This is a genomic window from Bacillus sp. ISL-46 (genome assembly GCF_018613205.1).
The window spans coordinates 57672-115342 of the sequence record NZ_JAGGQR010000009.1 but is presented as its reverse complement, the minus strand read 5'-3'; the positions used below and the strand labels follow the sequence as shown (position 1 = coordinate 115342).

50 protein-coding genes, 1 tRNA gene and 2 pseudogenes (2 of these 53 cut by a window edge) are annotated in these 57671 nt (G+C 39.1%); 7 read left to right on the top strand and 46 right to left on the bottom strand.

Going from position 1 to position 57671, the window contains the following annotated elements:
* The 18 genes from J7E67_RS03845 to J7E67_RS03760 form a co-directional block, all read right to left on the bottom strand.
* Window positions 1-1022 carry the 5' end (the start) of a restriction endonuclease-like protein gene (locus J7E67_RS03845; RefSeq protein ID WP_214731038.1) on the bottom strand. The gene continues 1465 nt to the left of window position 1, outside the view, so the window shows 1022 of its 2487 coding nt (coding positions 1-1022); it begins with the start codon at window positions 1020-1022; the stop codon falls past the left edge of the window.
* Window positions 994-3576, bottom strand: a complete 2583-nt coding sequence (locus J7E67_RS03840) for an MrcB family domain-containing protein (RefSeq protein ID WP_214731036.1) — start codon at window positions 3574-3576, stop codon at window positions 994-996. Before J7E67_RS03840 ends, J7E67_RS03845 begins: the two co-directional genes overlap by 29 nt.
* Window positions 3577-3929: 353 nt before the next feature.
* Window positions 3930-4026: transfer RNA gene (locus J7E67_RS03835), tRNA-Sec, on the bottom strand.
* Window positions 4027-4164: 138 nt separating this feature from the next.
* Window positions 4165-4566: a hypothetical protein gene (locus tag J7E67_RS03830; RefSeq protein ID WP_214711633.1), complete on the bottom strand. Its 402-nt coding sequence runs from the start codon at window positions 4564-4566 to the stop codon at window positions 4165-4167.
* A 42-nt stretch (window positions 4567-4608) separates the two neighbouring features.
* A complete protein-coding gene (locus J7E67_RS32025) occupies window positions 4609-5088 on the bottom strand; it encodes a hypothetical protein (RefSeq protein ID WP_214711634.1) in 480 nt (159 codons plus the stop codon).
* Window positions 5089-5363: 275 nt separating this feature from the next.
* On the bottom strand, window positions 5364-6992 hold the full coding sequence (locus J7E67_RS03820) for an ABC transporter substrate-binding protein (protein WP_214731034.1): 1629 nt from the start codon (window positions 6990-6992) through the stop codon (window positions 5364-5366).
* A gap of 34 nt (window positions 6993-7026) precedes the next feature.
* Entirely contained in the window at window positions 7027-7932 is a 906-nt protein-coding gene (opp4C, locus tag J7E67_RS03815; RefSeq protein ID WP_214711794.1) for an oligopeptide ABC transporter permease, read from the bottom strand.
* 40 nt (window positions 7933-7972) lie between these two features.
* A complete protein-coding gene (locus tag J7E67_RS03810) occupies window positions 7973-8923 on the bottom strand; it encodes an ABC transporter permease (protein WP_214711636.1) in 951 nt (316 codons plus the stop codon).
* Window positions 8924-8942: 19 nt separating this feature from the next.
* Complete coding sequence (locus tag J7E67_RS03805; protein WP_214711637.1) at window positions 8943-9959, bottom strand: ABC transporter ATP-binding protein; 1017 nt, start codon at window positions 9957-9959, stop codon at window positions 8943-8945.
* Complete coding sequence (locus J7E67_RS03800) at window positions 9956-10978, bottom strand: ABC transporter ATP-binding protein (protein WP_214711638.1); 1023 nt, start codon at window positions 10976-10978, stop codon at window positions 9956-9958. Before J7E67_RS03800 ends, J7E67_RS03805 begins: the two co-directional genes overlap by 4 nt.
* A 61-nt stretch (window positions 10979-11039) precedes the next feature.
* A complete protein-coding gene (locus tag J7E67_RS03795) occupies window positions 11040-12248 on the bottom strand; it encodes a M20 family metallopeptidase (protein WP_214711639.1) in 1209 nt (402 codons plus the stop codon).
* A gap of 288 nt (window positions 12249-12536) precedes the next feature.
* Window positions 12537-13952, bottom strand: coding sequence for a M20/M25/M40 family metallo-hydrolase (locus J7E67_RS03790; RefSeq protein WP_214711640.1), 1416 nt, complete (start codon window positions 13950-13952; stop codon window positions 12537-12539).
* A gap of 50 nt (window positions 13953-14002) precedes the next feature.
* Window positions 14003-15439, bottom strand: a complete 1437-nt coding sequence (locus J7E67_RS03785; RefSeq protein WP_214711641.1) for an amidohydrolase — start codon at window positions 15437-15439, stop codon at window positions 14003-14005.
* Window positions 15440-15939: 500 nt separating this feature from the next.
* The gene (locus J7E67_RS03780) at window positions 15940-16872 is read right to left on the bottom strand and encodes a VCBS repeat-containing protein (protein WP_214711642.1); all 933 of its coding nucleotides are present in this window, start codon (window positions 16870-16872) and stop codon (window positions 15940-15942) included.
* A 231-nt stretch (window positions 16873-17103) separates the two neighbouring features.
* Entirely contained in the window at window positions 17104-17916 is an 813-nt protein-coding gene (locus tag J7E67_RS03775; RefSeq protein ID WP_214711643.1) for an SDR family oxidoreductase, read from the bottom strand.
* Between the two features lie 16 nt (window positions 17917-17932).
* The gene (locus tag J7E67_RS03770) at window positions 17933-18775 is read right to left on the bottom strand and encodes an aldo/keto reductase (protein ID WP_214711645.1); all 843 of its coding nucleotides are present in this window, start codon (window positions 18773-18775) and stop codon (window positions 17933-17935) included.
* 36 nt (window positions 18776-18811) lie between these two features.
* Window positions 18812-19660, bottom strand: coding sequence for an NAD-dependent epimerase/dehydratase family protein (locus tag J7E67_RS03765; RefSeq protein ID WP_214711647.1), 849 nt, complete (start codon window positions 19658-19660; stop codon window positions 18812-18814).
* A gap of 12 nt (window positions 19661-19672) precedes the next feature.
* The gene (locus J7E67_RS03760; RefSeq protein ID WP_214731032.1) at window positions 19673-20599 is read right to left on the bottom strand and encodes an aldo/keto reductase; all 927 of its coding nucleotides are present in this window, start codon (window positions 20597-20599) and stop codon (window positions 19673-19675) included.
* Window positions 20600-20765: 166 nt separating this feature from the next.
* Here J7E67_RS03760 and J7E67_RS03755 point away from each other — a divergent pair, with 166 nt between their 5' ends.
* Window positions 20766-21092, top strand: a complete 327-nt coding sequence (locus tag J7E67_RS03755) for a winged helix-turn-helix transcriptional regulator (protein WP_214711651.1) — start codon at window positions 20766-20768, stop codon at window positions 21090-21092.
* A 223-nt stretch (window positions 21093-21315) separates the two neighbouring features.
* On the opposite strand, the gene J7E67_RS03750 is transcribed toward J7E67_RS03755, so the two are convergent.
* The 5 genes from J7E67_RS03750 to J7E67_RS03730 all read right to left on the bottom strand — a co-directional run bounded on the left by J7E67_RS03750 (window position 21316) and on the right by J7E67_RS03730 (window position 28617).
* Window positions 21316-22176, bottom strand: coding sequence for an ROK family protein (locus tag J7E67_RS03750; protein WP_214711653.1), 861 nt, complete (start codon window positions 22174-22176; stop codon window positions 21316-21318).
* A gap of 95 nt (window positions 22177-22271) precedes the next feature.
* The gene (locus J7E67_RS03745) at window positions 22272-25382 is read right to left on the bottom strand and encodes an alpha-mannosidase (RefSeq protein WP_214731030.1); all 3111 of its coding nucleotides are present in this window, start codon (window positions 25380-25382) and stop codon (window positions 22272-22274) included.
* Window positions 25383-25406: 24 nt separating this feature from the next.
* Complete coding sequence (locus J7E67_RS03740) at window positions 25407-26231, bottom strand: carbohydrate ABC transporter permease (RefSeq protein ID WP_214711657.1); 825 nt, start codon at window positions 26229-26231, stop codon at window positions 25407-25409.
* 14 nt (window positions 26232-26245) lie between these two features.
* Window positions 26246-27166 (bottom strand): carbohydrate ABC transporter permease, encoded by a 921-nt coding sequence (locus J7E67_RS03735; RefSeq protein ID WP_214711659.1) that lies wholly within the window; start codon window positions 27164-27166, stop codon window positions 26246-26248.
* Between the two features lie 77 nt (window positions 27167-27243).
* A complete protein-coding gene (locus J7E67_RS03730; RefSeq protein ID WP_251026551.1) occupies window positions 27244-28617 on the bottom strand; it encodes an extracellular solute-binding protein in 1374 nt (457 codons plus the stop codon).
* Between the two features lie 402 nt (window positions 28618-29019).
* Here J7E67_RS03730 and J7E67_RS03725 point away from each other — a divergent pair, with 402 nt between their 5' ends.
* The 3 genes from J7E67_RS03725 to J7E67_RS03715 all read left to right on the top strand — a co-directional run bounded on the left by J7E67_RS03725 (window position 29020) and on the right by J7E67_RS03715 (window position 31517).
* Window positions 29020-30153 carry a GntR family transcriptional regulator gene (locus tag J7E67_RS03725; RefSeq protein WP_214711661.1) on the top strand — a complete coding sequence of 378 codons (1134 nt, stop codon included), beginning with the start codon at window positions 29020-29022 and terminating at the stop codon, window positions 30151-30153.
* A gap of 194 nt (window positions 30154-30347) precedes the next feature.
* Window positions 30348-31085: a ZIP family metal transporter gene (locus J7E67_RS03720; protein ID WP_214711663.1), complete on the top strand. Its 738-nt coding sequence runs from the start codon at window positions 30348-30350 to the stop codon at window positions 31083-31085.
* Window positions 31086-31292: 207 nt separating this feature from the next.
* Window positions 31293-31517 carry a hypothetical protein gene (locus J7E67_RS03715; RefSeq protein WP_214711665.1) on the top strand — a complete coding sequence of 75 codons (225 nt, stop codon included), beginning with the start codon at window positions 31293-31295 and terminating at the stop codon, window positions 31515-31517.
* Between the two features lie 239 nt (window positions 31518-31756).
* Here J7E67_RS03715 and J7E67_RS03710 read toward each other — a convergent pair whose 3' ends face one another.
* Window positions 31757-32905 (bottom strand): DUF4145 domain-containing protein, encoded by a 1149-nt coding sequence (locus J7E67_RS03710; protein ID WP_214711667.1) that lies wholly within the window; start codon window positions 32903-32905, stop codon window positions 31757-31759.
* A 631-nt stretch (window positions 32906-33536) separates the two neighbouring features.
* Here J7E67_RS03710 and J7E67_RS03705 point away from each other — a divergent pair.
* Window positions 33537-34247 (top strand): SGNH/GDSL hydrolase family protein, encoded by a 711-nt coding sequence (locus tag J7E67_RS03705; RefSeq protein ID WP_214731028.1) that lies wholly within the window; start codon window positions 33537-33539, stop codon window positions 34245-34247.
* Between the two features lie 347 nt (window positions 34248-34594).
* On the opposite strand, the gene J7E67_RS03700 is transcribed toward J7E67_RS03705, so the two are convergent.
* The 5 genes and pseudogenes from J7E67_RS03700 to J7E67_RS03680 form a co-directional block, all read right to left on the bottom strand.
* The gene (locus J7E67_RS03700) at window positions 34595-35776 is read right to left on the bottom strand and encodes a class I SAM-dependent methyltransferase (protein WP_214731025.1); all 1182 of its coding nucleotides are present in this window, start codon (window positions 35774-35776) and stop codon (window positions 34595-34597) included.
* A 271-nt stretch (window positions 35777-36047) separates the two neighbouring features.
* A pseudogene (locus J7E67_RS03695) lies at window positions 36048-36937 on the bottom strand (electron transfer flavoprotein subunit alpha/FixB family protein).
* A 262-nt stretch (window positions 36938-37199) separates the two neighbouring features.
* On the bottom strand, window positions 37200-37625 hold the full coding sequence (locus tag J7E67_RS03690; protein ID WP_214731023.1) for a hypothetical protein: 426 nt from the start codon (window positions 37623-37625) through the stop codon (window positions 37200-37202).
* A gap of 43 nt (window positions 37626-37668) precedes the next feature.
* Window positions 37669-38931, bottom strand: a pseudogene (locus tag J7E67_RS03685) (replicative DNA helicase).
* Window positions 38931-39932 carry a DnaD domain protein gene (locus J7E67_RS03680; RefSeq protein WP_251026550.1) on the bottom strand — a complete coding sequence of 334 codons (1002 nt, stop codon included), beginning with the start codon at window positions 39930-39932 and terminating at the stop codon, window positions 38931-38933. Before J7E67_RS03680 ends, J7E67_RS03685 begins: the two are co-directional and overlap by 1 nt.
* A gap of 409 nt (window positions 39933-40341) precedes the next feature.
* Here J7E67_RS03680 and J7E67_RS03675 point away from each other — a divergent pair, with 409 nt between their 5' ends.
* Window positions 40342-40599: a hypothetical protein gene (locus J7E67_RS03675; RefSeq protein ID WP_214711675.1), complete on the top strand. Its 258-nt coding sequence runs from the start codon at window positions 40342-40344 to the stop codon at window positions 40597-40599.
* Between the two features lie 324 nt (window positions 40600-40923).
* On the opposite strand, the gene J7E67_RS03670 is transcribed toward J7E67_RS03675, so the two are convergent.
* The 3 genes from J7E67_RS03670 to J7E67_RS03655 form a co-directional block, all read right to left on the bottom strand.
* Window positions 40924-41130, bottom strand: a complete 207-nt coding sequence (locus tag J7E67_RS03670) for a GH32 C-terminal domain-containing protein (protein WP_214711677.1) — start codon at window positions 41128-41130, stop codon at window positions 40924-40926.
* A 186-nt stretch (window positions 41131-41316) separates the two neighbouring features.
* Window positions 41317-42585, bottom strand: coding sequence for an ATP-binding protein (locus tag J7E67_RS03660; protein WP_214711679.1), 1269 nt, complete (start codon window positions 42583-42585; stop codon window positions 41317-41319).
* 225 nt (window positions 42586-42810) lie between these two features.
* A complete protein-coding gene (locus J7E67_RS03655) occupies window positions 42811-42972 on the bottom strand; it encodes a hypothetical protein (RefSeq protein ID WP_214711681.1) in 162 nt (53 codons plus the stop codon).
* A 453-nt stretch (window positions 42973-43425) separates the two neighbouring features.
* On the opposite strand from J7E67_RS03655, the gene J7E67_RS03650 reads away from it, so the two are divergent.
* On the top strand, window positions 43426-43899 hold the full coding sequence (locus J7E67_RS03650) for a hypothetical protein (RefSeq protein WP_214711683.1): 474 nt from the start codon (window positions 43426-43428) through the stop codon (window positions 43897-43899).
* Window positions 43900-44159: 260 nt separating this feature from the next.
* Here J7E67_RS03650 and J7E67_RS03645 read toward each other — a convergent pair whose 3' ends face one another.
* The 14 genes from J7E67_RS03645 to J7E67_RS03590 all read right to left on the bottom strand — a co-directional run.
* On the bottom strand, window positions 44160-44327 hold the full coding sequence (locus J7E67_RS03645) for a hypothetical protein (protein WP_214711685.1): 168 nt from the start codon (window positions 44325-44327) through the stop codon (window positions 44160-44162).
* Between the two features lie 45 nt (window positions 44328-44372).
* The gene (locus J7E67_RS32230; protein ID WP_374197136.1) at window positions 44373-44495 is read right to left on the bottom strand and encodes a hypothetical protein; all 123 of its coding nucleotides are present in this window, start codon (window positions 44493-44495) and stop codon (window positions 44373-44375) included.
* Window positions 44496-45389: 894 nt separating this feature from the next.
* Window positions 45390-46154, bottom strand: a complete 765-nt coding sequence (locus J7E67_RS03640; RefSeq protein WP_214711687.1) for an HpcH/HpaI aldolase family protein — start codon at window positions 46152-46154, stop codon at window positions 45390-45392.
* A gap of 78 nt (window positions 46155-46232) precedes the next feature.
* Window positions 46233-46934: an alpha/beta fold hydrolase gene (locus tag J7E67_RS03635; RefSeq protein ID WP_214711689.1), complete on the bottom strand. Its 702-nt coding sequence runs from the start codon at window positions 46932-46934 to the stop codon at window positions 46233-46235.
* The gene (locus J7E67_RS31745) at window positions 46927-47052 is read right to left on the bottom strand and encodes a hypothetical protein (protein ID WP_285290445.1); all 126 of its coding nucleotides are present in this window, start codon (window positions 47050-47052) and stop codon (window positions 46927-46929) included. The genes J7E67_RS03635 and J7E67_RS31745 overlap by 8 nt, the downstream gene beginning before the upstream one ends.
* Before the next feature lie 18 nt (window positions 47053-47070).
* The gene (locus J7E67_RS03630) at window positions 47071-47832 is read right to left on the bottom strand and encodes an SDR family NAD(P)-dependent oxidoreductase (RefSeq protein ID WP_214711691.1); all 762 of its coding nucleotides are present in this window, start codon (window positions 47830-47832) and stop codon (window positions 47071-47073) included.
* Between the two features lie 155 nt (window positions 47833-47987).
* Window positions 47988-49094, bottom strand: a complete 1107-nt coding sequence (locus J7E67_RS03625) for a cupin domain-containing protein (RefSeq protein WP_214711693.1) — start codon at window positions 49092-49094, stop codon at window positions 47988-47990.
* 119 nt (window positions 49095-49213) lie between these two features.
* Window positions 49214-50503 (bottom strand): histidinol dehydrogenase, encoded by a 1290-nt coding sequence (gene hisD / locus J7E67_RS03620; RefSeq protein ID WP_214711695.1) that lies wholly within the window; start codon window positions 50501-50503, stop codon window positions 49214-49216.
* A gap of 217 nt (window positions 50504-50720) precedes the next feature.
* Window positions 50721-51767: a LacI family DNA-binding transcriptional regulator gene (locus J7E67_RS03615; protein WP_214731021.1), complete on the bottom strand. Its 1047-nt coding sequence runs from the start codon at window positions 51765-51767 to the stop codon at window positions 50721-50723.
* Between the two features lie 97 nt (window positions 51768-51864).
* On the bottom strand, window positions 51865-53118 hold the full coding sequence (hisD, locus tag J7E67_RS03610; RefSeq protein WP_214711699.1) for a histidinol dehydrogenase: 1254 nt from the start codon (window positions 53116-53118) through the stop codon (window positions 51865-51867).
* A gap of 44 nt (window positions 53119-53162) precedes the next feature.
* Window positions 53163-54401: an ester cyclase gene (locus J7E67_RS03605; RefSeq protein WP_214711700.1), complete on the bottom strand. Its 1239-nt coding sequence runs from the start codon at window positions 54399-54401 to the stop codon at window positions 53163-53165.
* Between the two features lie 52 nt (window positions 54402-54453).
* Window positions 54454-55344 (bottom strand): carbohydrate ABC transporter permease, encoded by an 891-nt coding sequence (locus J7E67_RS03600; RefSeq protein WP_251026549.1) that lies wholly within the window; start codon window positions 55342-55344, stop codon window positions 54454-54456.
* A complete protein-coding gene (locus J7E67_RS03595; protein WP_214711702.1) occupies window positions 55344-56222 on the bottom strand; it encodes a carbohydrate ABC transporter permease in 879 nt (292 codons plus the stop codon). Before J7E67_RS03595 ends, J7E67_RS03600 begins: the two co-directional genes overlap by 1 nt.
* Window positions 56223-56376: 154 nt before the next feature.
* Window positions 56377-57671: the 3' portion of an ABC transporter substrate-binding protein gene (locus tag J7E67_RS03590; protein WP_214711704.1), read on the bottom strand. 64 nt of this gene lie beyond the right edge of the window; 1295 of the gene's 1359 nt are visible here — the last part of the coding sequence; the start codon falls outside the window, past its right edge; its stop codon occupies window positions 56377-56379.

Below are 57671 nucleotides of genomic sequence, written 5' to 3'. Positions count from 1 at the left end.
AGCTGATGGGTCATCTTTTTGATCCTTTCCACCAAATCAGGATCTGGATCCTCTAAGGTCCTTTTATTCAAATTTAGTATGGACTCAAGTAAATCGTTGAGCTTATGAATTAATCTCCCTATCATCCACTTGACGTATCTATTTTCAACTGTATCGTAGGTTAACTCCTTCTTGATTCGTAACCCTTCTAAAGGCATGAGATTCTTTTTTTTAAAGGAAATTCCATTCTCTACTTCAACAAATAAATTCGAACGTTTTCGTAAATAATTCCGACTAGTGGAATCAAGCTTCCTTAACTGATCCCCTCTTGCCTTTTCATATGTCTTTTCTAGCTTATGATGTGGCTGCTGCTCAATTCGAGAAACAGCTTGTAAAAACTTTTGAAAATGCAGACTAATTAGCCGATAAAACTCAGATCTAGAAGGTTTTCCTTCTAGCTTCAATCTTGCGCCTAAATAAGTTTTCCGGATGAAATGATAAGCGAGGTTATAAATCTCATCATTTACTTCTTCAACTAGCTTTTTGTAATCATTTTTATAATCTAGCTTGGAAGGATAGATTTCTAACGTTACTTCCAATATCTTCTGGCTATTGTTTCTGATTTCAAACGTCGTAAATCCGACTTCATTTTGAAATTGAAGATTCCCCATCAACATCGACTGTTGGCCAATTTTCAAAGCTGAAATCGATTTTCTTAAAAGCGGGTGCTCATGATAAAAGGTTAATTCTTGACCGGTCTTCGGCATAACGATAAGCTGATAAATTCCATTTTCAAAAAAGATTGGCCTTAGCTCCATTGGCTGTACAAGCTGTTGTTGATTTATATCATATACCTTGATTTCTTGAATGCCTTCACCGTGCACGGAAAATTTCATGACATCATGATAGTCCATATTTCGATATTGCTTTAATCCTTCATACCGTTCATGATACGGTTTTCCTTTTATGATCAGAGATAAATCATCTGTTTCAATCTGAACTAATTCAACATCCTCACGAGATCCAGAAGGAAGTGAAGCCATCTACTAACCTCCTAATCATTTCGGCAACCTTTGCTGCACTATGAGGATATTTTGCACTCACAAGATCCAATTCGGTCACATCGTGATCTTCTTCATACTGTTTATTAGTGAAAAGTAAATATAGCTCCCTTAACAATTGATCTACCTCTGAATCACTACCTGCAATCCGTGCTAATACCTTTTGTAAAATACAATGGTCCAATGCTTCTTCAAAGGTCATTAATTTTGCCTTTTCGTTATATACCATATAAAAGCAAATCTCATCACGAACACGGTATCCAACATGCGCATTCGTCTTTTTAAGAGACTGGTTCATAGTCACCAACTCTTTCGTTACCCGTTCTACTAAAGAAGTGTTCCCTTGATAAACATCCTTAAGATGAAGATAGTTAGAGGCAAAGGAATCGTGTCCGATAACAAGAGGCTCTACATCATCTAAATCATTTAAGAAAGCGAGATTTCCGAGTTCGACTCGATTAAATTCAATTGTGTTTGCACGGTCCAATACTTTTTTACTAAACGGATGAGTCGTTTCATCCATATTGACGGTCCCGATGATATACAGATTATTCGGAAGCTTGAGATCAGCACTAGCTATTTCCTGTGATAATAAATTCGACGAAACCATCTTTCCGTCTTTCCATTTTCTGCTTTCCATTACACTTAAAATATCACTAAAATAATACTCTACCCTTGCCAAGTTCATTTCATCTAGTAGAACAAAGTAGGGTAAGTTTGGGTGATCTACCGCTCTCTTAATCACCTTCGTCAGTGGCCCCTCTTTAAATTCACCCTTAATATCAACATATCCTAATACATCGGAACCATCATTCCAATCAGGGCGAATCGGTATCAAAGAAAACTGACCATTCTCTTCCGTTGCTCCCACACTCTCAGCAAACCATTGGACCATCTTTGTTTTCCCGGTTCCGGAAATCCCTGAGAGAATCACGAATGGTTTGGTTTTTATCGATAGGAATAAGTTGATCACCTCTTCTCTTTTGTATAAAAAGCCTTTGCTTCTTATGTAGGAGTAAATATGGTCGATGAGCTCTTTATCATTAAGACTCTTTGTTTCTGTTTCACGCACTATGTAATCTTCGGTTTTGATCGACTCTGTCGTTTTGTACCCATTTTTAAGCGAAATATAATGTTCGTAGATGTTGACCATTTCCTGTAGATCAGTCACAAATGTATTTTCATCTGGCAAGTTTTCTATGTAGTATGGGATATAAGCTGCTGTTGATAAAGCATATTGTCTAGCCTTCGAACTGATTCCTAGACTGAAGTTGTCATCCTTTCGTACCTTACTGGTTTCAGGAATGGACTCACGAATCTCATCCTTTATTCGCTCCATTTCATCCTTGGAAGTTTCCGTAACACCTTGGGCGAGTGTAAGATAGACACTTTTCATATCCTCACTAAACAGATAAACAATGTAATACCCTCTCTGCGTAGAAACTGTAATTTTCCGGTTCATAATGGCCACCCAAGGTACAGAGGCCCAATTTCCTTGACCAACTGATCCTATTACTAAATACTCTGCTGAATCAATAAAAGATAGTTGATAAAACTCCGAAGGAATCGTATTTCGAACAAAGGCTCCAAGCGGGTGACTCCCAAAACCTTCACGTTTTGCATCAAGGTATTCATTCATTACTTTTAAAAGACTACTTCTTATATCGCTCACCATTACCTGCTCCTTTAAGCTAATAGTATCAAAGAAATTTTCAGTAGGGATCCAGTCTTGGTCAATTAATTGGGTGTTTTCTAACCACAAAAGCAGATAATTTGTTCTTTCTTTTGCAACTGAATCCACCATTAAATTGTGACCACGAGAATTACGAACAATCAGCATCCCTATCTCTTCAAGAGCAACCTTCTTCTCCTTTTTCGAATAATTTCTAAGGAGATCTAAACAAATAAGTATGGCCCTGAAATAACCAAGATTTAATAGAATTCTTTTTATGTATTGATCTTTATTTTCTACTTCAATATATTCAGCTAACTGGAAATGATTTGCTTCGTTTAATTCATTAATAAAACCAAGCAATCGAGCATCTTGTCTACTTCTTGCCTTTACTCGATATAAGTTGCCGTCAAACTGTTCGTTCAATTGTGTTGGATCATATGCACCTGTAATTACTTCATCCAAAAACCCTTTTACATTTTGGTATTGGACATTGGGTAGTTCATCTGTTTGAAATTCTCGTAAAGATAAAATGGTTGTCCTTCCACTAATGGATGCCTCAACAAATGGGAGGTTAGAAAATAAAGCCATTAAGAATGAAGTTCTTCCCCTCGTCTTCTTAAAATCATTGGCAACACCCTGCCGAGCACTTACAAACTCACGCCAACCTTCCAGTATAAACTCAAATGATATAAACTCATACGGATCCTGTTTTTCACCATTTTGAAATTTACTCCTAGAAGATTCTGTTTCAACATAAATGCCTTTATCGTCAAACTTGATTATTTTATTTACTTTTTCTGTACTTAATGTTTTTACAAGTCTTAACCTTTTAGTAAGTTCAACTACGATATTTTCTATCAAATAAAATCACTCCGGAATTTGAATAAATAAACTTATTAGTTTATTTTACCAAATTTTGATAAACGTACATAATTTATTTAAAGTGCCTAATAATGGAAAAAGAAAAGAGAGCTTTGGCAGCTCTCAGGTCTTGGTAGTATCAAATATGGTGGATTCACTTATTCAAGAATTATTAATCTTCAAAATTCAATTAAGAAAATTTTCTCTTCGAATCCCCTTGTTTTTTCTGCATTCTTTTGTCGTACCTCTTATACCTTTTCAATATTGTAACTATGACATTTAGCTAAAGCATAAATGATTTCTAGCATCTCAGCCTCAGAAAGAATTCTCAAGAATCCTTGATATTATTAGGTTGGCGGGTCTGCGTGGGAATCGAACCCACCAGACCTGGCACGCAGGTCTCAAGCAGTTTTGAAGACTGTGGAGGACACCAGTACCCCATTCAGCCCCTTCTAAATTGCTATATATCAACGTTTCTAAAGTATATCTACACAGTTTTATTATCGTATAGTGATTATCTTTTATCAATCATTTATTTATTTTAATAATATTCTGTTATGTGTGTTTTTTTTTGAAATAAGTAACTCTTTATCTCAAAAAAATTCTTTTTTTGGCTTGATTTGAAAAGTTTTCATAGTAATATTTTAGGTCTTCACAAAGTTTGTATAAATGTTCTCTAAGTTCTCTGTATTTATCATATTTATCACTTTTAAAATGAGGTGCTAAAAAAACAATTCCATCTGCTACATCATTATTATAGAAGAAATTATTATCAATAAAATCTAATACCTTTTCGAATTCACAAATAAAATATAAAAAACTAAATTGAACATCTTCATCTAAAAACGACCGTGATGGTTTTGTTGCCCAACTAATAAATTCATAATAATGTGTTATGTTATCTGAATGTGCAAATTGATTTGATTCTAAAAGACTATTAAAAAGATAAAACTTATCTTCATCAAACTTCTCTATTACTTTTTCAAACAAATTCTCTTCATGAGTTTGTTTAGGTGATGTTAATTCCAGGCGTTATTTTATTTGATTGAGTATATTATTAATCTGATGTTGGAAATATTCATTCCTAATATATGTGTTTTTTTCTTTTATTAATTCCTTTTTATAAAAGTCTTCACCTAAATAATCAATAGAAACTGAATGGTCTCTTTCCATTTCTTCTTTCCATTCAGCGAACCAACTCTCTTCATCTTGAGACATATTCAAATGAACAGGGTCAACTGGCTGTACGTCATAATGGCCGTATACTAAGACTGTTGGAGCGTTTTCCTGATGAAGCCAGTCCCCATAGATTATCGGATGACCTTTTGTCTGGACGATTTCATCATGATCCATTCCAATGCTTTCTAATTTATTGGCAATCCATGAAGCCGCTTTTTGAATGTCCTCTTTATGCTCAGATAAGGAACTGATGCTTGGAATCCGGAGCAACTCTTTTAAATCCTCGACATTTTGATTGTGTTGATTGGATAACAACTCGGATAATTGACTCATGGTCTCACCTTTTCTAGTTTTTTCTATTTTTATTTTATACAAAAAGACATGATTGGCTTCAAGTAATACAACTTGGCCACTACCTGTCACGTCAAATAAAAAATATATAGTTTATCTTTCTTAAAAAATCTATATGTATTCATATGTTAAGGCATCATCTAGTTTTAAGATGATGCCTTCATGATCACTCTTATTGCTAAAAAGGGGTGCCCCTATTTTAAAGGACACCCTAAATAATTAAGAATTAACAATTTTTTTAAAGATATCTCGATTACTTATTCTGCTCCAACAAGGGACCAATCCTGAATTTTATTATGGAATCCGAATATCTTAGGCTCTCCAAATTGTACTTGTTTAGAAATGGCTGCGAAATCATAATCTGAATAAAGTGAAATGATCGGAACATCTTTCTCCCAAATTGCTTGCAGCTGATTATAAATTTCTTTTCTCTTTTCTGGATCAGCTTCTGATTGTCCTTTTAACAGTAGCTCATCTGACTTTGGATTATTATATCTCATAAAGTTATAGGAACCAGCCTTACTATAAAGAGTTGATATTTCTGGATCCAAAGTAAAGGTAAAGCCCATTAATAACAAATCAAATTCTCCGGCTTTTCCTTTTTGCATAATGGTCGGGAAATCGTACGTTGTGACTTTAACCTTTACTCCCACGTCCTTTAGGTTCTGGGTAATAATATCCGCGGACTGCTCACGGACTTTATTACCGATTGGGACTACTAATTGAAGGGACTGGTTAAAGTCCCAGCCAGCTTCCTTCAATAATTGTTTTGCTTTTTCCGGATCGTAGGTGAATTTTTCTAAATCCTTATCAAGGTAAGGGCTGACCGAAGTATACGGCCCATCTACTATTTCCCCTTTTCCTTTTAATAGCTTATCTACGAATTTTTCACGGTCGAGGGCGTAAGCAAGCGCTTGACGTACTTTGGCATCTGTTATTTTTGTTGTATTAAACATCATCGTTTGAAAACCGATCGTTGGCTCCTCTTTCGTTTTTACATTATTAAACTTTTCAACAGTTTCATAGTCTTGAGCCGGAATCTTTCCGATTCCTGCAGCCACGTTCATATGAAGCTCTCCTGTCTGAAGTTGGGCCACGAGGTTTGGAGCAGGCATAATTTTAACAAACAGGCTGTTCGTCTTTGGTTTTCCTAAATAATAGTCTGGATTACTTACAAATTCGACATATTGATCCTTTTTATATTGAACAAACTTATAGGCGCCATTGGTGACCGTTGGTTTGGTGAATAATGGATCCTTCGATAAATCAGCTGGCGCAATCTTCTCTAAAACATGTTTTGGCAGAATCATAAATTTTGAGCCCAGTTGTTCCTTAATCATATTCGGATCAACAGGTGTTTTCGTTTTAAATTCTACTGTTTGTTGATCGATAACCTTTACCGAAGAAATTTGAGTTTGTCCTTCTTTTAACTTGCCTGTACCATCAAGACCTTCAAAGACGGAGATATAGGTGCCTACAGTGGTTTCAACCTTTGGATTTGCAATTAAGTTAAAGGTAAAAGCGGCATCCTCAGCTGTAACTGGCTTCCCATCAGACCACTTCGCATTCTTATTCAACTTGATTGTAAAGGTTTGGTTATCAGTCGTTTCAAAGGAATCCGCCAATTTTGGGACAAACTCTTGCGGACCTGTCATTTCTAAAAAGGAATCAAACATAAACTTTTCAATAAAACCTGAAGCGATGTCGGAGGAATTAATCGTGCTGAAGTTAATCGGCGGATTAACCATTCCCAGATACATGGTTTTGCTGCCTGATGTTTGACCAGTTGAAGCAGTGGAAGAAGTTTTACTCTGACCTGAGCATGCTGTTAAAGCCAATGATAAGACGATAGCGGATAAGCTTACTGTTCTCTTTAGATAACCCATAATGTCCCCCTAATTGATCTCTTTTTTTAATTAATTATTTTAAATTTTTTGGATCCATGGCATCGCGCAATCCGTCGCCCATAAAATTAATGGATAGAACAGCTAATAAAATCATTAAACCAGGAGGTAACCATAACCAAGGCTGCGTGGCTAATACAGTTAGCGACTGGGCTTCATTTAGCATATTTCCCCAACTGGCCGTTGGCGGCTGTACTCCCATTCCAAGGAAACTTAAGGAGGCTTCTAATATAATCGAAGAGGCGATTCCAAACGTTGCATTGACTAAAATAGGTGCTAAACAGTTTGGCAAAATATGTTGAAAGAGAATCTTCCAGGAAGGTAATCCTAATGCAACCCCCGCTTTCACATAGTCCATCTCTTTAATGATCAGGACGCTGCCTCGAACAATGCGGGCAACCGACGGCCAGCCCAATAATCCGATGACAAGAATAATATTAAGGAGACTTGGTCCCATGATACTGACAAGGACAAGGATGACCATAAGATAAGGAAAGGACATAAACACATCCGTTAGACGCATAATAACCATATCCACCCATTTTCCAAAGTATCCAGCAACAGCGCCGAGGATCGTGCCAATTACGACGTAAATAGCAACCGCTCCGATACCCACAGCGAAGGAGACCCTAGATGCATAAATCAATCTACTTAACAAATCCCGCCCCACTTGGTCTGTCCCCAATAAATGTTCAGCTGAAGGCTGATCAGCAAATTCCCCGTTAACAGCATAAGGACTCTGAGGTGCCAAAAGAGGAGCGCATAATGCCATTAAAACGATTAAACTGAAAACAATTAGTCCAAAAACAGCTAGTTTATGTTTGAAAAACTTTTTTCTAATGACCCTTAAGTAGCTTTCCTCTTTTCCCACCTCTTGTTTTACGTCGAGATTCAGATCATTGACTACCGGAATTCCTGCCATTTTAGTTGCTAGTGACACCTTAACCTCCTCCTTCCGAAAATTAGTTGTACTTAATCCTTGGATCCGCAACGGAATAAAGGATGTCGGTAAGCAGATTTGAGAAAAGAACCATGAAAGCAGCCATCAGGTTAATGGCCATTAACACCGAATAATCCCGTGAACCGATGGATTGAATGGTTAATTGTCCAAGTCCAGGCCATTGAAATATTTGTTCTGTGACCACGGCTCCTCCAATTAAAAGAGGGATATCCAAACCAATGATCGTTATAATCGGGATGAGTGCATTTCTCAGCGCATGTTTATTAGTAACAATAAATTCGCCTAAGCCTTTCGCTCTTGCCGTCCGTAAATAATCCTGTCCCAGTACTTCGATCATACTGGACCTAACATAGCGGACCATACTTCCTGCGATTCCTGTCCCAAGGACGATAGCGGGCATAATCAAATGAGATAACGTATCCGAAAATCCCCCAGTACCGCCAAGTGTATTCATGCCGCCAGTCGGTAAGATCTGCGACATAATCGCAAAGACATAAATCGCACCTAAACCCATAAAGAAGTGTGGAATCGATACGCCAAGAAAAGAAAAAGTAGTCGTCAAGTAATCGATCCATGAATATTGTTTTGTTGCACTTAGAATTCCGATTGGAATGGCAATCAGATACGCAATGATTAAGGCAGACCCCATCAGGATAAGGGTTGGACCCAATCGTTCGAAAATCATATTCGTAACCGGCTCATAGGTGGAGTAAGAGAAACCAAAATCACCTTTAAGCAAATTCCCCAACCAGTGCCAATATTGGATATAGATTGGATCATTTAATCCAAGAGCTTCTTTCTTAATCTCAATGTCTGCAGCCGTTACATCCGGACTTACATACATGTCGACTGGGTTTCCTGGTGCCAGATTAATAATTAAAAAGTTAAAGATCGTTACGCCAAACAAGACAGGGATAGCGATCAAAATTCTTCGGATAATATACTGGACCATAGGATCCCTCCTTCCTCGTTTACATTAATGGAAAGTGACAAGCTGTTTGATGTTGAAGACCGATTAATTCCGGGGTTTGCACACCACAAATGTCTTGAGCAATCGGACATCTTGTATGAAAACTGCACCCTTTAGGAGGGTTGGCCGGACTAGGAACATCCCCTTTCACTAAGACTCGTTCCCTGTTCCGCATATGTGGATTTGGAATGGGATAGGTACTCAGTAAACCTTGTGTATAGGGATGTTTCGGCTTCTTAAAAATATCTTCTGTTTGACCAAGTTCAACAATTTTCCCTAAATACATGACCGCAATCCGATCACTAATATATTTGACAGCACCTAAACCATGTGCGATGAAAAGATAGGTAAGCTGAAACTCTTTTTGTAAATCTTTTAGTAGATTCAATACTTGTGCCTGGATGGAAACGTCTAAGGCGGATACCGGTTCATCACAAATGATCAGCTTTGGATTTAATATAAGCGCTCTGGCAATGCCAATCCGTTGCCTTTGACCTCCGGAAAATTCATGCGGATAACGGCTTCGATGCAGCTTTGTTAATCCTACGATTTCAAGCATTTCATTTACTTTTCGATCCACCTCCTCTTTATCTGCCAGTTTATGGGCGAGCAGTGGTTCCGAAAGAAGATCTCCAATCCTCTTTCTCGGATTTAAGGATGAGTAGGGATCTTGAAAGATCATCTGCATTTTCGTGCGGGTTTTTCTTAGTTCGGATCCACTGATATTCGATAAATCGGTTCCTTCTAAAATGACTTTCCCTTCAGTTGGAGAGTCGAGTTTCACAATGGCCCGGCCCGTGGTCGATTTGCCGCAACCGGATTCTCCTACAAGTGCAAGCGTTTCTCCTGGATAGAGGCTGAAGTTTAAACCATCGACCGCTTTTACATGCCCGACCGTCCGGGGAATAATCCCTTTTTTAATAGGGTAATATTTTTTAAGGTTATGAACCTCTAACAAGGGTACATCAGGCACTGTTTTTACATCTTCAATGTTCGTCTCAACCGTTGTAACACTCATACCTGAACCTCCTCGATCGATTTCGCGTTTGTCAAATGCTCTTCTTCTTCCACTAACCAGCATCTGACTTTATGAACTTTTTCCTTATTAATAGAAGAAAGAGGAGGCTTTTCATGCAGACATTTTTCAGTAGCATATGGGCACCTCGTGTGGAACCTGCACCCCTTAGGCATATGCTGTAAGGTTGGTACCATCCCTGGGATGGAATAAAGCCGTTTATGCTCTTCATATTCAAGGTGAGGAATCGACTCAATTAATCCTTTTGTATAGGGATGCTTCGGTTCATCAAATAACGTAAACACATCCGCTTCTTCCACCACTTGCCCCGCATACATGACAAGGACTTTATCTGCCATCTCAGCGATCACGCCCAAATCATGAGTGATTAACATAATCGCGGTATCGGATTCTTCTCTCAGTTCTTTCATCAATTCTAAAATTTGTGCTTGGATGGTCACATCAAGGGCTGTCGTCGGCTCATCGGCAATGAGCAGCTTAGGTTTACAAGACAGGGCCATCGCAATCATGACCCTTTGTCTCATTCCCCCCGATAATGAGTGTGGGTATTCATTCATCACTTCCTCAGCCCGCGGGATTTTTACTTGCTTCAGCATATCAATTGCATATTCTTTAGCATCCTTTGTACTCTTTTTTAAATGTAGCTTGATCCCTTCAATCATCTGGTTACCAATGGTATAAACAGGGTTCAGGGAAGTCATGGGTTCCTGGAAAATCATCGAGATCTGATTCCCGCGAACCTGTCTCATTTCGGCTTCTGTTAGCTTGTTTAATTCTTTGCCATTCATCTTAACCGAACCATTTTTTATGTAACCATTTTTCCCTAGCAATCTCATAATCGACAAGGATGTAACACTTTTCCCGCAGCCCGATTCACCTACAATCCCAATCGTTTCTCCAGGCTCCAGGTTGAAAGTAACCTCGTCAACCGAAATCAATTCTCCTTTTTCAGCCATAAATGCGGTTTGTAAATTTTCTACTTCGATTATTTTGTTGGACATCTTCCTCACCCCTTGCCCTGCTTAAAATCAGGTAAATTCTTAAACTTCTTCTAACTTGGATTTAATAAGCAGGTTCCTCGAGAATCTGTTCCACGTTCTCTACCGTATATTGATGGACAATGCTTAATAGTGCTTTCCCAGCATAGATCATCGCTTTTTCATCGAAATCAAACTTTGGATGATGATGTGGGTAGGCGGCTCCTATTTCTTCATTTCGTGCACCTGTATGAAAGAACATCCCTGGTTTTTCCTGCAAATAGTAAGCAAAATCTTCAGCACCCATGATTGGGTTCATATCTACAAGCATGCCTTCATCTAATGTATTTTTCACGATATCTTTAAAAACTTCAGTTTCACGCTCATGATTATACAGAGCCGGATAACCGTTGTTATATTCAATTTCATATTCAGCATGGAATGCGGAACATACGCCACTCACCATCGTTCTGAACTCTTCTTCGATTTGAACTCTTACGTCTTTGTCAAACGATCGGATCGTTCCGGTTAACACGGCTGAATCTGCGATGACATTCGATGCATTTCCTGCATGGAAGGAACCGACTGATACAACGGCGGAATGTTGTGGATTGACCCGTCTGCTCACGATGTATTGGAGCTGGTTGATTATTTGTGCGCCGATTGCGATGGCATCAATGGTTTCATGCGGTGAGGATCCATGTCCACCCTTACCCTGGATCTTGATTTTAAAGGCATCTGCTGCAGCCATGGTATAACCGTTTTTGACTAAATAAGTGCCGAGCGGTGCACCCGATGCTAGATGTGTTCCAAACACCGCATCCACTCCATCTAAGCAACCATCCTCGATCATCGCAATCGCTCCGCCCGGTGCTAATTCTTCCGCATGCTGGTGAAGCAGCACGACATTTCCGGATAACTGTTCACGATTCTCGCTTAACACCTTTGCCACCGCGAGTAATGTGGCTGTATGGCCATCATGACCACAGGCATGCATCACACCTGGTACTTTGGATTTATAAGGAACTTCCTTTTCATCCTGAATCGGAAGGGCATCAAAGTCTGCTCTAAGGGCAATGGTTTTCCCCGGCTTCGCCCCTCTAATCAACCCGACTACCCCTCTTCCGCCAACACTAGTTCTTACCTCAATTCCAAAGTCAGATAAAATTTCTGCAATCATTTTAGGTGTGTGCACTTCCTGGAATGACAGTTCTGGATTTTCATGCATATACCGTCTCCACACTACCATCTGCTCGTACATTTCTTCCAATTGAAAATGCCAATCCTTAATCATAAAAATCCCTCCGTTTACCTTTTATGATGTTACTAGATTACATTTGATGTTATTTAATATGACATGTAACCTTTATGTCACTGAGTATAATGAAGAATTTTCCAAGCGTCAATCTATTATTCTGACAATTTAGAATATTAAAATTAAAAAATAAGCGCTTTCTTTCCCTTTCTTTTCATAAAGTAAACGGTTTCTATCTTACTGGAAAATTCTGTGGTAGGTTTTCTTCCATATAATAAAAAGGCAATGTTCTCTCAATGGAGAACATTGCTTTCTTTGAAAACAGGATTATTTTATGCCTTCTAGTTTCTCCTGGGAAGCGTTTAACGACTCAGGGAAGCCTAGAAGCATATAAGCCATATGGACGATTCCGTTTTCAAAATCTTGTAGTTTGATAGATTCATTTGGGGCATGTGCCTTTGATCCAACCCAGCCCACCCCTGTACTAACGATTGGCAGCTGAAGCTGTTTACCGAATTCAAACATCGGACCGGTGCCAGCAGAATTAGGGGCTAAAATCCCTTCCTTTTGGTACACTTCTGTGGCCGTTTCCATGACATGAGAGATAAATGGGTGACTAAAGTCAGACCGGTAGGCCTTCTGCCCATTTACAAGGGTGACCTCGATATCATAAAATCCGTGCTTTTCTAAATGCTTTTGAATACAGCTAAGTATATGATTTGGATCTTGACCAGGTACCAAACGACAATCCACTTTCGCCTTTGCCACTTTAGGAAGAACTGTTTTCGCCCCTTCTCCAGTATATCCACTTATTAATCCACAAATTGTCATGGTTGGATGTAAGACCATTGCGGCCCTTGGGTCTTGTCCTTTTGCTGCTGTAATAAGCGGCCTTTTTAATCCATAAAGGTTCGATACAGCCTCCACGTTGAATGGCAAGGAACGGACAGATTGTTTTACTGCTTCGGAAGGCTCCTCAATGCCATCAAAGAAACCCTCTACTAAAATTTCATTTTGCTGATTTTTCATTGTAGCAAGCGCCTGGACTAATCTCCATGCCGCATTATCTACATACGCTCCAACAGAAGAATGCATATCTATATCGGCACCAGCACAAGTCAGCTCTAAATAAGCCATCCCCTTAATGCCGGCAACCATGCTGATTCTGTCTTGTTCGTCCTTTCCTCCAAATTCCCAAATACAGGCGTCAGCCTTAAAGCGATCACGATATTTTTCAAGGTATGGTGTAAGATTCGGGGAGCCAATTTCCTCTTCCCCTTCAATTAAAAATTTAATGTTGCAGGGCAATCCTCCCTGCGTTTTTTGTAATACCTTAATCGCTGTTAATCTAGCAATCAAATCTCCTTTATTATCGGCAACCCCTCTAGCGAATAATTTCCCCTCCCTAATCGTAGGCTGAAAGGGTTCAGAGATCCATTCATCAAGTGGTTCGGGTGGCTGCACATCATAGTGGTTATAAAAGAGTAAAGTTTTCGTCGAATCACCATTACTTCCTGCTGGAAAAAAACCATAAATGACGGGGTTGCCGCCTAAATCATCAAGAACCTCGGCTTCCCCTTTTGCCTCTTCAATCATTTTCACAACAAAACGGACCGTTTCTGGAATGGCTGTATTTTGTGCAGAAATAGTCGGGAATGTTAAATATTCCTTTAACCATTCAATGGCACTTGAAATAGCATTTTTTGTTTCATTTCTTAAATCGTTTAGATTTTGATTATTCATCATAAATCTCCTTTCGGGAAATAGTTTATTTTTTTATAAAAACAATGGTTCTAAATAGATGGAACTGGTGGGTTAATCCCGTCAGGTAATGGAGACACATAGCCCCCTTTATGTTTTATTTCGTTCCTGAATTCATCTTGTGCCTGGGCGACCAAACTAGGATTCTCTATTAATTCCACAACACTTAGACCAATCACCTTAGCAGCAGTTATCATTCCTTTTTGACCAATAGTGGATCCTACGGCGACAACATTTTGCCAAGAATGTCCGGGCGTCCCAATTGGTGCACAAGCTGTTGTAAATTGCGCTGTCGGGATATTCCATGAAACATCCGCGACATCTGTAGACCCAGACATACATTTTCCTTCATCGTAAGGTTCGATCACCTCATCATGCAAAATTTTGTCTAGCAGATTATTAGGGGCACCCGATGTTTTTACAACTACTTCCTTCATTCCTTGATCAAAGGAATCGGTCAGTTCTTTTGCTAGTTTCATATCGTTTTCATCAAAGGATGGAGCTCCCACTTTTTTCAAGTTATTCAGTAAAACTTGTCCTAGAACTTTATTCGGGAGCATATCATAACATCCTGTAATAAAGTCAATATTATAATCCGTTCCCGTCATTAAGGCGGCGCCTTTGGCAATATTGATTAATTTTTCATAGGTTACTTCCACTTCTGACCGGTGTGGTGCGCGTATGTAATACCAAATCTGAGCCTTGTCGGGAACAACATTAGGTGCACCTCCGCCATTTGTGATTGTTGAATGAATCCGTATTTGATCAATTAAATGCTCGCGTAAAAAATTGACTCCAATATCCATTAATTGAACAGCTTTAAGGGCACTCTTCGCAGCTTCTGGATTGGCAGCAGCATGAGCCGATTTTCCATAGAAATTAAATTTGACCGAATTCATCGCTAAAGAGCTGCTTGCCCATAATGAATTCAACGAATTGGGATGCCAGGTTAAACTAACATCTGCATCGTCAAAAACATGATCCCTTGCCATAAAGACCTTTCCAACAAGGGTTTCTTCTGCAGGACAGCCGTAAAATTTAATGGTCCCATCCATTCCTTCTTTTTCCATCCATTCCTTAGCCGCAATCGCCCCTCCTGCCGCAGCGACTCCATAAATGTTATGTCCACATCCATGACCGCTGGCTTCTGGGATAATCGGCTCTTTTTTTGCCCCTAGTTTTTGAGAAAGACCTGGTAATGCATCATATTCACCTAATATCCCAATGACAGGCTTCCCTTTCCCCCACGTCGCAACAAATGCGGTTGGCATACCTGCGATTCCCATTTCAATGGAAAATCCCTCTTTTTCTAGCTTGTTTGCTAACAATTTCGAGGATTGATATTCTTGGAGCCCAAGTTCGGCGTAATTCCAAATTTTTGTCGACCAATCTATTAAATCCTCTGCATGATCATCCACCCACCCTGTGATAACATTATTCAATTTCATTTTTTCAATGGATTTTGTCATCTTTTCATCTCCTTCATTTTATAGTTCAACTTTCATTTCCGAAGATTCTTCTGATTGGTTAGTAGGCTAATGGTTTGGTAGTTTGAGCTTTTTATCCAATAAGCTCTATTCACCTCCTCTGTATTTATTTTTTAAGAGCTTATTCAAACTTAAATAATTTTAAATATTCTGTAAACTACTTTGTGAAGAAACTTAACACTCTTTTTCCTATTATTACCTTCACCAATGCCAAGGAGTAAATATTCACTAGTTAGTTCATCTATTGTTTAATTAATCTTATGCTTGTCATCAAGGCTTTTAAGTCTCTTGGTTCTGAAACTGCAGCTTGCATGTTATTTAAGAAAGAAAAGTAACTCCATTTAGAGGAATATTTAAAAAACTTTCCTACCGTAATGTAAAATAGAACACTCATCCTTTTGGGTGAGTGTTCTATTTTTTCTGAAAATGATAATCTTTTACCTGTTTGAAATTTCTAATAAATCCTACTTTCAGTCCATTTTTTACATTTCCCCACCCGACATTGCCACTGTCTGCCTGTCAGGACCAAACACCTGACCGTTCCATTTCAATAGGGTTTGTACATATCCCAGATTGTCAGCATTGTACCTGCCGGCTATCCTCTGATACGCTTCGAGCTCATAAATATCATCCCTATTAAAATCAATCGGGTACAAACCAGATAAAGGGTTAACCCACCCATTAATGGGAGCCTTTAAAATACCTTGGGGGCTATAAATTTCCGATAAATATTCCTTCCCCTTATAAGTAAGGTCAAGAATATACTTTTCTTTGAGATGATAACTGATGACCTTTGCTTTGTATTGATTTTCATATGTCACATCGTACTTGTAGGAATCATTGAATACTTCCGAATTAAAAATTTGCCTTAATTGACCGTTAATATAAGAAAATATATACGCATAAATAGTGCCTGCGCTTCCTCCGGTTTCAATGACCACTAAAATATCATCGCCCTTTTTGCCTGTAAAATCTCCTTGGAAAAGGGTGGGGTTGTATCCAGAGTTATTTTTAAAATGGATGGAATCATAGTGATGTGTCCTCCCATTTTGGACAACCAACGTGATATCTTTCCAAAATGGACTATCAGGAGTTTTATATGCAGTTAGAAAGACATTATCCTTTATCCCGTCTCCATCAATATCGCCTCTCTTTATAGTTACAATGGATGGACCATTTGTTTGTACTTGCCTAGAATCAGCTGATTGCAGTCCCGCCCGTATTTCTAAAAGTTTGTGCTTTGAAGGAAAAGGATTTGGAAAGGATAAGGCAAACTCAATCGATTGCAGTGCTTCAGTAGTTAATCCAGCTCTTGCCTGGGTATTAGCCAAACAATACCAATAATAAGGATGATTCGTTTCACGTATTTTTGTGTAATAGTGATGGAGCTCTTTATTGAAATCATTGGTGTCCATTTGCAGCCCACCTGTCTTGTTATTCTCCATATTGGTCTGTTCCGTTCATCGAATTATTAATAATTTTCACAACGCGCGCTCTCCCGCGTGCGTTTGGGATGCACGTCGGCAGGCACCGTCTATTCAACTCTTACATATAGTCCTCATTATCGCCTATATATTGAAAAAAACGCAGATCTATCTTCGGTATCAAAGATAAATCTGCGTTTCCTTAAAATATAATACTTGAACTTATTTCTTTAACCGCAGTTTATAGAAGTCGGAATCACTTGCGTTAGCAGCAACTGTTTTTAATTGCTCTAAATCATCATAAACGGATACGACTCGACCGACATACTCATCTAGTTCCCCTGCCGCCATATAATAGGCATACTGTGGTGCTTGATGCGGCGGTACATCAATGTTTTGCTCGAATAATGACTCGATGCCAGTTAAATACGTTTGACCTACTCCTGTATATCGCTGGTAACGTGTCATGTCTGTATCGTTTAGGCCTGGATCTAATGCAAATACTTTGATCGGAGTTTCCGCTAACTCTTCCACTAGGTTTTCTGTTAATCTGGCAATCGCTGTTTTGGAGGTTCCATAGCCATTACCATATTTAAATGCACCAATCGTTCCGCCGCCCACTAGATTAATAATCCTTCCAAATCCTTGGTTTAACATGACAGGGACCACTGCATGGACACAGTGAAAAGTTCCAAATAAGTTGGTAGAGACATCAGTAATCCAATCTTCTTGATTCACTTCCCAAGTAGGACCAATGGCCATGAATGCACCGGCATTATTAATCCAAACATCAATTCGCCCATATTTTTCCATTACATTTTCTACTACTAGTTGGACCTCCGCTTGCTTTGTGACATCCATAGAAAACATCGAATGATCTGAAGAAAATTTCTCAAGCTCTGTTTGAACTTCTTTTAATTTTTCGGAATCTCTGCCAGTTCCAACCACGGAAAATCCTTTTTTCGCAAAAAATAAAGCAGTGTTACGGCCGATTCCTCTTGTTGCACCTGTTATGACGACTACTTGCTGTTCCATTTAGAGTTCCCTCCTATTAATCTCTGCCGATTACTTCAGGGTCACCGAACTGACGCTTATTCTGATTAAGAGTGCTTATTTGATTTAAATCTTCTTGTGTAAGTTCAAAATCAAAGATATCCGCATTTTCAGCAATACGATGTGGTTTGATTGATTTTGGAATAGACACGACGCCTGTTTGGATATCCCAGCGCAGGATCACTTGAGCAGTAGACTTATTGTACTTGTTTGCAATCTCAACTAAGACTGTGTCGTTAAGAAGTCCGCCTTGCATAAGGGGGGACCATGCTTCAAGCTGGATTTCATTCTTTTTACAAAAATCATGTAATTCCTTTTGATTAAAGACTGGATGGTATTCCACTTGGTTAACCATCGGTTTAATTTCGCAGTTTGCAAGAAGGTCTTCGAGATGGTTAACATTGAAATTACTTACTCCAATGGCGCGGATGCGTCCATCCTTGTAAAGCTTCTCAAGCGCTTTCCATGTCTCAACATATAATCCTTTAGAAGGTACTGGCCAGTGAATTAAATAAAGGTCTAAATAGTCTAAACCTAATTTGTTCAAACTTGTTTCAAAACCCGCCAAGGTAGATTCATAGCCTTGATCGCCGTTCCAGAGCTTAGTTGTTACAAATAACTCTTCACGAGGTACGTTCGATTCAGCTATAGCTTTGCCTACTCCCTCTTCGTTTCGATAAATAGCAGCAGTATCAATGCTTCTATACCCGACCTCAAGGGCAGTCTTTACTGAATTAACTACTTCCTCTCCTTCTTGTACTTTGAAAACACCGAACCCCAGCCAAGGCATTTTTACACCATTATTTAACGTAGTAGTACTTAGTAAATTTTTTGTCAACATATCTCTCTCCTTTTCCATTTTATAGAAAATTATTAATTATAACTCTACATAATTTCTCCACTGATGAACAGGCTTCCAATTTAATAGCTTTTTAGCCTTTTCGTTACTTAACAATGATTGAAATCCTGTCAAATCACTGCGGAAATCTTTCACTTCTGGAAAACATGTTTCCATAAGCTGCATGCTCTCAATATCCATACTCGAATCATCCGCAGCAATACATAGAGGAACTGAACCTAGTCCGTCTGTTTCAACTGCTAAACGATAAGCTGCTGCTGCGTCTCTTGTGTCAATGTAGCTCCAAAGAATCGTTTTTCGTAATTCAGGCTTATGTATAAAACTAGGGAAATTTTTATACATCTCAGGCGAGATTACATTTCCTAACCTCATAGATACAACCTGCATACCCGTTCTTTGGTGAATCATATCAGCAGTTTTCTCATTTACGATTTTCGATAACCCATAACTTTCTTCAGGCAGCTGTGGGTGTTCCTCATCGATTGGTACATATTTCGGTGCTAAATTTTGCTTAGAAAAACAAATACCATAGGACGATTCACTCGAGGAGATAACCGCCTTTTTAATCCCTAAAGTCCCTGCTGCTTCTAAAATATTATAAGTACTCATCACATTATTTTGGAATGTTACTTCGTTTGGATGGGAGTAGGCAACTGGTATAGCTGCCAGATGTACAACCGCATCAGCTCCTGCTAAGACGCCATAAACTTCGCCAAGCTTTGTTAAGTCTGTAATCACTGTTTTACAAAGCGCTTCTTTTGGATGCTTTATATCGGCATTAACCACTTCATACCCATGATTTAAAAATTCTATTATCACATCTCGACCAAGAAGGCCGCTACCACCTGTTACAACTACTTTTGGCATGTTAATTCCTCCCTATTTAAACACAGCTTGTGGATGCTCATCTGATACTAATTCTAAGTCTGCAGCCCGTGCATTTAATTCAACTTGTTCTACATTTTTACATCCTGGGATTACACTCGTAACAGCTGGATGCATTAGGCACCAGGCAAGTGCCCATTGAGCCATATTAACTCCTTCAGGCACTTCATTTCGTTGAATTTCTTCCACTAGTTTAAGCTGTTTTAAAACTTCACTTTGTAAATGGTTATTCCGAACATCGTTTTTATCAAATACGACACCTGGCTTATATTTGCCGCTTAAATAACCGCTTGCTAATGGAACCCGAGCCAGGACCCCAAGATTTTGCCGTTCACAGGAAGGAAAAACATGTTCCTCTGGTTTACGGTCTAACCGATTATACACAACCTGAATCACACTGGCATTTACTTCCGTTGCTAAGTCGGTTTGGTAGATATTCTCGTTGGAACCGATGGAAATTCCGAGATGACGGATTTTCCCTGCCTCGATCTGCTTGTCCAAAACAGTCCATAATTCGTCATTTTGAAATACGTCATCACTGCCAGAATGAAATTGATATATGTCTACATAGTCTGTTTGAAGAGCTCTTAAAGAATCGTCTAACTGCTTAACTACTTCCCCAGCGGACCAATGATTTGTACGGGTAAAGGATTCATGGAAATGATGGCCGAATTTTGTTGCGATTAGCCAATCCTCCCTTTTTTGATTTTTTAAGTAGCTGCCGATAAATTTTTCAGAAAGGTGATCACCGTAACATTCGGCTGTATCAATCAAATTAATTCCCATTTCCTTGGCCTTGTCTAAGATTTCATCTACTTCTTTTTGTGTGAAATCTTTTCCCCATTCGCCGCCATATTGCCAAGTTCCGATTCCAACAACGGAAACATTTAAATCTGTTTTTCCAAGCTTACGGTATTTCATTGGTCTCATCTCCCACTCTTTCAATATGTATGATTAAAACCCTTACACAAAAAAAGTATACGTTTTCTTTATTTAAACAACAACCACTGAAATATTTTTGCTATACTAACCTATATATTAATTACTATTAAATTTATAGTTTCTATAAATTAGAAAGAGGTAGTCTATGAGCGAAGTAAAAGAAACGAAACCTTTAGTGATTGAATGTTCCATTGAAAAAGCACTTAGTGTAATTGGGGGAAAGTGGTCTTTTCTTGTATTAAGAGAGTTATTCGAAGGGACAAAACGGTTTGGAGAATTACAAAAAGCTATTTCAAAAATAAGTCCAAAGGCCTTAACCGATACGGTAAGACATTTAGAATCCAATGGTGTTTTAATTCGGACTGTTCACGCTACAGTTCCCGTAACTGTTGAATATTCACTTACTGAAAAAGGACAATCCTTACATACCATATTAAAAGAAATGAAATACTGGGGTTCTTACTGGGCATAGCATTACTCTATCAGGGGACTCCCTGCGAGAATCTCTCCTTAACTGAATAGGTTGAAGTAGACTACCAAAATAGTGGGATAATGCCGAAAAGGCAATTAAGACATTCCGTAATAATTTAGATTTCTTAAAATGGGCCACAGGGACGGTTTCCACGGTTTCTTATGAAGTTTATGTCATAAAAATGCCGGCAATACCGTCCCCATGCTCCCCCGCCGTGTTCCAGTTAATTCCCCAACGCCATATCCCCAAGCAAAAGCGCCCCAGTGATCCCTGCATTATCACCCAAACCCGGAGCTACAATATAATCCTTCAGATCTGGTAGAGAAACATAGCTATTCATAAATTCCGGCAGATTTTTATATATAGAAGAAAATACTCGCTGCTGGTGCATAACCCCGCCGCCCATAACTATCTTTTGCGGTGAAAGAATTAAAATATAGGACATGAGAGCTTGAGCTAGGTAATATCCCTCTAAATCCCACACCTCCGCACGTTCAACAAGGTTGATGCCCTTGCTCCCCCACCGTTCTTCAATCGCGGGTCCCGCCGCGAGACCCTCAAGACAAGCTTGATGGTAAGGGCATTTTCCCTGATAGGAATCACGTGGATGACGATTCACAAGAATATGACCCATCTCCGGATGAGAAAGCCCTTGAAGGATCCTCCCATGAACAACAGCCCCGGCCCCAATTCCGGTTCCAACCGTGATATACAAACAACTCTCCAGCCCCTTTGCCGCTCCCAATCGTACCTCCGCCAATGCCGCAGCATTCACATCTGTATTAAAGCCAATCGGAACATCGAACGACTCTCTCAAGGCTTGGACAAATGGAAAATCACGCCATCCCGTTTTAGGAGTGGAGGTAATATAACCATACGTTGAACTATCTTGATTTACATCAATCGGCCCAAACGACCCAATCCCAATCGAATCCAGCTCAAATTGTTTAAAAAACTCAACCACCTTCGGGATGGTCTCCTCCGGCACAGTTGTCGGTATCTCCATCCGTTCTCTAATCCCGCCATTATTATCGCCTACAGCACAAACAAACTTGGTTCCCCCAGCTTCAATTGCACCTATCATCGCTATTCCCCCAATATGTAAAAATAACAAGAGGAGCCCAGCACGCGGCGAGCTCCAAACAGAAGCACGAGAACCGTCCCCGTGCTCCCACACTGTTATTTTAACTTTACAATAAAAGTCTTAATTTCGTAAGGTTTGATTTCAAATGTAAAGGGCTGATTTTCTTTAACTTCGGAGGTACCTCTTTCCATTAAGTCGCATTCCTGCCATGATTCAATGCGGAATTCGCTTGATACATCCACTGTTCCTCTTGCACCAGCAAATTCATGCATGCGAATAATCAGATGATCATTGCTTTCTCCTTTTTTAACGGCATCGACCATGACATTCCGAGCCGCAACATGAAACAATGAAACACTTTGTGTATGGCCCTCGGCATAGGTCAATGGATTATTAAGCTCCCAAGCCTGCCGGACAGTATTTCCTTCATACCAGCTTCCAGAATGAGGAAGGATCGAATAAGTAAACAAATGTTCACCTTGGTCAGCTTCAACATCAGGGTAAGTTGCCGACTTTAACAATGTAAGGCGGATGACATTATCTTTGATATCATGTCCGTATTTGCAATCGTTGAGTAAGCTGACACCGTAATCTCTTTCAGAAAGGTCTGCCCACTGATGGCCAACAGATTCAAATCGTGCGTAATCCCAGCTCGTGTTCCAATGAGTTGGACGTTTTACATTTCCATACTGAATATCATAAGTTGCCTCAGTTGCCCGAATGTCAACAGGAAAAGCGACCTTCAATAATTGGTCTTGATCATGCCAATCAATCTTCGTTTCAAAATCGATTCGTGGACTTGCAGCATACAGGACCATTTTCTGATTGATCACTGAGTTTGAGTAAACCCATGTAAACTCAACAACACAACGGACCGGACCATTTTCAATGACGTTTACTTCTTGTAAAGCCGAAATCTCTTTCATCTTTTCTTGGTAATAAAGATCAATATCCCATGCATCAAATCGCATTGGTTTATCTTCAAAGACTTGGAACACATTACCACGCGCATTAGGTGCTAAAATATTTCTTTGATTTTTCTTGTCATAGATTTTTACCAGCTGACCATTTTCATTCCATGAAATCTCATAAAAGTTGGACGAAATACCATTTCCAGATACCGTAAACGACGAAGTGATCTCATTCGTTCCCGTTTCATAAAAAATAGAGCTTTTTCCGAGAGATGGTACCTCATCTACTTTGACAAGCCATGCCCCATCAGAGGTTTGCTGAGCATCGAGCACTTCCCCTGTCTTGTTCTTCCACAATAAATCTCCGGTCGTATTGGTGTTAATTGTAACCGTATCATTTCGCTGCCACGAAGAGGAATTATAAATGGAGAACGATTGTTGCCCATCATTTATCCCTAAAGACTGGGAAGCTTCCTTCCAGGCATTAACTGCAAGCTCATAGGCTTGTGCGTATTCCAGTTTACTGTCTTCATAAACCTCGTGAATGGATGAACCAGGAATGATATCATGGAATTGATTCCGCAGGACAATTTTCCAGCTTTCCTCCAAATCTTGGACAGGATATGCTGACCATGAACCCGAAAGGATACTGCTCAAGGTATTGAGCCATTCTGTTTCACGAAGAATCAGCTCCATTTTACGGTTCATCCGTTTATTATAGGCCTGAGAGGTATATGTACCGCGGTGATACTCAAGATAGAGCTCTCCATCCCATGTATGAACATATTGATCTGTATTGTCTACAGTCTCATGAAGGCGTTTGAAAAACTCATCGGCTCTTCCTGTCTTAACAGCCGGCAAGCCTGGCATTTTGTCTAATCTTCTTCTCATTTCCAGCATTTCACGATTAACACCGCCTCCACCGTCCCCATAACCATAGGAAATTAACAGCTCCTGATTCACAGCTTTATCACGATACGCTTCCCAAACCCCTTTTACAGAACGGGGGGTAATCTGTCCGTTGTATGTATAGAACCAGCGGTCATCTTCAGGTGTCGTGATAAAATGAGTTAAGATCTCCGTTCCATCGATCCCCCTCCATTTAAACGTATCATGCGGCATCCGATTATACTGACTCCAGCTAATTTTCGTTGTCATAAAAGTCTTAATGCCGGATTTCACTAAAATTTGCGGTAGGGCCCAGCTGTACCCGAACACATCCGGAAGCCACAAATATTCGCACTCCTTCCCAAATTGTTCCCGAAAAAACTTCGTACCCAACAGTAATTGACGAACAAGCGATTCGCCTGACGTTAAATTGCAGTCCGCTTCCAGCCACATTCCGCCTTCTGTTTCCCAGCGTCCTTCCTGAACCCGTTTTTCAATTTGCTTATAAATCTCAGGATAATCTTTTTTAATATAATCATATAATTGCGGCTGTGTTTGTAAAAAAACGTAATCCGGGTATTTCTCCATTAAACGGAGTACCGTTGAAAACGAGCGGGCCGCTTTTTCCCTAGTATGTTTCAGCCTCCAGAGCCAAGCCACATCGATGTGGGTGTGTCCAATCGCCGTGACGGTTACAGGGTAGTTATTCGGAATTTGCTCAATTTCTTCATTTAAAACGGCTTGCGCTTCAGAAAGGGAATGATAGAAACCTTCAGAACCAGGCGCAGACCAATCAATTAAAAGGAATGCCCTGTCTAAGGCTTTTAATAAAGATTGCCTTTCCGGCTGATTTTCCTGTAGATACTCTATGGTGGCGAGTGCCGCCCTTGCGGTGTAATAAAGATCATCAACCTTTTCATCCAGGCAGGCGATAAAAGCCGTTTTCAACTGATGTTCCTGCAGGGTCGGTTTACCTCCGCCTTCGAGCCCTGACCAAAGTCGGAAACACATTTCAATGGTGGTACCTGCAGTACTTCCATCCAAAAATACTTCCTGATGGTTCATGTCGACTCCTTGATACGGCTCTCTATTTACGTAGAGCAGGGACTCAAACCCTGAATTATTACCACCGCCTGTTTTTCCGAAATCAAACACGCCAACAATGGTTTCAGTACCCCATTGTTCAGGAATCGGCAGGAGCGTTTTGAGCCAAATGTATTGATCTCGTCCTTCCCATCGATCCCCTACATTCATCGTCCTCCATGGCCCATCCTCACGAGGTTTTTCGGCAATTTTTCCTTCCACATCATCTTGGGCTTGAAACGCTGCCACTGGCAGAATATTTCTATAACGATAGGAATCTAGTTCTTGTATCCTTCTCTCTAGCTTTTCCATTGTCCAAAACATATCAAACACTCCTTTAAATAGTGATTATCCTTTGGAAGCTCCACCTAGACTGAAACCTTGGGACATAAATCGTTGCGAAAACATATATAAAATGACAGAAGGCATTGTATAAAGCATCGAGAAAGCGGCAAGCTTTCCGTATTCAATCATTCCAAAATTACCAAAGAACTGAAAAATTGTGACTGAGGCCGGAAATTTATCTGGTGATTGGATTAAAATGTACGGAACGAAAAAGTTTCCCCAACTTCCGGAAAAGGTAAAGATCGCGACCGTGCAAATTCCAGGAATCATCAAGGGTGCAACCACTTTTCTTAAACCTGCCCAAACGGATGCACCATCGATCCACGCGGATTCTTCTAATTCCAATGGCACAGAATCCATAAAGTTTTTCATCATCCAAATCGCATATGGCAACCCGGATGCCGTTAAAAACAAAATCGTCCCGATAAGAGAATCCTGTATATTGAGATAAAGAAAGAGCTGATAGACAGGCACCATGACTGCCGTAATCGGCAAAGCTGTCATGAACAAAATGGAATACATGAATGGCTTTTTAAATTTCAAAGCATACCGTGATAGTGGATAGGCTGCCATGATGGCCACAACGACAATCAGCACGGATTGTCCAAATGAGATAAATAACCCGATTCCAAACGAACGAAGGTTGGCTGGATTCGTTAAGATGGAAGTGAAATTCTTCACCGTAAAGGAACTGGGCATTTTCAATGCTTGCTGAGCATTAGGATCAAAAGAGGCAAACAGTACCCATAAAAGCGGGATGAGAAACAAAATACCAATAATCGTTAAAATGATGTATGGCACAACTTTTTCAGTTTTGTAACGGTTCACTTCTAACTCCCCCCTTAAACATCGACCTTCATGGACCGGATATAAAACAAGCTCGCACAAATACCAATGAGGAGCAGAATTAATGATATGGCCGTTCCATAGCCAAGTTGGTAATTTACAAATGCCTGGTTATACATATAAATAGGAAGAGTTTGTGTCGATGTTCCAGGACCGCCGCCTGTCATAGCAAAAATTAACGTAAACACCCCTAACGTTTGCAAGGTTACTAGAATCATATTAGTAACAATGGATCCCTTCACCATCGGCAGAACGATACGGAACAAGACTTGAAAACGGGAAGCTCCATCTACCATCGCTGCTTCTTCCACACTTTTCGGAACATCATCCAAGGCTGCCTGGAAAACCAGCATCGAAAAAGCAGTTCCGTGCCAGATATTAGCGACTACCACACTGACCATCGGAAAGGTATAAAGCCATGTAACTTGTTTTAAACCAATATGCTGAAGGAGCATATTTAATGTTCCGTTATCACTTAAAAATGCCACCCAACAAAAAGCAACCACGATTTCAGGAGTTACCCAGCCGGCAATGACAATAATGCCAATGATCCGGCGAAATGTTGTGTTTTTCTCCTTCATTAGGACAGCCAGAATAAACCCCAAAACCTGCTGGCCAATGACGGCAGAAAAAAGCAAGAACACAATCGTTTTTACCACACTAATCCGGAAATTCGGATCTTGAAACATCGTTATAAAGTTTTGAAAACCGATAAACTGAACACTCTTAGCCGCTGTACCTGTTAAAGTAAGATTCGTAAACGCAAAATAAAAAGTCAGTAAAATAGGACCAACAAAAAAGACAAGCAATAGGATCCATGCCGGAAACAAAAAGAGAACCGATTTCAGCAGCGTATGATTCTTTTTCGTTTTCTGCTTGATAGTGACTGTTGGTGAGACAACCGTATTTGTATTCATTTCACACCCCGTCCTATTATTTATGTTAAAGGCTACCTTTTTAGGGTATTACAAGGTAGCCTTGCATACCTATACGACTATTTTTCGATTACATTATCTGAACCGACAATTTTTGTGACATTGATCTGATACTGCTTTGCAGCCTGATTTGGTGTTATTCTTTCTGATACAACGTCTTCGACAAGGGTTTGTATTTGAGTCGATACAGTTGGATATTTATCAACTGCTGGGCGGAAATGCGTAAATTTCAAAAAGTCAGTGGCTTCTTTAAACATTGGGATTTCTTGATACTTTTGTTCTTGTGCAACATCAGTACGCGGAGTCAAATTCCTTTCTTTCGATAGGAGCCCAAGATTGTTTTCTTTACTTGAAGCAAATTTAATAAACTCCCATGCTACATCTTTATCATGTGAATTTTTTGGAATAGCAAGAGCCCATCCACCGGACATGGATGTGGTTCCAGGAGCCTGTCCATGTTCAGTCGGCATTGGTGCAAACCCTAACGTCTTGAAGGCTTCAGGCCAAGGTGCAGCACCCGTTTCCCCCCAAGTGCCTGCCTGCCAGAATCCATCCAATCCGATGGCAAGCTTTCCTTGAGGCATTAATTGCTGGTATGCCATGGAACCTCCCTGCCCATTTAGTACCTGGGAAAGATTCGGCCCCAGCTTCTCCTTATAGACCGTATGAATAAAGTTGAATGAATCCGTTAGCCCTTGGCTTTTTACAATCCACTTTTTCGAATCGGTATCATATAGAGGTGTTTCCGTACCATATAGCAGCATTTCAAAAGTTTGCATCGACGTTGCTTCCCCTGTGGCTTTACCTGAGTTCATCCATAATGGTGTGACACCAGGCACCTTTTCTTTTATAGTTCGAGCCGCTTGAAGGATATCATCCCAGTCTTTAGGTTCCCATGGAACTGGAAGACCCGCTTTTTGGAATAGATCCTTGTTATACCAAAGTCCCCGGGAATCGGTGTTATATGGCACCCCATAAATTTTTCCGTCCTGAGCAATTACACCCTTTTTAACGCTGTCATTAAAGTTGCTCCAATCACTCCAGTCCTTGATCTTATTATCAAGAGGCTCTAAATAGCCTGCACTCGCATCTGAATTGACCATAAAGGTATCCTCTGTGACGATGTCAGGTGCCGTATTTGGGGATTTCAGCATTAAGGCAATTTTGGCAAAATAATCACCCTCTGAAACATTAAGCGGTGCAAGCTGAACATCTACCTTTGGGTGGTCCTTTTCAAATTGCGGTATGATCTCTTTATTAAGCCAATCAGTTAACCCTTTGTTTGTTCCTCCTCCTGATCGGTAGGTAATTTTGATTTCTTGCTTATCACTGCTGTTGGAGGATGTGCTTTGATTTGAACACGCTGAACTTACTAAAACACTGCCGGTGATAATCGAAACAGCCGCAATCTTCTTCAACATCTTCTTTTTCATAAATCTCTCCCCTTTTACGCTTATTTTCATTAAAGAAAACGGTTACAATTTTGATTTAAAAAAATGGATGATTACTCTCACCTGGTACTTAATCCCTCCCTTAACATAATTTACTAACTTAATATATCAATATCTTAATTGATATATTAAGTACATGTCAATATATCATTTGAATTTTCTTTCTATTCACACAAAAACAATCCAAAAGTACTATAAAATGTAAATAGATAGCATTTTCGTATTACTATTCAAGCTCTAGTTGATTGTTTTTTTATTGAATGCATTAAATATGTCTATTTCTTTAAGAAAAATAGGGATACCAATGTAAAAATATGAAACTACATTGAAATAATTTGTACTATATGATATATTAAATATACCAACTTATTAAGGATGAGATATATGGAAACTCCATTGTATGAAAAAATTTACCTTAACTTGCTAAACCAGATTGAGACTGGTCAATTGAAACCAAGGGATCAGGTTCCCACTGAGAAAGAATTGGCCGACCAATATCAGGTCAGTCGAATAACTTCTAAAAAAGCGCTTGAGAAATTAGTGCAAATTGGGGCTATTGAGCGCATCCGCGGCAAAGGCTCCTTTGTATCTAATACACTTCCGGATTTTGGAGCCATTAGTCCTAAGACTAATTCGGAACAAAGGGATCATCTAATTCAAGAAATGAATGAGTTAATAGGACTAATCATTCCCGAATTCTTTAGGGATTGCTTTGGCAGGCAAATACTGAGTATTATTGAGAAACGTTGCTCGGAATTGAAGTTTAACTTATTAGTTAAGGTGACATATGGAAGCCAGGAAGAGGAGGAAGATGCCATCAATACAATGGTCCAGCAGCAGGTGAAAGGGATCATTATTTTTCCTGTCCATGGGCATCATTACACAACAAGCTTACTGCGATTGGTTCTGGAGGGATTTCCACTCGTCTTAATCGACAGATATTTAAAAGGAATACCAGCCTGCGCCGTTTATACTGATAATCATACCGCGGCTCAAAGTCTAACAGAATTTCTGTTTACTCGCGGACATGAGCATATTGCTTTTGTTTCACCTCCAGAGGAATATACCTCCTCAATCGAAGAGAGAATCCAAGGGTTTAAAACAGCTTATTTACAAAAGGGGATTGCCGTAAATCCGAGCTATATCTTAGCCGATATGTTCAGTACATTGCCGACTTTTGATCGATCAGCTGAGTTTTTCGAGGATCAGATCAAGCTGCGGAATTTCATTCAGGAAAATTCTCATGTAACGGCATTTATTGCTTGTGAGTATGAAATCGCCTGTGTACTTGCACAAGTACTGAAATCCCTCGGAAAATCGATTCCGGATGATTACGCCATTGCTTGCTTCGACCATCCCGGATGGTTGTATAATGATATGATTTTCACTCATATCAAACAGGATGAAGATGTCATCGGATCAAAGGCAGTAGAATTACTGTTAAAACAAATTCAAGGAGAAACGGTCCCAGTACAAAATATGGTAGATTACAAGTTGATTGAAGGAAATACCATATAATGTGGAACTTCTCGTAATTAAATATAACTTGTTTAATGTCTTTTTATGGTTTGGCCGGATTCTCATGAATCTGGTCTTTTTTTTAGTGTCTGTGACAATTCTCCTGTTTTAAAATCATACCTTTAGGTGAAGGGAGTAAAAAGAAGCAAGAGAACCGTCCCCATGCTTCCACAAACTAACTTGGAGGAATATGTATGAGTATTGTCCTGTTTATCGTTGTTTTCATTTCGTCTGTTGCTTATATATTGGGTGGCATGATTGTTTTAATCAAGAAAAACTGGTCTCAAACTAGTGTTCTCGCTATAGCTGCCATGAGTGCCGGCTTGTTGTTGTCTATAGCAATCCTTGATTTAATTCCAGAAACTCAAGCTGAACTAAAAAATAGCAGTCTTTTTATCATGCTGGGTCTTATTTTCATGTACCTTGTTTCCTATTTGTCAAAGGCATCAAAAAAAGGGAAAGGGAACAACGAATTCGATGACGGTTCCATGCTAGGAATCTCATTGGGTATGTCTCTTCATAATTTCCTTGAGGGTTTATCCATCGGCGTTAGTTATTCTATTAGTGTCAATTTAGGAATAATGGTTTCCTTTGCATTGGTTCTACATAAAATCCCTGAAGGAATCACCTATGCCGCATCGGTGTTAGCCATAACTCAAAATCATAAAAAAACCGTTATTAATCTGTTATATCAAGGCCTATTTATGTGGTTAGGTGTTGGAATGTCCATTTTGTTATCTTATTTCATAGAGATAAACGAAAAGGCTCTAGCCATTCCAATTGCCATAATCGCAGGCATATTCCTCTACCTCGGCGGAACCGCCTTACTACCAATGACCAATAAAATCACCAACAGAAACATTCCCATCTCTTTTGTGAGTGGAGTAATCATCTATATTATATTTCATAGCATTTCTGAGTTTTTAGGATAGGGAGCAGGGGGACGGTTCTCATGCTTCGCAAAAATGGAAAAATGGGGTCAGTCCCCCGGCGCGTTAAAGCTTTAGTTTACCGGGGGACTGTCACTAGAATTCTGGCACGCAGGTCTCAAGCAGTTTTGAAGGCTGCGGTAGACCCCAAATTTTCTTATCTATATTACAAAAAAGTTCCCCTGCAAAATTTAAGCTGGGGAACTTTTTATGGCTTATTTAGTATGGTTTGGATGGATTATATCTGAAACAATTGACTCCTTTATGAACAAATCTACCAAAACGTTATACCTCCTAATTCCCTCAGATTGTTCCACCGGTGCATTTTGGATGGAGGATAGACTATTTTTAAAATGGGCACTTGATTGGTTAATAGTAGCCATTTCATTCCTTTTCGTTCCAGTTCATCCCGTTCCGCAGGTAATATTTTCATAAGTTGAATCACCTGTTTATTCAAAGATTTCTATTCATTTTTCCCTATATTCTATTTTCAATCATTTTCAAAATAAATCCTGCTAATCGTTTAGAGATTTGAAAAGATGATAGGTTAGATTCAAATATGTATGGCGTGACTGCGTGGGAATCGAACCGCCCACAGGTCTTGTGGTCGGCACTATCCTCTTAATTACTTTGTGAAACTCCTCGATGAAGCTCATAAATCAATTATCAAATCATTAAAATTGAGATGTTACAGGCTCAGGAACTTTACTACTTTGTTGTTTTTCCTTTAATTGATCAAATAACTTTTGCACAGTCCCGATTCCTACATTTGAATACTTAGCCAAAATAACAAGCTCCTTTGGCAGCTGTCCAACTGTTTCAATTTGATCTTCATTAAGCTGCCTCAAAAGGCTCGGTATTCCTGTGAACTCAGCAGCGGTAAGGGGTATTTGTGATAATTCTTCCGTTACGATTATGTAATCAGCTTTATAGAAGTAGAAGAGTTCCCCTGTCCGTTCCAGTGAAAGTTGTCTCCGTATTTTCTCCTCCTCAAAAAATACTTTTAGTTCTTGAAAGAAGGTTTCATCATTTTTTTCATTATATCGTTTTACATGTTTATGCAATCCTTCTAGATTGTTTGGTAATTCACTCATAATTCGCGCTTGCTGCTCTGCCCCAAGTCTAATGAGAAAGGTCTCAGAAATGGCAAATCGCTGAGGCAATAGAAATGCATCTCGTAAGAAGTATGGAACTTCAAGTTCTTTTCCTTTATAGATAAGTGTACGAATAGGTGTAAAACCCGGCTGTTCTGATTTAGGTGAAAAACCTTCTGTAGACTTTCCTGCATCCCCTTCTCCTTGCTTACCTTGTTGTTTTTCAGTTGATGCAATAAGAAGTTTTTCCAACGATTTGAGCCGCTCTTGTATTTCTACTATGTCAAACGATTGTTTCACCTGTGGTGATGGGTCTTGATAACTTGGAACCGTAAAATCTAATGAACCATATACCTCTACGTACCATTTAACGATTTTATAGATAGATTCCCAAGATAATAACGCTTCTGAAAAACGAAACGTCCGAGTATCATGTGCTGCTTGGTTACCGATTTGTCGAACATAATGAAGTGCATCTCGAATATCGGGTTTTATATAACCGTTTACATTTAGTATATCGATACGGTCTTTTATATTTGACCATTGCTCATCCGGCAATTTTTCTGCTCGAATGACCTGTTTTAAAATATTTTCTACAAATATCCTTGCATGGGTAAGCATTGTCCGCGGGCTACTGAAAATACTATTTTCAAGTTCATTTGCAACTAAGGCTAGCTCTTTTGACATCGGTTCAAGAAATTGATAAAAATAGGATGGTTGTTTCTCCATTTGTTATTTCCCCCGGTTATATTAATCTAACTATAGTATTATTTTACCATATGATTTATGATTTCGTTTCAGATTATATCAGTAATGTATTACAAAAATTGAATTTCAGGCACAGAAAAAGTCCAAGATTAACCGATATAAAAGTTAATTTTGGACTTCTTTCTTCAACTTTTTTGTTTTCTACTATTTAGGGACCAATTATTACATTAGAATACAAAAGAGTGCACTTACCAAAAATTGTTGAATGGTTACTGAATTCTTTTTATTTTCGACAAAATACTACTAAACTCAGGCGGTGACACCGCTATTTGGGAGAAATGGATTCAGTCCCCGTTGGAGAGTTAAAAAAAGTGCCAAGCACTCTATTTACTTACAATTTAAAAGAACCTTGGATAGAAAAGCAGCTTTTATCCCAATATCTAATGTTAGAGTTTTAAACTGCTTTCTGATAACTTTTAAAAAATAACTTGTATCTACAATGGGGTTATTGTTGAAGTTCGCTAACCCCAAAAATGTGACAAAAAGTCTGTCCCCTTTTTAATTTTTATCAAAAAGATGACGAATGTAATTATTATTCATTTTATGAAGATGTTATATTAAAAGAAAAATCCGCCTAAGAATGGTGATATAAGTGAAAATTATTTGTTTTGGCGATAGTCTAACACGTGGGGTCTCCGTAGTAAAAGGGAGATTGCGAATCCTGAAGGAAAACTATCCTGCTTTCTTACAAGAGTTATTTAATCAGCAGGAAGAAAATGATGTTACCGTTATTAACAAAGGAGTTTTTAATGATAACTCTGATTTAATGTTGTCAAGACTAGAAAAGGATGTACTTAATGAACATCCCGATTATACGATTATTGAAGTTGGCGGAAACGACTGCAATTTTAACTGGAATGAAATTATCGAAAAACCCAAGGAGGAACACCAAGCAATCGTTTCTCTCCAACGGTATTTAGCGAATATCAGTGAAATTGTTAAAAAAATGCGAGAAGGTGGTATTATACCAATCATAGCAACCTTACCCCCATTAGACCCAGTCAGATATTATCAGACCATTTCCACCCAATATAGCCCTTCTATTGGGAACTGGATCGGTAAATTGGGGGGCATTCAACACTGGCATGGAATGTATAACTACCATTTAAATAAATTGGCAGATGAGTTAAAGGTACCCAAAATTGATGTTAGAACGGCAATTAAAAAAGCAGGTGATTCGATTAATTTAATCAGCGATGACGGCATCCATTTAACTGCAGAAGGCTATAATGCTTTTAGTATGGCGGTCTTTAATTATTTAATTAAGTGGTCGGATAATCAGATTCTAACATCAAATAGATAGGGTTTTAACTGCTTCTGAATTAATAGACATTAAATGGACACTGTGCTCTTTTGGGTTATAGTTAATTTATGGGAAAATTATATAAAATGAATGAAGCGGGAATAGGAAAAAGCTAAACTTATGTCAGTTTAGCTTAAAAACCATCGTTATGTACTAGCCCACACAATTTCACTAGTTATGGCTGCTGCGCTCCCGCCCTGACCCGTTCTCAGTGTGATTGTTGGACTGAGTTCCCTAAAGAACTGGTACAAACAATATATCATCCCTACCATTTGGAAACTACCTGTAAATTTTGGATATAGCAAGTACTGTTTTCCATTAAACTGGGAATAAAAACCAATTAGCTGCTATTCTGGTCGTTCATCCAGGTTGTGATACCTTACAAGCTGACCAAGGTGACCGAACTCCCCGACCGCCTCCTCCATCAACCGGTGTGCCTCTTCATATGCGCAGGCAGGTAAAATATCCAATTCATGATACCCCATATTTCCATAGTTATAGACAAGCAAAAACCTATCTGTCTCCCAAAGCTCAAGTCGAAACACATGCCAATGGTTCGTCACTTTCAATTGAATCCCTGAGAAGAATGTTTTCTCCCCCAGCCGTTGATAAGCAAACTCCGCTGTCCCTCCTTTATAGGACCTACCCTCCTCAAATACAAGTGGGTAACCTTTCGTATATAGGTGTTCCATACCTTCCAAGGTTTCGAGACTGGTCTCCCTTTTTGTCGCCACAATCACAGGAGACAGCCTATCTACTCCTATTTCATGGTATTCGATGGTACCACTGTCATCCCATTGAATATGGAAACCAGCATCCTGAAGCACATTCGCCCACCTTCCGAGATCTGCGGAATTTTTCAATTGTTCACAAGAGAGATACAATCCATCCTCCGTTAACAAACGATGGACTATTTCTAAATAACGACTGTCACCATAGGTTGGATTCTCCTTCACGTACTCTAGAAGTGACCAATAGTTTGAAATCATGATAGGCCCCATGATCTCATGAAAGGTCCGTGATGAAATGATTAAATCAAAAGAATTCAGGGAAAAGTGCTCAGTTACCTCCATAAAATCCATTTGGTAAAAACTCACGTTATTAAGCCCTTGCTGCATGGCCAACTGCTGTGCACATTGAATTCCATTTCCACACTGTTCAATGCCAACGATCTCCGCATCTGGAAAAATCGTGGCGTACCAGCAAGACAGCAACCCATTATCACAGCCAATTTCCAAAATCCGCTTCGGCTTTAAATGAGTTTGCTGACTGATCCAGTTAAGCAAGGACTGATGGAAATTCATCGTCCATGATTCTACTGCCAAACTGAAGGGCAGTGTTCGGTTTTTCACTTCATAAAGATTCCCTTTTAGTTTGCGGTCCATAGTGGGTTGGAGTTCCTTAGCCAAGAAGGAGTCAACCTCGGTTACGTGCCTCCAAAAGTCTTCTTTGGTAAAGCAGTTCTTGATACCCAGTGACTTAAAATAGTCAGAGACACTTTGTGACTTTAATTTGGTATTTATAAACATAGTATTATCTCCAGTTTAGGCGTATTTATTTTGCTTAACAGGACCAAAACCTATTAGTTAGTATTATTATCTGATACTAATTATAGCATAAAAAAAAGCTTTACTCCTTAGTGAAGTAAAGAAAAAAGTGTAAGCGATTAAATGAAATTTTCTAAGGCCTTTGGAGGTTAAACAAATATTGTTAATCCGAAAGGCTAAACGCTAGCAGAAGCCTCATGGAAGAATTCACTCACGAATGACAGAGGAATAATGGTAATAATTCAGCCCTAACTTACTTCATCACCTTGTCACTAGAAAGTGCATGTTTAAACTGTTCGATTAGGACAGGAACGATCTCAAAGGCATCGCCAACAATTCCATAATGACAGTTCTGAAAAATAGGAGCTTCTTTGTCCTTATTAATGGCAATAATTAAACCAGAATTTTTCATTCCCACAATATGTTGAATCGCACCAGAAATCCCAATCGCAAAATAAATCTTTGGCGTTACCGTCACACCGGTTTGCCCTACTTGATGAGGGTGGGCAATCCACCCCGCTTCCACCACATCCCTGCTCGCACCAACGGCTCCTCCAAGGGTTTCCGCCAACCGGTGTATTAACTGAAATCCTTCGTAGCTGCCTAAGCCTTTTCCGCCAGCCACAACGATGTCCGCTTCGTCGATTCTTACCTTCTTAACCGTTTCTTTTACAATTTCCAAGACTTTTGTCCGGATATCTTCATCCTTTAGTGAGACGGTTTCTTCGATGACCTTTCCTATTCTCCCCACCTCTGGGATCAGCGCCTTCATGACCTTGGCGCGTACGGTCGCCATTTGCGGCCTGTATTTTTTACATAAAATGGTCGCCATAATATTTCCGCCAAACGCCGGCCTACTCGCAAGGAGTAACCCCGTTTCCTCTTCCACATCCAGCTCCGTCGGATCCGCCGTCAACCCTGTCGGTAGGTCGGTGGCCACTGCACTTGCCAGGTCTTTTCCCGTTGAGGTGGCCCATAGAGGATAATTTCCGGTTTATATTTATCACTGCACTCTAGCAGCGCCTTCATGTAGGTTTCGGTCCGGTAATGCTTAAAGAGAGGTTGATCATAGACATACACGGTATCTGCTCCATATTCAAAAGCGGTCTTTGTTAAAGGTTTAACATTTTCCCCGATGAGAATACCCGCTAGTTAATAAAAACTCAGAAAGCTAATACATATTTAAAGGTTTACGTGATTGATAAAGCTGGAAATCAAAACTACCGTACGATTAAAGTCGTAAAATAATTAATACGATGTGATAAAAAGTGAATTTCTTATTGCATCGTATTTTTTTTAGGCAATCTGGAAATAAAAGTGGAGAAGTGCAAAGCTTGTTGAAGCTCAGTTTGACGGTTCCGATCGGACCATCCTAGATGTGGGTTTGTTCCCTTCTCTCTCACTTTCATATCTCCCTCTTAAAATACCCCGCTATTGCTGGAAAACTCATGAATTTCTTCCTCAAATCCCGAAACGAAATTACATCATTTCCTCTAGCGAGCCGGTAATCTAGCGAATTTTCGTGACAATTCAATGGGTTTTGATGAAATGTTTCTGTATAGAATTGGATGGCTTCTTTGTGGCTGCCAGCAAAGATAAAGACAAAATCCTTCTGGTTCATCTTCAGTGAGTAGATGCCACCTTTATGAATACCTAATACATTGTTTTGAACCAATTCCCTTACTTTCTGATGGTCGGCTTGTTCTAAGTCTATCTTGGATATGTCGTCATCTAATGAAATTTTCTGCTCTGCTAGTAAATGATAGATGCAATGGGCCAATGAGGATTCTTCATAACGGAAACAATCCATGTAAAGATCTTTCACAATCATGTGATCACACCTCGATTTAAGATTTTTTTCGGCTAAATATAGGTTATACAATGGTAGGACTCGATTCCTTCTGGTCCTCAATCCTTCCTGTATGCTCGTTGTAATTGACAGCGATGCTTCCAACTGGACCATTTCTGTTTTTCGAGACAATGATTTCAAGGGAATGATTGTCCGTTTCCTTGTCATAATACGCTTCACGATATAAGAACAAAATGACATCCGCATCCTGCTCCACACTGCCCGATTCCCGAATATCAGACATCATCGGCCGTTTATTGGCTCTTGATTCCACCGATCGATTGAGCTGCGCTAAACAAATGACGGGGCAATCAAAATCCTTCGCCATTGTTTTAAGGGATTTGGATATTTCCGTTACTTGTAAATGGGAATTTCCACCGTAAAATTGTCCAGAATGGATTAGTGTTAAGTAGTCGATAAAAAGGATTGGTTTCTTGTATGGAAATTGATTGATCATTTTTCGCGTTTTCGTTCTCATTTCGGCAATGGTTTGTCCCGCCCCATCAAAAATTTACATATGGGTTTCCGGGAGATCACCAATCACATCCGACCATTTATTCTTTTGATTTTCAGTTAGCATTCTTTTTGGATCCCGCATTTTTGCACGGTTAAAGCCTCCAGTCGAAGCCATTAATCGGGAAGTGATCAGCTTTTCAGGCATTTCTAAGGAAAATACGAGTGGCAGGAACCCGGCCCAACCCGACATTTTCGCAAAATGAAGCATCACATCGGTTTTTCCCATCGATGGTCTTGCTGCTAGAATCGTAACTTCCCCGCCCTGAAAGCCTCCCGTCACTTCGTCGAGCTCTTTGATACCCATTGTTGCACTTTTCAACGATATTCGATCTTCCCATGGTGCCTCATAGATATCTACCAATTCTTGTTGTAAGGACGTGTGATCCTCCATTTTCATTTGGTTAATTTTATCCATTTCGGCAATGACTTTCGCAATCTCCCAATCATTCATGGCTGCAAGCGTCAAGATGTTTCTCTTTTCACGTTCCTTCCATAGATCGAGAATGAGCTTCTCCGTACCGTCAAATTTCTCCAGTTCCGCGTATGATAACAGCTCCGATAGGTAAGACATTCCACCTAATGAATTGAGGTCTGGTAAGGTTGTCCATGTGATTAAATCAACATTCTTCCCCGCCCGTTTTAACTCCACCATTCTTCGCATGATTTCTTTATGCCGTGTACTTTCTAGCTGTTCAGGTTGAATGATGGTATCTTGGAGTAAGTACTCCGCCTTCATCAAGCTTCCTAAGAACGCTTTTTCCACGATACTCATCACTCTTCACCTGCCGTAAGGTCAAGTTTAAATCCACCTGGAATCGCTCTTCCGGTAGGAAACGATTCGGTTGATTGCCTATGCTTTGGTGCGGAATTTTGACTCTCATAAAAGGAATCAATTTCTTCTACGGTCAGTAAGGAGTCATTTACCCAGTTTTTCAGAATCCCAACCACATAACTCAGCTTTCGCTTGTTATTGGCACAAGCAATATTCATCGCTTTTAATATCACATCTTTCGGTTGTAAAAAGATAGAATCATCTAACCAAGATAATAACTGTTGTTTGGCATTCACGTTCGAAAAACCAAATCCATTGTTGTCCCAACACTCAATAATTTCTTTTACATCTACATCTTTTTGATTATTTTCTGTGTCTGGATTTTTCTCTATATTTGGATTAAAAGCTTCTTGTTGTTGTTGTTTTTCTTTTTTATTATCTTTTTTATTTTCTTCTTCTTTTTGCCCTCTTGTCGTATCACGATGCGTCAACGTATCGTCAAGCTCTCCACATTCAGGTTCTAGATATGTATCATTTTCATCTTGGCTGCTAACTTCCTTGCCGAAAACCAGCTCTTCTTGTTCACAAAATGATTCAAATAGACTGCGAATTTCCTGTTTTTGAATCGCCTTCGAAACATATTGAATCAGTGTTAGATCCTCCACATCCTTTAACTCGGAAGATATACAATCCATGAACGGTTTCCCGCCTTTATCCAGGTTATATTTCCCCCAGTTCTTGATCGCCAGTTCTCTCGTTTCAGGATTGTAACGAATCAGCTTGTGATGCACGATGAATCGCTCCATTAACGAGTGAACACTCTCAATCGAATAACCCAAATCAAAAGCCATTTGTTTTTTGGTAATCTTATAGATTCCAATTTGGGTCGTATGTGGATTGGTAAGAAGATACAGGTAAAAGTATTTGTCCTCAGGAGTCATCTCCTCAGAAACAACCGGATTCTTCCAAAAATCAGTACGTACCATTCGATATTTTGCCATCTTCAACCACTGACTTTCTTCTAATAAAACTCCTTCATATTTGATATAGAAATAAATGAAGAAAAAGGTCATATGATTTTCATTAGAATGTGAATATTTTATGACACCTTTTCATCACCTTGTCCTTTGCGAGGGATTTAGGTGAAAGCCCGCATCCTTTGCACTTCTACGATATCGAGATTGGCGGGGTAAAGCGAATCGCCAATTTTCAAATTTGAGGGCATTTTTTGAGCGTAAACGTCAAAAAACGCCTTCAAATTTGATTTTTGAAGGCGTTTTTTGCAATTTTGGTTATTTTTTACCCTTTTTTTTGTGAAGGCGTTTATTTAAACTTTCTTAGGTTATAGAAAGAACTGTCCCCTGTTGCTTCTAAAATATTGGACCAAAAATTAATTGTTAACCTTTGTTTATGTCCAATCCAAACAATGAATTTTTTGGACCACAAGCACCGTTAGGAATAGCCTTATTTTCGGCCTCGTTCTTTATCGGGTCCGTCCTTCATGCCTTACTGATTGAGTACATTACGAAATGGTTCGACCAATCAAATGGCAAGCTGAAACTTGCCTACCTAAGCTTTGCAATTCTCTCCATACCTGCCATCCTAATACTAGTATTTATGTTTATCGAGATTTTTACCGAAATGCTGCCAAAAATAATAAACAACTGATTTATCGGTTCCCTGAACTCCAAGAAGATTGATAAACTAGCTTAAATACTTATAAATAGCTTCCTTAACTGTTAATTTAGATTCTTGATTAATGTATTTCCGGTTTGCTGCTGACGGTAGTGGTGAATAAATAGTTTCCTAGTTCTTCCAGAGTTAACCATTTCTGCGTTGTTTTTGATTGGCTTCATGGTTTTGCTCTTTTTACCGTTAGGAATTAGTTGATTTTTGGTGTAAACCTACTGCATTCACACTTCCAACAGTCAAAAACAAAGCTCTAATCATCTTTAATCGATTAGAGCTCTATCTTTATTTCAAAAAAAGTATTTACTTCCACACAGAACCTAGCTTCCATGATTCAATGCTATCTACACAAACCTTGCCGCCTTCTGTAAATAGGTTAAACTGCTTGCTAGTATCCTCTGGGAATATCCGATTGGTAATGACCTGCTCCCCATCGTTAACAAATAGCTTAATGGATGTAGTATCCATAAACATTCGCAGATTAATGGTGCCATCTTTCTTCACTACCATTGATGCTTTGCTAATTCCTTTTTCACCGCAGCCAATATGTTCTTTAAATCGATGATAAAGTCTTCAAAAATACTTACTTCTATAAAGATAAACACTTCAACTGTCTCAGTACGGTTATCTACGATCCAATACCCTTTAACTCCTGTCGGTTCATATACTTTTATTTTTAGCTAACGCTCATGTTTGTCAGTTAATGGCGATGATATTTTTACAATTATGGAGAGGGAACCGAATGGTAAACGTGGTTCCTTTTCCTTTTTGGCTTTGGACGGTGATTTTTCCATGAAGCGAGTCGATAATGCGATAGCTCACCATGAGTCCTATGCCGGTTCCTTTTTCTTTCAGGGAATAAAATGGTTGTCCAAGACGTTTCACTTCGTCTTCATTCATCCCCACTCCCTCATCTTGGATTTGGATCATCACATGCTGTGACTCCTGTTTCACGCAAATGGAAACCGCACCACCTTGAGGCATCGCTTCGATGCCATTTTTGATGATATTGAGGAAGGCTTGTTTCATTTTTGGGGGATGACCCAATATCGCACACTCTTGCTCCGGAAGTCGGACGTCTATGCTTACTTTTCGTTCTAAAGCATAGGAGTAGAGAATCTTGACGACTGTTTGTATTTTTTGGCAAACATCGACGGACTCTTTCGTATCCGCTTCTGGCTTGGCAAACGAAAGATATTCGGTAATGACGTCATTCGTTCGATCCACTTCTTCTATACAAATTTGAACATACCTTTTATACGTCTCTGAAATTGGCGATTGTAGAAGTAACTGGAGAAATCCTCGATTGGTCTGCATGGGATTTCGAACTTCATGAGCAAAGGAACTGGCCAATTCTCCGAGTATCTTATATTTTTCCGCCTGTTGAGCTTCCATGTGTAACTGGGCATTTTCCCTTAAGGTTTCAATCAAAAAGACGGTTACGATGGTGGCAACACATATCGCTAAAATTTCCTGAAGTGTGTGGGTAAAAAAATCCATCTCTTGAAAATCCACGAGGAAGAAGATCAAGGACATCCCCGATGTTATCATCCAAGCCAGTTTCATTCGACCTGCTCGATCCTGTTGGATGAAACGTGGATATGCTAAAAAAAACATGGGTAAGAAGAAAAGGACTTCGTATGCCGTTGAATAAAAACCTGCCCCCCCGAAATACCAACGATACAACAATAAGATGATCGTGAGAACAATACCTGTTGCGTATCCACCTCCATAAAATATACCTATCATAAGAGCTACAAACCGTAGGTCATTTCGCTCGTTTACATCCGAATAGATCGGGAAGGACATGCACAATACTAACGTAATCGTTGCCAAGAAACTGAAAATTAATTTTTGACGTTTCGTTTCGATGAATTGATGACGATTGGTTAAATACATAGAATAAAAAAAGACAGGGATCAAAATAATCAATACTTGTAAGAGCAAGTTTTTAGTATGTTCCATACAGGTTACCTCATTGTTAAGATCATTCTAGTATAAAAGAAAACCGAATATAAAAACAGAAGAAAAAAATGGGTTCTGGTGCAAAAAACTCAAAACAATCGCAATTAATCTCTAATGCTTGGACATACTGATACTATGACTCTAAAAGGGTGTGATCAGGACGCCAGAGGGGCGGTTCTCACTTTCCCTTCAAATTTAGCATCTACTACTCCATAATGTGCCAGTTCATAATTCGTTTTTGTGCTGTGCTGTGCTGTTCTGTTCATATCTCTCTAAAATGGTTAGTTCCCCAGACTTATATCTAATATCCTGATATATCGCAAAAGCCATAACAATAATGATTATTCCTAGAACAAGGATATATATTGCTAACACACGATTAAACATCGACACTACACCTTTTCGCCTATGGATTCCCCTGGTTTAATTTCCACATAATTTATCCTTCTACACCAAAACTTCTTACTTAAATTGAATAAGAAAAAACACCTAAAATGGCAGCTAGATCTTCAACTTTTGCATCCTATAGTTTAAGTACAATTTTTCACAAGGTTCGTATTAAATGGACTTATTTTAAACGCTATTATTACATCACCAAAAAAGTGCCTTCAATCCAAATGGGCGAGGCACTGTGAGTGTTACCTACTCACTGTTCTAAGATTTATAAGGGATTTTCGATGATTTTATTATTCCTCAGGTACAAATGTAACCATATCAATCAAAAATGGATAACCTTTATCGTCTTTATCTAACCGAATCTACTCCTTCCCCGCTATCATATGAAGGAAATGACTGGTTATACTAAAGAGGACGAATTGACTCAGAAAGGGGGAAAACGCTGTGATACGGAACCTGGTAGCCTTTTTTCTGTTTGCCGTCCTCTCTTTCGCCGGCGGTCTCCAAACAGACGGCCAAGCCCCGCCCGACCCCATCCAGATGGGGATGGAAGAGGGATATTATGAGGGAATCCGTTCGGGGCTAGAAGACCGACATAATTTCCGGATTTCCCGTGCCTGGCAGCAAATGCCACAATCTCGGCTGTTCATGGACAACAAGAAGGAAATCGTCCTGCCCCTCATGAAAATAGGGCTTCTCAAGCAGGTGTATCTCTCTTTTTCTTCCGGGAAGAAATTCTACTCATACCTTCATGCCCACCCGGAATTGACGGCGGAACAGGCGGCCCGACGGATACTCGGGCAGAGGTTTGTACGGGCGTACGAAAGAAGCTTCCGGAAAGGCTATGAGAGATCCCTCACGGCCCCGCCTGAAGAGGCGGCAAACTATGCGGCCTTTTTGAAGGCGAAAAGCAGATAAGGGGAAAACAAAAAGGGCAATCTCATACTGAGGACATAACTTCTGCATCAAAATAAAACTCAAAATCATTGCGATAACGATGATCCTAGGAATTTCCAAGCATATAAAAGGACATTGGAAGTAATAACAAACGACCTGTTGGGTCGCTTTAAATCGTAATCACGCTATATCATTTTGTAGTTGACTAAGTTCTTATAAATCCAGGTTGGCGGGGCTGCGTGGGAATCGAACCCACCAGACCTGGGGGGCCACTTTACGTGCTAATCACGTCTAAATGATTTATCAGCTGTAATATCGTTAAATGGCAGAATCAGTTTTTTCACCTTATCAAGGCTCATCGAATCTATTTCCTGTACTAATCGTGGAATGGACTGCTCTGGATAACCGTAATCACGAAGTAATTTTTCCTTTTCTTCATTATGTACCATGTATTGACACCTCCAAAATCTTTTTAGAATTAAACTTTGATATAGTTACCAAATAAAGTGACTGTATATCCAATTTGCCAATAATGATACAAGACCGAATGCAATATTCATCCATGCCAAAATAAACGCTGTTATATGGTCTTTTTTCTGTTTAGCTTTTTTGTACATTTTTGCAAGTTTGAATAGTCTTAAAAAAATAAAACATATTTGCATGGTACTGTCCAAAAATTTTAAGATGTTTCACTTGAAAATGACCATTTTTACCTAAAATGTTTTCTATTAAGGCTTCTGTTTCATTTTAGAGGTGCAGAAATCTTACTTTGAGAAATTGATCTATGTACTCCTCCACCTAATTAATACTTTTTGCCACTTTCTTATAAATATTCCTTATGTCTCTTATATCTGGGATTTTATTATCTAGTTGAACCTTTAAGAATCCCAACTACAGTATGCCATCTCAAAATGTTTAAGGATGATATAGAAAATCCCCTTTTATCAAAAAAACACAGTTTGGTGCGACCGTGTTTCCTTTGACTAAAAATAGTCATTTCATTACCAATCCTCCATTTACATTCAGACATTGACCAGTATTTTTGAGTGATTTTTAGGTTATTTTTGTGTGAAGGCGTTTATCTAGTCATACTTCCTAGGGGAAATATGGAATTTTTGATTCGCAACTAATAGTATTTAAAAACCTTTAAATCATGCGAACATACATTTTTTTTTTACAAAGCAGGGAAATTCCTTAATGCCTAATTTACTATCGAACTTAGATTGGATTTACCTGCTTTAACGACTCATCTATTTTTGTACATAATTTACTTATTCAGAATGGAAAAATAAATCGTCGCCTTTTAAACCAAAAAGATTGCAGAGCCAAGTTACATAGTTAAACGTGGATAACCACTTTTCATTTACACCAGGTAATATATTGAATTTATTGCATCTGCCTAGACAATCCTATTTCTTTTCAAAAATTTGTTTATTTAGCTCAGAGAAATACATTTTTTTGTATTAACCCCTTCAATGTGTCTTTAACTAATACTAGTAATTCTCCATCTTTCATCTGCTATTCTTAGTTTCATTTACTACTTGGTCGAAAGCGTTAATGATTACCGAGTGTCCTGTAATCCCTACATAACAGGCTCCCATTTCGAAACTTTTCGCTGCTCCTGCTGAGTTTGCTGCTACGGTTCCGACCTTAAATCCATGCTCATTGGCGATTCTAAACAACTCATGGATTGACTGTTTTACTTCAGGATGATTTGCTCCCTCTGCCTTAAATCCCATACTGACTGATAAATCAGTGGATCCAATAAATGCCATGTCTATACCTGGCACACTCATAATTTCCTTAAAGTTGTTCACAGCCTCTGGTGTTTCAATATGAACACTGACTAGGAGATTCTCATCAGCTTCTATAAAATAGGATTCACCACCATCCCTTCCAAAACGTGCTGCCCGGATGGCAAAAGCGGCTCCCCTTTGTCCATGCGGCGGAAATTTAGCTCTTTTCACCACCCGCTCCGCATCTTCTTTTGTATTAACCATAGGTACCTGAATACCTTTTGCTCCTCGATCCAATGCCTTTTGAATGCTTGATGGATCATAAGAAACCCTGATAATTGGGACTAATTTAACCAACTCTGCAGCCCTTACCATGTTTTCAATTTCCGAATGACTAAACGCCCCATGTTCATCATCAATTACGACAAAATCATATCCAGAATATCCAATCATCTCGATCAGTGAGGGTGAGTAAATTCCAAGAAAAACACCCAGTACTTTTTCTCCATTCCTGATCTTTTCCTTCACTTTGTTAATCACTTTATTCACTCCTTTAATCAATATTGTTAATACGGAAATTTCTGATTTATTGGTGTTGTATTACGATTTTTACTCTACCTAACTAAGCAGCCAGTCACGTAAAACTGTTGTAACCTCCTTTGGCCGTTCCATCGTACTTAAGTGACCACAATTTTCAATAACTGCGAGTTCTGCATTAGGAATGACAGAAGCAAGATATTCATGCATCCCAATGGGACAAAGTTCATCCTGGTCTCCAAGAATAACAAGTGTTGGAGATTTAATTGAGGATAAATGCTCCCTTACATCCGGACGAGTCATAAGCGCGTTCATTTGTCTGCTCATGGCATTAGGTCCGATGTCTTCAGCCATTTGTATAATGGTTTTAACTAAATTATCGTCCTTCTGTCTATTAGGATGGATTAAAACAGGCAGCAAATACTTTTCGGTAATTTCCAAAAATCGTCCGTTATTTGCCATGGCAATAAAATTTTCCCAGCCCGCGATCTGTTCTGAGCGTGGAGGGGTAGGATTTGTATCCAGCAAAGCTAATCTCTTGACCCTTTCAGGGGCTTGGCGCATTATTTCCAACGCAACAATCCCGCCCATAGACAGACCAGCAAGGCAAAATTCCGATGGGGCTTCTCTTAATATCGATTCCGCCATCCCTTGGATTGTATCGTTCTGTGTCAAATCGCCAACTTGGATATTCGCCACATCTGACAATTGTTCTATTTGATATTTCCAAAGACTTTCCGTGCACAGTGTCCCTGGAAGCAAAATTAAATCTTCTTTACTCATCATTATCCCTTTCTTGAATATGTATTTTATCTTTTGAAAGTAATAAAAGAATCAGCAAGAATCTCCCCGAAGCAATTCTTTGAAAATAATATTTTAATAAAATCGTCTGAATCAGCATTGGAACCTCCTCAGCTTCTTAAATAGCTGTCCATCCTCCATCAACTCGAATGGTCTCTCCCGTTATAAAATCTGACATTTCAGAAGCCAAAAATAGAACCGATCCTGTGACATCAGAAGGGCGGGCCATTTTCCCCAGCGGAATCCTGCTTATCACATCTTGATAAAAATCTTGATCCTCAAACATTTTTTTTGTAAAATCGGTCTCGATAAACGTTGGGGCAACTGCATTAACCTTTATATTATAAGGAGCCCATTCAACCGCTAATGCTTTCGTAAGCTGAACTGCCCCACCTTTACTAGAACAATAGGACGCTCGTTTAACATATCCAACAAAAGCCATTTGTGAAACAATATTAATAATTTTTCCTTTTCTTTGGGAAACCATATATTTCCCGACCTGTTGGGAACAAAAGAACACTCCTTTCAAATTAGTGTCCAGTACCCGATCCCAATCCTCTTCTGTCACTTCAAGCGCGGGTTTCGGAATATTTATTCCTGCATTATTGACAAGAACATCAAGGCCTTTCATCCGAGAGTATGCTTCATCAACCATTAAATAGATACTCTTAATATCTTGCATATCACAAACAATATAGGAACAATCGGAATTATATACTTTTAATTGATCAGCTGTTTCCTTAAGGGATGATTCTTCCCTCCCGGTAATGATGACGGTTGCTCCTAGTTTGGCAAAAGAATGGGCAATTTCCTTTCCGATTCCTTTATTTCCACCGGTAACAATCACCTTTTGACTCTTCAGGTCTGTAAAATGGTCCACTTTCTTCCCTCCACTTATATCTGCTTGCTATCTCATAAATAAAAGTATTGATATGGAACATGGAAAACTTTTAGTCTTTGAAAAAATCGTAACCCTCAAGCTGTTCTGAAACAGAAAACTTGGGGTTACGACCATTTCATTTTATTATTACTTATCTATAATTCTAGCAACCTATTGTTTTCATCCAGATATAAGCCGGTTTTCCTAGCAGCGCTTACCACTTCAGGTGCCCACTCAAGCTTTGGACGATCGTCCCCGCTGTTGATAATAAAGAGGAATCCTGTTTCCTTTCCTACACTTTCAATACGACGAAAAACATCCCTTGGAATAGACATGATATCCTTAGCTTTTAGCACGACTTCTCCGTCTTCTCCACTTTCTCCCAAAGAAACTTTCCATTCACCACTTTGAACGAAAACAACTTGCTTACCTGGTTGTTTGAAAGTATGGAATCCATTGCCGGGTTCAGCTTCCACTAACTCTAGGCTAAATGAATGTTTATAATTTAGGATTGTTGGACGATCAATGGCCTCCGCCATTCCCGGTCCAATCAACCCGTAGCTATTTTTGTTTCCTTTAGGAATTCGGCAATCCAAGTATGAAACTTCGTGAGGCACTCGTTTTTGGAAGCGAAAAATCTGTTTGCTCATTTCTTCTACGTTTATTTTCGGAACATTAGCCAGTTCTTCATCGTTTATAGGCACTACTACCTTTGCATCTGCTGGAACTTCCTGTCCAGCTGTCGTATCAATTAATCGTCCATCCTCCAATAAAACTAGTCCGTATCCTTCAGCAGCTCGCAGCACTTGAGGAGCCCATGTAACTTTCCCAGGATTATCTTCACCTAAAATGCAATACAAGAAACCATCGTCAGAGCCAATATTTTCAAATGCCCGGAAAATCTTAGTAGGAATGGAGAAAACGTCTCCCTCTTTTAAGATCGCCTCTCCTTCTGTCCCATCATTACCCCAGAAAAAGCGCCATGTCCCCTTAGCAACTATAAAAACCTCTGCAGTTAAGTGAGAATGAAGCGAGTTTTTTATTCCGTGCGGCATACCAGCCGCACCAAAGTTAAATCCATGTGCTTCCTCTAAATTGATAAACCTGTTTCTGCTTTCTGAAACACCAGGACCGATAATGGTATAGTTTTCTTTTCTGTCCGAACCAGGAGTTTTCGCATCTATAAAAGCGGTTCGGTCAGCGACCAAATCTTCGAAACGAATCACTCTCTTTTTAAATTGTTCTTTGGTTATAGTTATCAAAATATTTTTTCCTCCTTTTATAAGTAAAATGTTGTTATACTTCATTTCTCTGGGTAAAAATCGAACCCTCTAATGGTATTTGAATGTATTTCAATCCTATCCGGATTTTTAAACAAGGATTAACTTGTCACTGTTTTCTTGCCATACCGTTTAACGCGGAGTAAAGCTTGCTCACGATGGCCCATAAAGTTTTCTAATTCACATAATCTAGCGGCGTATTCACCAATAAAGGCACTCGCTTCTGGAGTACATTTTTGATAAGTACATGTCTTAATGAATTTTCCAACCCAAAGTCCTCCTGTGTAACGTGCAGCCCCCTTCGTTGGCAGGGTATGGTTTGTTCCAATCACTTTATCTCCATACGCAACATTCGTTTCTGGTCCTAAAAATAATGCACCGAAATTTTTCAGATTTTCTAAGAAATAGTCAGAATTTTCAGTTAGTATTTCTACATGTTCAAATGCTAATTTATCCGCTTCTTCTACAGCCTCTTCCAGTGTGTCAACAACAATAACGATTCCGTTTTCTTCCCAAGCAACCCTTGCTACGTCAGCAGTTGGCAGGACTTTTAATTGCCGCTCTATTTCAATTAAGGTTTCCTTTGCAATCCTGGCAGAGGTGGTAATTAAAGCTCCTGGGGAAGTCGGGCCATGTTCGGCTTGACCAAGAATATCACAGGCGATCATTTCAGGGTCAGCTTTGTCATCAGCGATTACTAAGGTTTCAGTTGGTCCTGCTAGCAAATCAATGCCTACAATTCCGAAAAGTTGCCGTTTTGCTTCAGCCACAAAGGCATTTCCAGGGCCGACAATCATATCTACCGGTACGATTGTTTCTGTACCAATCGCCATAGCAGCTAATGCCTGAACTCCGCCAAGGATATAAATTTCATCTGCTCCTGCCAGTGACATGGCAGCAATCGTTGCAGCTGGAATTTCTCCATTAATGGGGGGCGTACATGCGATCACCCGTTTTACTCCTGCAACTTTTGCAGTTAAAACGCTCATATGTGCCGAAGCAACCATCGGATACCTTCCTCCAGGGATATAGCATCCGACACTATTGATTGGGATATTTTTATGACCCAATGTTATTCCAGGTAATGTTTCCACTTCAATATCTCTAATCGATGATTTTTGGACCTCAGCAAATCTTTTTACTTGAGCCTGTGCAAATTTAATATCATTAATCGTTTCCTCAGGTACAGAATTAATAATTTCCTTAACTTGTTCCTGAGAGAGTTTAAAACTCTCTGGAGACCATTTGTCTAATTGTTTAGAAAACTCCCTTACAGCACTATCACCATTTTTCTTAACCTCTTCTATCATGGACTTCACCGTTTGGTAAACCTGCTCCTCTGACTGAGCTAGTTCTTCAACCGATTTTCCAACCTTTATAAACTGTGCCATCCGCATACACTCCTATTAAAATATCAAAATTATATTTGTTCTTTTCATTCAATCATCATTTTTTACATTAAGCTTTCGCCTAAAATTTCCAGATTAAATGATAGTATGAGGGCATGAATAGAAACGGTTGTAAGCAACTTTAGTCTCTATCCCTGCCCTTGTCTTTAAAAGATTTAGACCTAACATAACGAATCAAGAAATTTAAGGGTCGGGATTATTAAAAAATGGAAACAGGACCTGTGGTCTTTCGAATAATGAGTTCGGGTGCTAATTCAATTTGAATAGATTTCTCCATCACTTCATTTCCCTCAATTAATAGAAGCAGATTTTCCAATGCTAGAGTAGCCATGGTAACGATATTTTGAGAAACAGTAGTTAGACTGATTAAATGGTTGGCAGAAAAATTTATATTATCGTAACCTATGATAGAAAGATCTTCCGGCATTCTAAGACCTTGCTTAGCTGCAGCATCCATTATCGCTAATGCGATTTGATCAGAACCAGCAAAAATGGCAGTTGGCCTATTGTGAGTAAAGAGACGTGTAATAACAAAAGTGATAATTTCTTGGAAAGTCAATTCACCTTTATAAACCAAACTTTCATTATATGGAATATTATATTTTTTTAATGCATTAACATAACCTATGTGCCGCTGATAAAGATTCAAAAATCGATCAGGTCCGGAGACAAATGCGATTCTTTGATGACCGAGATTGATGAGGTGTTCTGTCGCTAAATAAGCACCTCTTTCATTATTTAGCACAACAAAATTGGCATGCTCATAATCATCCACCGGGCTATTATATAAAATAATAGGAAAACCAGATTGATATAGTTCATTGATTTTTTTATTAGACCGATTAATTGAACCAATAATAATCCCATCCACTCTTTTTCCAATAAAAGTCTGAATGGCTTGATCCAGATTATCATTTTGATAATCAGTGTAGCTTATGATGACATCATAATTTTGGTCATTGGCTCTTTTCATAATAATGCTAGATGTCTCAGCGTAAAATGGATTTGTAATATCACCAATGATTAAGCCGATTGTCCTTGTCTTCTTTTCCGCTAAGCTCCTGGCAATCTCATCCCGTGTAAAATTAAGTTCCTTAATGGCAGATAGAACCTTTTTTTTCGTATCTTCCTTAATATGTGGATAATTATTTAATACCCGCGAAACTGTTGATTGGGAAACACCAGCTTTTCTTGCGACATCATATGCATTAATACTATGTTTCATTTCTACCTTCACATTAATCATTACCCCTTTTGAATCCGCATTCATATATTTACCCGATTGATTAATTCATGATGTAGTAACATAGTAAAAAAATTTATTTAGCTGTTGGTACTCCATCCTAGGCTAAACGTATGGCAGCCGAGAGACGATGTCCCTCAAGACCTTCAATATCTGATTGTTTAGCAGCATGTGATGCTAAGTAATGTACACCATCCCCAATAATCTGTTGATGGGTCAATACCTTAACATAACTTCCTACCCACAGCCCTCCCGTATATCGGGCAGCTCTATTCGTTGGCAATGTATGGTTAGTTCCAGAAACCTTATCGGAAAATACAACTGAACTATCAGAATCTATAAAAAGTGAACCGTAATTATGAAGCTGCTCCATCAGAAGTCTACTATCTCTTACATGTAAATGCAGATGTTCGATCGCATAATCATTACAAATTTTAATTCCTTCTTGTAAAGACTCTGCATAGATAATTTCTCCCAAATTGGACCATGATTCATGCGCTGGGGAACTTGGAGAAAACTCTTGAAGCAAATGTTCAATTTCGTCCACGGTTTGTTTAGCCAGGTTACGAGAGGTTGTAACGAAAATGGCTCTTGCAAATGGATCATGTTCCGCCTGGGCCAAGAGGTCAGCAGCACATTTTTTTGGATTTGCTGAATCATCTGCAAAAACCATTACCTCGCTTGGACCAGCAATAAGATCTATCCCTACTTTTCCGAATACTTGACGTTTGGCCTCTGCAACAAATCGGTTTCCTGGGCCAGCTATGATATCCACTTCAGGGACTGATTCTGTTCCATAAGCCATGGCAGCAATAGCTTGGGCTCCCCCAATGGCAAATATATCGGTTGCACCTGATTTCACGAGCCCGTAAAGGACGGCAGGGTGGATACCCCCATTAAAATTTGCCGGACTGCATGCAACGATTTGTTTAGCTCCAGCTACTTTTGCAGGTGCAACAACCATCGGACCAGATGACAATAGCGGGAATCTCCCCCCTGGTACATAGGCTCCAATCTTTTCAATTGGAATAATACGATGACCCATTTGGATCCCTGGCCCAAATTCTCTTTCAAGTGGCATTAGACACTCAAGCTGCGCCTGAGAAAATGCCGAAATTCGGTCCACAACCCGGTCAATTAATTCTTTTACTTCATCTGATAGCGTATTGATGCATCTTTCAATTTCCTCATCGTTTACTCTTAACGGACGATCCGATTGACTAAAACGTTTTTCGTATTCTTTAACACCAGCATCGCCATCAGATTTAACAACTTCAATAATTTCTTTTACTGTTTGTTCAACATCATTAGAAAATGTCTGTTCATATAATTTTGCCTTTTTTAAGTATTCCAACTTACTTCCTCCTTTTTTTAAAAAAACTAGCCCAATACTATTAATCACGATACTCCAGTAAAATTTCCATCTTCGGTTTGAGAATTTTCAGATGATGCCTTTTCTTCTGATTCAGGCAAATAGATTTGCCGCAATACTTCCATTCCGTCAAATAATAGCCATTCTTCTACGATTCTTTCATTTCTTACTTTATAGTGACTAATTCCAAAGATATCAATCGGTTTTCCACTTGGCACCCCAAAATAACCAGTGCCCTCATGCATTCCTTGTAACCGCCAGCGAACAGCAACATCCCAATCTTGATCATTCTCTCTTCTATTGCAAGTAATCCGTTCAAGTACTAACTTTGCATTTGGTACTGAAGCAAACAGACTAATAAACATCCCCTGAATCTCATTTACGCCGACTAAATCTCTGTTACAGACATAATGAACCACTGCTTTATCTTCATAGAATTTTTTGACAAAGTTAAAGGAACGTCTCTCCCAAACTTTATTAAACAAATCGAGCATAAATTCCCCAATTTCGAACTCATCTGATGAAGGTATGAAGTGTTTTGGAGGAAGTCCTGTTTCAGCTGTTTCTGGGAGGCCAAAACTTAACGACGGGGCAAGCTTTTGAGTGCCTTTCGCTACTTTCTTAGCCACCTCAATCGGGTCAAATCCCAATTGTTGAACCAGATGATAGGTATCCATTACCAGCCATTCTTCATAAATTTTATTGGAATGAATAAGGCAGTCTGCCGTTGTTCTAAACATTACTTTTTTACCTGTTGCCGGTCCGTAATAGCTGTCCCCAGTATTAGTCGCAACTGATCTTCCTCTGTGAGAGGTAAAAAATCCATCTTGGTCATTGCCCGACCAAACAACACTCCAGCCTAATCCTTTTCGATCCGGAAAAGAATGCAGCGTTTGAAGAGTTCCGGAAATTACCTCATTTATTCCATGGCTGTTAATTAAGCCTTTGTGAATGCTTACCCCGGTACTGTAGGTATCATAAATTAAGCCAATATCTTTTTCTTTCCAAATTTGGCGGGTTATTTTAACAATATAATCAACAATATTGTTATACTCTTCATTAAATCCCCTCATGCTTTGCTTTTTCTGGTCAACAGGACTAATATTGACATAGTCGTAATCATCCTTAGAATCGATTGGATTCACTTCACTAGAGTCAGCATAAAAGATTAAATTTCCCCTATTCTTTATTTGAATGTTACTTCTTTTCTTATCTTCTGTTTTAATCATCACACTGGTTTCTTCTTTAGTTAATGTTTTCTCCATTTTCTGAACCATCCTTTTATAAATAATTATTGGCTAATCAGGCAATCACTCTTTATTTAACTCCGCCTGAAGTCATTCCTAAAATAAATTGCTTTCTTACAATCAACATAAAAATGATCGTTGGTATAACAAAGATGATTCCCGCTGCAGCCATTTGATTCCATAAGACTCCCTTTTCCCCATTAAAGAATGACAGGGCGACCGGTAATGTAACAGCCTCTTGATTTGTTAAAACTAATGCGAACATAAATTCATTCCATGTGATAACAAAGCAAAAAACGGTAGCTGTAATAATTCCCGGTTTAGCAAGAGGTAATAAAACATGCCAAATTACTTGAAGTCGATTTGCTCCATCAATCGTTGCGGCTTCCTCCATATCCTGTGGGATTTTATCAATAAAACCTTTAAGAAGCCAAATACCATAGGGAATTGTGTGACCTAAGTTAACAATGATTAGGGCGATCGTTGTATCAAGCAATCCCCAATTTCTGAACATGATAAAGTATGGAATGACGTTAACAATTAATGGAATAAATTGTGTCGCTAAAATTGCAAACAAAAATATTTGTTTCCCGGGGATTTTGAATCGGGAAAGACTATATGATGCAAGGATACTCACTGGCATTGTTATCAGCAGTGTTACAATAACAACAATGGTACTGTTAGAATAATATTTTCCAATATTAGATTGACTAAAGACAGTCTTAAAATTGTCTAGTGTAGCCTGAAAAAAAATGCTTGTTGTATAAACTTCCTGTTCCGGCTTAAATGCTGTAATTCCGATCCAAAAAATAGGAAGAAAAAGAAACAGGACGACAAGTATCACTCCAAAGCCTTCAAAAATAGCAGAGGAAACCTTCTTATTTTTTTTGTTTATAACCAATGGGTCTGTCAATAATACTGAATCACTTTCTTTTTTGCTTAAATCCATTACACTACTCATTAATTCCAATCATCTCCTTTGACAAGCCTTCTCATGTATATGACGACAAACCCTATAGTGATCATCGCTAAAATGTAACCAAGTGCTGAGGCATATCCCATATCAAAGAAACGGAAGCCTGTTTTATAAATAAGGAAATTTAACACTTCTGTGGAATTTCCTGGTCCTCCTTGAGTTAGTGTGGCAATAGGGTCAAATGCCTTTAATGAAAACATTGTCATTAAAATGGAAGCAATTAAAATAATTGGTCTTAGCATCGGTAATGTAATATGTATTAGAGTTCGAATTCGAGAGGCCCCATCCACCTGAGCCGCTTCAAACACTTCTCTTGGCATACCCATTAAACCGCTAATAAACATGAGACTCATAAATGGAAGCCAAATCCAAACAACCACTGAAACTAGTGCTGCCATTGCTGTTTGTGGAGTGCCTAACCAAACTACATCTGCCAAAGGCGGAATGAAAAAGTCAATAATTTTATCAAATAAACCATAATCCGAATTTAACATGAATCGCCAAGAGTAACCGATAAGAGCTGCACTCATTGCAAAAGGAATAATTAAAACTGCGCGCAGATAGGAAAGATAACGCTTTTCTTTACTTAACAAGAGTGAAACCCCGATACTCAGTACAATGGTAATAAGTACAGTCAGTCCAGTAAAAATTAGTGTAATGACAACGCTATTCCAAAATTGTGAGTCCGAAAAGGCGCGTATATAATTTTCAAAGCCAATGAAAGGACCCATTTCTGTTGATTTCTTTAAGTCCCAAGTATGGAGACTGATCCAAAACGACCTAATAAGAGGGTAAATTGTCGTTGCTAAAATAAGAATGAGCGCAGGAGCAAGGATTGTATATTTAAAAACATTATTTTTCATTTAAAGTCCCTCCTAAGTAGTGTAGTAGGGTAATAGGAAACATCAATTGTGACATTTACACCCAATAGAGTACCAGATCCCCTATCTTGAAGGTTTAGAAGAAATTAGAAACCTTCTAAACCTTTATTGATAGGTGTATTTTAATCTTCAAATGTTACTTATAGTAACCAGCTTTATCCAAGAGCTTTTCAACCTGCTCTGAGGCTTTTTTTAGATTAGATTCAACCGGTTCACCTGTAGCCATTTTTGAGATGGCCGCACTAATAATATCCGCCACTTGTGGCCATTCCTGTATTTTTGGCAATGCACGAGAATTCTCAAAATTATCAGCTGCCACATCATAAAACCCATCACTTAAACTATTAAGTTCCTTATTTCGGAGGTTCTCAGTTTGTGTGATTACGGTAGATTGCACTTCAGCTGGGACTTCATTCTTAACCGTCTTCATTACAATATCAAGTTCTTCTTGAGGCTCTGCAATCCACTTCATAACTTCCCATGCAGCCTCTTTATTTTTAGACCCCTTCATCATTGCCAATGGGAAAGATGAAACGTTTGCTTTGCTATCTTTCCCTTCCCATCCAGGAACAGGGGCAAACCCTACATTTCCTGCAACTTCTGGAGCAGCTGATTCTTTGCTGTTGAATTCAGAGAACACCCACCACCAGCCTAACCACATGGCAGCCTTACCTTGTTTAAAGAATGTACGAGAATCTTGTTCACCAAAGGTTACAGAACCCGGCGGTGCCACTTTATCTTTTACAAGAAGATCAATATAGCGTTGCGTAGCCTCTACGCCTTCCTTGGATGCAAATGTTGGTTTCATATCTTTATCAAAAATGTCACCACCATTACTCCATAAATAAGCTGTCCACATAAATAGGTTTTGACCATTATTACCTGCACCATAGTACGGAACGACACCAGATAAGTCAGTGTTGTCGGTAATTTTTTTACTTGCTTCCTCAAACTCTTTCCAAGTGGTAGGAGGTTGAATGTTTAATTTTTGAAAGATATCTTTACGATAAAACAGCATTTGAACGTGAGCCCTTACCGGCAAACTCTGAATCTTACCATCAAATGTGGATAGATCAATCGCAGCTTTTGGCCAACGATTTAAATCAATATTGTCCCTTTTTACATAGTTATCAAGAGGTTCTACAAACTGTGAAATAGAAGAACCCATGGAATCAAGGTGTACAACTAAATCGTATGCTCCTCCATTCGCAATACCGTCTGTGGTGATGTCTTCTAAAAGGTTTTCATAAGGAGTTTCAATAAATTTTACTTTAATGCCTGTTCTTTTCGTAAATTCTTTGGATCTTTCCTTCCATGCGTTAAATTGGCCAACACCGCCAGCTGAAAGTAATACTTTCACTGTTTTCCCCTTCAAAGAATCTGCACTCGGTTTGGTTTCGCCGTTTGAAGATTCTGAATTACTACATCCAG

What these genes read in the sequence shown, in the direction of transcription:
- J7E67_RS03795 (WP_214711639.1), bottom strand. Translation starts at nt 12,248, where the DNA reads ATGATTAAGGATTGGCATTTTCAATTGGAAGAAATGTACGAGCAGATG.
- J7E67_RS03765 (WP_214711647.1), bottom strand. Translation starts at nt 19,660, where the DNA reads ATGCCAAAAGTAGTTGTAACAGGTGGTAGCGGCCTTCTTGGTCGAGAT.
- J7E67_RS03775 (WP_214711643.1), bottom strand. Translation starts at nt 17,916, where the DNA reads ATGGAACAGCAAGTAGTCGTCATAACAGGTGCAACAAGAGGAATCGGC.
- J7E67_RS03730 (WP_251026551.1), bottom strand. Translation starts at nt 28,617, where the DNA reads ATGAAAAAGAAGATGTTGAAGAAGATTGCGGCTGTTTCGATTATCACC.
- J7E67_RS03710 (WP_214711667.1), bottom strand. Translation starts at nt 32,905, where the DNA reads ATGGAGAAACAACCATCCTATTTTTATCAATTTCTTGAACCGATGTCA.
- J7E67_RS03670 (WP_214711677.1), bottom strand. Translation starts at nt 41,130, where the DNA reads ATGGTAGTGAAGAAAGATGGCACCATTAATCTGCGAATGTTTATGGAT.
- J7E67_RS03645 (WP_214711685.1), bottom strand. Translation starts at nt 44,327, where the DNA reads ATGGTACATAATGAAGAAAAGGAAAAATTACTTCGTGATTACGGTTAT.
- J7E67_RS03760 (WP_214731032.1), bottom strand. Translation starts at nt 20,599, where the DNA reads ATGAAATACCGTAAGCTTGGAAAAACAGATTTAAATGTTTCCGTTGTT.
- J7E67_RS03615 (WP_214731021.1), bottom strand. Translation starts at nt 51,767, where the DNA reads ATGATTAATGTGAAGGTAGAAATGAAACATAGTATTAATGCATATGAT.
- J7E67_RS03735 (WP_214711659.1), bottom strand. Translation starts at nt 27,166, where the DNA reads ATGAATACAAATACGGTTGTCTCACCAACAGTCACTATCAAGCAGAAA.
- J7E67_RS03690 (WP_214731023.1), bottom strand. Translation starts at nt 37,625, where the DNA reads ATGATTGTGAAAGATCTTTACATGGATTGTTTCCGTTATGAAGAATCC.
- hisD (WP_214711695.1), bottom strand. Translation starts at nt 50,503, where the DNA reads ATGGCACAGTTTATAAAGGTTGGAAAATCGGTTGAAGAACTAGCTCAG.
- J7E67_RS03700 (WP_214731025.1), bottom strand. Translation starts at nt 35,776, where the DNA reads ATGTTTATAAATACCAAATTAAAGTCACAAAGTGTCTCTGACTATTTT.
- J7E67_RS03820 (WP_214731034.1), bottom strand. Translation starts at nt 6,992, where the DNA reads ATGGGTTATCTAAAGAGAACAGTAAGCTTATCCGCTATCGTCTTATCA.
- J7E67_RS32025 (WP_214711634.1), bottom strand. Translation starts at nt 5,088, where the DNA reads ATGAGTCAATTATCCGAGTTGTTATCCAATCAACACAATCAAAATGTC.
- J7E67_RS03715 (WP_214711665.1), top strand. Translation starts at nt 31,293, where the DNA reads ATGGCTTATTTAGTATGGTTTGGATGGATTATATCTGAAACAATTGAC.
- J7E67_RS03655 (WP_214711681.1), bottom strand. Translation starts at nt 42,972, where the DNA reads ATGTTTAATCGTGTGTTAGCAATATATATCCTTGTTCTAGGAATAATC.
- J7E67_RS03810 (WP_214711636.1), bottom strand. Translation starts at nt 8,923, where the DNA reads ATGGTCCAGTATATTATCCGAAGAATTTTGATCGCTATCCCTGTCTTG.
- J7E67_RS31745 (WP_285290445.1), bottom strand. Translation starts at nt 47,052, where the DNA reads ATGCTGATTCAGACGATTTTATTAAAATATTATTTTCAAAGAATTGCT.
- opp4C (WP_214711794.1), bottom strand. Translation starts at nt 7,932, where the DNA reads ATGGCAGGAATTCCGGTAGTCAATGATCTGAATCTCGACGTAAAACAA.
- J7E67_RS03755 (WP_214711651.1), top strand. Translation starts at nt 20,766, where the DNA reads ATGAGCGAAGTAAAAGAAACGAAACCTTTAGTGATTGAATGTTCCATT.
- J7E67_RS03780 (WP_214711642.1), bottom strand. Translation starts at nt 16,872, where the DNA reads ATGGACACCAATGATTTCAATAAAGAGCTCCATCACTATTACACAAAA.
- J7E67_RS03635 (WP_214711689.1), bottom strand. Translation starts at nt 46,934, where the DNA reads ATGAGTAAAGAAGATTTAATTTTGCTTCCAGGGACACTGTGCACGGAA.
- J7E67_RS03605 (WP_214711700.1), bottom strand. Translation starts at nt 54,401, where the DNA reads ATGGAGAAAACATTAACTAAAGAAGAAACCAGTGTGATGATTAAAACA.
- J7E67_RS03680 (WP_251026550.1), bottom strand. Translation starts at nt 39,932, where the DNA reads ATGGCAAAATATCGAATGGTACGTACTGATTTTTGGAAGAATCCGGTT.
- J7E67_RS03805 (WP_214711637.1), bottom strand. Translation starts at nt 9,959, where the DNA reads ATGAGTGTTACAACGGTTGAGACGAACATTGAAGATGTAAAAACAGTG.
- J7E67_RS03725 (WP_214711661.1), top strand. Translation starts at nt 29,020, where the DNA reads ATGGAAACTCCATTGTATGAAAAAATTTACCTTAACTTGCTAAACCAG.
- J7E67_RS03800 (WP_214711638.1), bottom strand. Translation starts at nt 10,978, where the DNA reads ATGTCCAACAAAATAATCGAAGTAGAAAATTTACAAACCGCATTTATG.
- J7E67_RS03660 (WP_214711679.1), bottom strand. Translation starts at nt 42,585, where the DNA reads ATGGAACATACTAAAAACTTGCTCTTACAAGTATTGATTATTTTGATC.
- J7E67_RS03750 (WP_214711653.1), bottom strand. Translation starts at nt 22,176, where the DNA reads ATGATAGGTGCAATTGAAGCTGGGGGAACCAAGTTTGTTTGTGCTGTA.
- J7E67_RS03770 (WP_214711645.1), bottom strand. Translation starts at nt 18,775, where the DNA reads ATGTTGACAAAAAATTTACTAAGTACTACTACGTTAAATAATGGTGTA.
- J7E67_RS03745 (WP_214731030.1), bottom strand. Translation starts at nt 25,382, where the DNA reads ATGTTTTGGACAATGGAAAAGCTAGAGAGAAGGATACAAGAACTAGAT.
- J7E67_RS03720 (WP_214711663.1), top strand. Translation starts at nt 30,348, where the DNA reads ATGAGTATTGTCCTGTTTATCGTTGTTTTCATTTCGTCTGTTGCTTAT.
- J7E67_RS03595 (WP_214711702.1), bottom strand. Translation starts at nt 56,222, where the DNA reads ATGAAAAATAATGTTTTTAAATATACAATCCTTGCTCCTGCGCTCATT.
- J7E67_RS03675 (WP_214711675.1), top strand. Translation starts at nt 40,342, where the DNA reads ATGTCCAATCCAAACAATGAATTTTTTGGACCACAAGCACCGTTAGGA.
- J7E67_RS32230 (WP_374197136.1), bottom strand. Translation starts at nt 44,495, where the DNA reads ATGTACAAAAAAGCTAAACAGAAAAAAGACCATATAACAGCGTTTATT.
- J7E67_RS03785 (WP_214711641.1), bottom strand. Translation starts at nt 15,439, where the DNA reads ATGACAAAATCCATTGAAAAAATGAAATTGAATAATGTTATCACAGGG.
- J7E67_RS03790 (WP_214711640.1), bottom strand. Translation starts at nt 13,952, where the DNA reads ATGAATAATCAAAATCTAAACGATTTAAGAAATGAAACAAAAAATGCT.
- J7E67_RS03600 (WP_251026549.1), bottom strand. Translation starts at nt 55,344, where the DNA reads ATGAGTAGTGTAATGGATTTAAGCAAAAAAGAAAGTGATTCAGTATTA.